The sequence below is a fragment of the Streptomyces sp. NPDC057617 genome, assembly GCF_042800555.1.
Taxonomy (GTDB): Bacteria; Actinomycetota; Actinomycetes; order Streptomycetales; family Streptomycetaceae; genus Streptomyces.
On sequence record NZ_JBHVGV010000006.1, the window covers coordinates 147,936 to 205,606 of the forward strand.

Annotated in this window: 46 protein-coding genes (2 of these 46 cut by a window edge); 24 read left to right on the forward strand and 22 right to left on the reverse strand. The window is 71.2% G+C overall.

Annotated features, from left to right (window positions below; translation table 11 throughout):
- On the reverse strand, positions 1-519 hold the 5' portion of the coding sequence (locus ACFU9P_RS17035; protein ID WP_376375659.1) for a PP2C family protein-serine/threonine phosphatase. Its footprint begins 627 nt before the window's first position; the window shows 519 of its 1,146 coding nt (coding positions 1-519); it begins with the start codon at positions 517-519; the stop codon falls past the left edge of the window.
- 104 nt (positions 520-623) lie between these two features.
- Here ACFU9P_RS17035 and ACFU9P_RS17040 point away from each other — a divergent pair, with 104 nt between their 5' ends.
- On the forward strand, positions 624-1,859 hold the full coding sequence (locus ACFU9P_RS17040) for a GNAT family N-acetyltransferase (protein WP_384081277.1): 1,236 nt from the start codon (positions 624-626) through the stop codon (positions 1,857-1,859).
- Between the two features lie 27 nt (positions 1,860-1,886).
- Here the strand turns inward: ACFU9P_RS17040 and ACFU9P_RS17045 are convergent, their stop codons facing one another.
- The 4 genes from ACFU9P_RS17045 to ACFU9P_RS17060 form a co-directional block, all read right to left on the reverse strand.
- Positions 1,887-3,188, reverse strand: a complete 1,302-nt coding sequence (locus tag ACFU9P_RS17045; RefSeq protein WP_384081280.1) for an aminotransferase — start codon at positions 3,186-3,188, stop codon at positions 1,887-1,889.
- 69 nt (positions 3,189-3,257) lie between these two features.
- Positions 3,258-4,130, reverse strand: coding sequence for an Fpg/Nei family DNA glycosylase (locus ACFU9P_RS17050; protein WP_384081283.1), 873 nt, complete (start codon positions 4,128-4,130; stop codon positions 3,258-3,260).
- A 94-nt stretch (positions 4,131-4,224) separates the two neighbouring features.
- Positions 4,225-4,713, reverse strand: coding sequence for a ribose-5-phosphate isomerase (locus tag ACFU9P_RS17055; RefSeq protein ID WP_376375647.1), 489 nt, complete (start codon positions 4,711-4,713; stop codon positions 4,225-4,227).
- 62 nt (positions 4,714-4,775) lie between these two features.
- Positions 4,776-5,360, reverse strand: a complete 585-nt coding sequence (locus ACFU9P_RS17060; RefSeq protein WP_384081286.1) for a biotin transporter BioY — start codon at positions 5,358-5,360, stop codon at positions 4,776-4,778.
- A 260-nt stretch (positions 5,361-5,620) separates the two neighbouring features.
- Between ACFU9P_RS17060 and ACFU9P_RS17065 the strand changes: the two genes are divergently transcribed.
- Positions 5,621-6,262: a superoxide dismutase gene (locus ACFU9P_RS17065; protein ID WP_384081289.1), complete on the forward strand. Its 642-nt coding sequence runs from the start codon at positions 5,621-5,623 to the stop codon at positions 6,260-6,262.
- A 183-nt stretch (positions 6,263-6,445) separates the two neighbouring features.
- Here the strand turns inward: ACFU9P_RS17065 and ACFU9P_RS17070 are convergent, their stop codons facing one another.
- Positions 6,446-7,069 carry a DsbA family protein gene (locus ACFU9P_RS17070; protein ID WP_376375640.1) on the reverse strand — a complete coding sequence of 208 codons (624 nt, stop codon included), beginning with the start codon at positions 7,067-7,069 and terminating at the stop codon, positions 6,446-6,448.
- 230 nt (positions 7,070-7,299) lie between these two features.
- On the opposite strand from ACFU9P_RS17070, the gene pepN (ACFU9P_RS17075) reads away from it, so the two are divergent.
- Together pepN (ACFU9P_RS17075) and ACFU9P_RS17080 are read left to right on the forward strand one after the other, a co-directional pair.
- On the forward strand, positions 7,300-9,939 hold the full coding sequence (gene pepN / locus ACFU9P_RS17075; protein ID WP_384081292.1) for an aminopeptidase N: 2,640 nt from the start codon (positions 7,300-7,302) through the stop codon (positions 9,937-9,939).
- A gap of 160 nt (positions 9,940-10,099) precedes the next feature.
- On the forward strand, positions 10,100-11,188 hold the full coding sequence (locus ACFU9P_RS17080; protein ID WP_384081294.1) for a hypothetical protein: 1,089 nt from the start codon (positions 10,100-10,102) through the stop codon (positions 11,186-11,188).
- A 175-nt stretch (positions 11,189-11,363) separates the two neighbouring features.
- Here ACFU9P_RS17080 and ACFU9P_RS17085 read toward each other — a convergent pair whose 3' ends face one another.
- Together ACFU9P_RS17085 and ACFU9P_RS17090 are read right to left on the reverse strand one after the other, a co-directional pair.
- Positions 11,364-12,527: a serine hydrolase domain-containing protein gene (locus tag ACFU9P_RS17085; RefSeq protein ID WP_384081297.1), complete on the reverse strand. Its 1,164-nt coding sequence runs from the start codon at positions 12,525-12,527 to the stop codon at positions 11,364-11,366.
- Between the two features lie 89 nt (positions 12,528-12,616).
- The gene (locus ACFU9P_RS17090) at positions 12,617-13,072 is read right to left on the reverse strand and encodes an NUDIX hydrolase (protein ID WP_376375630.1); all 456 of its coding nucleotides are present in this window, start codon (positions 13,070-13,072) and stop codon (positions 12,617-12,619) included.
- Between the two features lie 271 nt (positions 13,073-13,343).
- Between ACFU9P_RS17090 and ACFU9P_RS17095 the strand changes: the two genes are divergently transcribed.
- Positions 13,344-16,649: a S8 family serine peptidase gene (locus ACFU9P_RS17095; protein ID WP_384081300.1), complete on the forward strand. Its 3,306-nt coding sequence runs from the start codon at positions 13,344-13,346 to the stop codon at positions 16,647-16,649.
- A 166-nt stretch (positions 16,650-16,815) separates the two neighbouring features.
- Positions 16,816-17,844: an aspartate-semialdehyde dehydrogenase gene (locus ACFU9P_RS17100; protein WP_384081303.1), complete on the forward strand. Its 1,029-nt coding sequence runs from the start codon at positions 16,816-16,818 to the stop codon at positions 17,842-17,844.
- A 52-nt stretch (positions 17,845-17,896) separates the two neighbouring features.
- Here ACFU9P_RS17100 and ACFU9P_RS17105 read toward each other — a convergent pair whose 3' ends face one another.
- The 3 genes from ACFU9P_RS17105 to ACFU9P_RS17115 all read right to left on the reverse strand — a co-directional run bounded on the left by ACFU9P_RS17105 (position 17,897) and on the right by ACFU9P_RS17115 (position 19,804).
- Positions 17,897-19,099 (reverse strand): MFS transporter, encoded by a 1,203-nt coding sequence (locus ACFU9P_RS17105; protein WP_384081306.1) that lies wholly within the window; start codon positions 19,097-19,099, stop codon positions 17,897-17,899.
- Positions 19,100-19,239: 140 nt separating this feature from the next.
- Complete coding sequence (locus ACFU9P_RS17110) at positions 19,240-19,587, reverse strand: type II toxin-antitoxin system PemK/MazF family toxin (protein ID WP_376375618.1); 348 nt, start codon at positions 19,585-19,587, stop codon at positions 19,240-19,242.
- On the reverse strand, positions 19,574-19,804 hold the full coding sequence (locus ACFU9P_RS17115) for a ribbon-helix-helix protein, CopG family (protein WP_384081309.1): 231 nt from the start codon (positions 19,802-19,804) through the stop codon (positions 19,574-19,576). Before ACFU9P_RS17115 ends, ACFU9P_RS17110 begins: the two co-directional genes overlap by 14 nt.
- 127 nt (positions 19,805-19,931) lie before the next feature.
- Here ACFU9P_RS17115 and pepN (ACFU9P_RS17120) point away from each other — a divergent pair, with 127 nt between their 5' ends.
- Together pepN (ACFU9P_RS17120) and ACFU9P_RS17125 are read left to right on the forward strand one after the other, a co-directional pair.
- The gene (gene pepN / locus ACFU9P_RS17120) at positions 19,932-22,508 is read left to right on the forward strand and encodes an aminopeptidase N (protein ID WP_384081312.1); all 2,577 of its coding nucleotides are present in this window, start codon (positions 19,932-19,934) and stop codon (positions 22,506-22,508) included.
- 107 nt (positions 22,509-22,615) lie between these two features.
- On the forward strand, positions 22,616-23,629 hold the full coding sequence (locus ACFU9P_RS17125; protein ID WP_384081315.1) for an MASE1 domain-containing protein: 1,014 nt from the start codon (positions 22,616-22,618) through the stop codon (positions 23,627-23,629).
- Positions 23,630-23,793: 164 nt separating this feature from the next.
- On the opposite strand, the gene ACFU9P_RS17130 is transcribed toward ACFU9P_RS17125, so the two are convergent.
- From ACFU9P_RS17130 to ACFU9P_RS17140, 3 genes are read right to left on the reverse strand one after another with little or no spacing between them, the layout of a single operon-like run.
- The gene (locus ACFU9P_RS17130; protein ID WP_376375606.1) at positions 23,794-24,027 is read right to left on the reverse strand and encodes a hypothetical protein; all 234 of its coding nucleotides are present in this window, start codon (positions 24,025-24,027) and stop codon (positions 23,794-23,796) included.
- A 20-nt stretch (positions 24,028-24,047) separates the two neighbouring features.
- Positions 24,048-26,219 carry a 4-alpha-glucanotransferase gene (gene malQ, locus ACFU9P_RS17135; RefSeq protein ID WP_384081318.1) on the reverse strand — a complete coding sequence of 724 codons (2,172 nt, stop codon included), beginning with the start codon at positions 26,217-26,219 and terminating at the stop codon, positions 24,048-24,050.
- A gap of 15 nt (positions 26,220-26,234) precedes the next feature.
- A complete protein-coding gene (locus tag ACFU9P_RS17140) occupies positions 26,235-26,495 on the reverse strand; it encodes a hypothetical protein (RefSeq protein WP_376375799.1) in 261 nt (86 codons plus the stop codon).
- Positions 26,496-26,700: 205 nt separating this feature from the next.
- On the opposite strand from ACFU9P_RS17140, the gene ACFU9P_RS17145 reads away from it, so the two are divergent.
- A complete protein-coding gene (locus ACFU9P_RS17145; protein ID WP_384081321.1) occupies positions 26,701-29,679 on the forward strand; it encodes a beta-N-acetylglucosaminidase domain-containing protein in 2,979 nt (992 codons plus the stop codon).
- Between the two features lie 145 nt (positions 29,680-29,824).
- Here ACFU9P_RS17145 and ACFU9P_RS17150 read toward each other — a convergent pair whose 3' ends face one another.
- Positions 29,825-30,361 carry an HNH endonuclease gene (locus ACFU9P_RS17150; protein WP_046504717.1) on the reverse strand — a complete coding sequence of 179 codons (537 nt, stop codon included), beginning with the start codon at positions 30,359-30,361 and terminating at the stop codon, positions 29,825-29,827.
- 268 nt (positions 30,362-30,629) lie between these two features.
- Here ACFU9P_RS17150 and ACFU9P_RS17155 point away from each other — a divergent pair, with 268 nt between their 5' ends.
- From ACFU9P_RS17155 to ACFU9P_RS17220, 14 genes are all read left to right on the forward strand, one after another.
- Positions 30,630-31,730 (forward strand): mechanosensitive ion channel domain-containing protein, encoded by a 1,101-nt coding sequence (locus ACFU9P_RS17155; RefSeq protein ID WP_384081324.1) that lies wholly within the window; start codon positions 30,630-30,632, stop codon positions 31,728-31,730.
- A gap of 158 nt (positions 31,731-31,888) precedes the next feature.
- Entirely contained in the window at positions 31,889-33,130 is a 1,242-nt protein-coding gene (locus ACFU9P_RS17160; RefSeq protein ID WP_376375591.1) for an ROK family transcriptional regulator, read from the forward strand.
- A gap of 170 nt (positions 33,131-33,300) precedes the next feature.
- On the forward strand, positions 33,301-34,635 hold the full coding sequence (locus ACFU9P_RS17165; protein ID WP_384081328.1) for an ABC transporter substrate-binding protein: 1,335 nt from the start codon (positions 33,301-33,303) through the stop codon (positions 34,633-34,635).
- 18 nt (positions 34,636-34,653) lie between these two features.
- Positions 34,654-35,601 carry a carbohydrate ABC transporter permease gene (locus ACFU9P_RS17170; protein ID WP_376375585.1) on the forward strand — a complete coding sequence of 316 codons (948 nt, stop codon included), beginning with the start codon at positions 34,654-34,656 and terminating at the stop codon, positions 35,599-35,601.
- Entirely contained in the window at positions 35,598-36,518 is a 921-nt protein-coding gene (locus ACFU9P_RS17175; protein WP_384081844.1) for a carbohydrate ABC transporter permease, read from the forward strand. Before ACFU9P_RS17170 ends, ACFU9P_RS17175 begins: the two co-directional genes overlap by 4 nt.
- A gap of 6 nt (positions 36,519-36,524) precedes the next feature.
- The gene (locus tag ACFU9P_RS17180) at positions 36,525-37,790 is read left to right on the forward strand and encodes a 6-phospho-beta-glucosidase (protein ID WP_384081332.1); all 1,266 of its coding nucleotides are present in this window, start codon (positions 36,525-36,527) and stop codon (positions 37,788-37,790) included.
- A gap of 77 nt (positions 37,791-37,867) precedes the next feature.
- Positions 37,868-38,851 carry an N-acetylglucosamine kinase gene (locus tag ACFU9P_RS17185; RefSeq protein ID WP_384081847.1) on the forward strand — a complete coding sequence of 328 codons (984 nt, stop codon included), beginning with the start codon at positions 37,868-37,870 and terminating at the stop codon, positions 38,849-38,851.
- A gap of 328 nt (positions 38,852-39,179) precedes the next feature.
- Positions 39,180-40,583, forward strand: a complete 1,404-nt coding sequence (locus ACFU9P_RS17190; RefSeq protein WP_376375575.1) for a hypothetical protein — start codon at positions 39,180-39,182, stop codon at positions 40,581-40,583.
- Between the two features lie 11 nt (positions 40,584-40,594).
- Positions 40,595-41,668: a glutamate ABC transporter substrate-binding protein gene (locus ACFU9P_RS17195; RefSeq protein WP_384081335.1), complete on the forward strand. Its 1,074-nt coding sequence runs from the start codon at positions 40,595-40,597 to the stop codon at positions 41,666-41,668.
- Positions 41,669-41,756: 88 nt separating this feature from the next.
- Positions 41,757-43,109 carry a hypothetical protein gene (locus ACFU9P_RS17200; RefSeq protein WP_384081337.1) on the forward strand — a complete coding sequence of 451 codons (1,353 nt, stop codon included), beginning with the start codon at positions 41,757-41,759 and terminating at the stop codon, positions 43,107-43,109.
- Positions 43,106-45,790 carry a tetratricopeptide repeat protein gene (locus ACFU9P_RS17205; protein WP_384081340.1) on the forward strand — a complete coding sequence of 895 codons (2,685 nt, stop codon included), beginning with the start codon at positions 43,106-43,108 and terminating at the stop codon, positions 45,788-45,790. Before ACFU9P_RS17200 ends, ACFU9P_RS17205 begins: the two co-directional genes overlap by 4 nt.
- Positions 45,791-45,794: 4 nt before the next feature.
- The gene (locus tag ACFU9P_RS17210; protein WP_384081343.1) at positions 45,795-47,237 is read left to right on the forward strand and encodes a protein phosphatase 2C domain-containing protein; all 1,443 of its coding nucleotides are present in this window, start codon (positions 45,795-45,797) and stop codon (positions 47,235-47,237) included.
- Positions 47,238-47,360: 123 nt separating this feature from the next.
- A complete protein-coding gene (locus ACFU9P_RS17215) occupies positions 47,361-48,719 on the forward strand; it encodes a VWA domain-containing protein (protein WP_384081346.1) in 1,359 nt (452 codons plus the stop codon).
- A gap of 191 nt (positions 48,720-48,910) precedes the next feature.
- On the forward strand, positions 48,911-50,119 hold the full coding sequence (locus ACFU9P_RS17220) for an FHA domain-containing protein (RefSeq protein WP_376375557.1): 1,209 nt from the start codon (positions 48,911-48,913) through the stop codon (positions 50,117-50,119).
- A 52-nt stretch (positions 50,120-50,171) separates the two neighbouring features.
- On the opposite strand, the gene ACFU9P_RS17225 is transcribed toward ACFU9P_RS17220, so the two are convergent.
- Positions 50,172-51,251 carry a methyltransferase domain-containing protein gene (locus ACFU9P_RS17225; protein WP_384081350.1) on the reverse strand — a complete coding sequence of 360 codons (1,080 nt, stop codon included), beginning with the start codon at positions 51,249-51,251 and terminating at the stop codon, positions 50,172-50,174.
- Between the two features lie 198 nt (positions 51,252-51,449).
- Between ACFU9P_RS17225 and ACFU9P_RS17230 the strand changes: the two genes are divergently transcribed.
- Entirely contained in the window at positions 51,450-51,854 is a 405-nt protein-coding gene (locus tag ACFU9P_RS17230; protein WP_384081353.1) for a globin, read from the forward strand.
- Positions 51,855-51,959: 105 nt separating this feature from the next.
- Here ACFU9P_RS17230 and ACFU9P_RS17235 read toward each other — a convergent pair whose 3' ends face one another.
- The 6 genes from ACFU9P_RS17235 to ACFU9P_RS17260 all read right to left on the reverse strand — a co-directional run.
- Positions 51,960-52,712 (reverse strand): hypothetical protein, encoded by a 753-nt coding sequence (locus tag ACFU9P_RS17235; RefSeq protein ID WP_384081356.1) that lies wholly within the window; start codon positions 52,710-52,712, stop codon positions 51,960-51,962.
- Positions 52,713-52,726: 14 nt separating this feature from the next.
- A complete protein-coding gene (locus ACFU9P_RS17240; RefSeq protein ID WP_384081359.1) occupies positions 52,727-53,224 on the reverse strand; it encodes an acyl-CoA thioesterase in 498 nt (165 codons plus the stop codon).
- A 2-nt stretch (positions 53,225-53,226) separates the two neighbouring features.
- On the reverse strand, positions 53,227-54,891 hold the full coding sequence (gene ettA, locus ACFU9P_RS17245) for an energy-dependent translational throttle protein EttA (protein ID WP_384081362.1): 1,665 nt from the start codon (positions 54,889-54,891) through the stop codon (positions 53,227-53,229).
- Between the two features lie 275 nt (positions 54,892-55,166).
- The gene (locus tag ACFU9P_RS17250; protein WP_384081365.1) at positions 55,167-56,591 is read right to left on the reverse strand and encodes a Cys-Gln thioester bond-forming surface protein; all 1,425 of its coding nucleotides are present in this window, start codon (positions 56,589-56,591) and stop codon (positions 55,167-55,169) included.
- A gap of 224 nt (positions 56,592-56,815) precedes the next feature.
- Positions 56,816-57,394 (reverse strand): single-stranded DNA-binding protein, encoded by a 579-nt coding sequence (locus ACFU9P_RS17255; protein ID WP_384081367.1) that lies wholly within the window; start codon positions 57,392-57,394, stop codon positions 56,816-56,818.
- 193 nt (positions 57,395-57,587) lie between these two features.
- Positions 57,588-57,671, reverse strand: partial view of a GTPase gene (locus tag ACFU9P_RS17260; protein WP_384081850.1) — the end only. Its footprint extends 1,593 nt past the window's final position; the window shows 84 of its 1,677 coding nt (coding positions 1,594-1,677); the start codon falls outside the window, past its right edge; its stop codon occupies positions 57,588-57,590.

Genomic DNA, 57,671 nt, shown 5'->3' on the forward strand with positions numbered 1-57,671 from the left:
CATCTCCCGGTGCCAGCCCTTGGGCAGGCGTGGGAGCGCGCTCTGTACGCGGATGCGCTCGCGCAGGTCGAAGAGCATCGTTCCGCCACGCCGCCAGGGCACCCCGACGCGGGCCCTGAACTGTGCGATCAGCAGACCGAACAGACCGCAGGCCGCCACCACCAGGACCGTGCCGGGCGTGACGCGGGCCGGGCCGTCCGGGTACGGGCCGAGGACCATCGACTCGACGATCAGGGCGGCGGCCGCCGCCGCGTACAGGCTGAGCAGGCTGGAGGGCCGCAGCAGCAGCCCGCCGGCCACGATCGGCAGGACGAGCGCGGAGGGCGCGCACCAGACCGGGATGGCGATGGTGGTGAGCGCGATGGCCGGAATCGTCAGCAGCAGTCCGGCGAGGGCGATCCAGTCGGAGCCGTCGCCACGGAAGTAGTCGACGCCGGATTTGCGCACGCCGTTGCGGACCCGGTGCAGCTTCCTGCGCAACCGGGCCGAATACGACTCCGCTCGCGCGACACCGGCCATCGTGTGGACCCTACCGATCCGGCCGACGGGCGTGCAGGGGGACCCCGAGACATTGCGTTCGAAATCGGGTCGCTTCGTCGACATCATCCTGCTACTGATGGCATATGACTACTGAGCTGCGGGTACTGCACCCGGCCGAATGGGACCGCTGGTACAGGACACTGGAAGTCGCCTTCGGGGGGCTCGTGGAGTCGCCGGAGAAGCGCGCGCTGATGGAGTCGCTGACCGAATGCGAGCGGTCGGTCGGGGTCTGGGACGGGGACGAATGCGTAGGCACGGCAGGGGCGTTCAGCTTCCGGCTGGCCGTGCCGGGCGGTGCGCTGGTGCCCGCGGCGGGGGTCACGATGGTCAGCGTGGCGGCGACGCACCGCAGGCGCGGGGTGCTGACGTCGATGATGCGCCGCCAGCTCGACGATGTGCGGACGTGGGGAGAATCACTCGCCGTACTGACGGCGTCGGAGCCGCCGATCTACGGGCGGTACGGGTACGGCGCGGCGACGCGCCAGCTCCTCGCGGAGATCGACACCTCGCGGGTGCGGTTCGAGGTGCCGGAGGGGGCGGAGGAGATCCGGCTGCGTGCGGTACGGCCGGGGGATCCGGCCGTACAGAAGGCCTGTGAGGCCGTGTACGCGGCGGAGGTCGGCGCCCGGCCGGGGATGCTGGCCCGCCGGCCCAACTGGGAGCGGCTGCCGCTGGCGGACGCCGAGAAGGAGATGGACGGGGCGTCGGCGCTGCGGTGCGTACTGGCGGAACGGGCGGGCGAGGTGGTGGGATTCACACTCTTCCGAAGCCGACCCGATTGGGACAATTCCGGACCGAAGGGGACGATCGAACTCCAGGACCTGTACGCGCTGGACCCGGTGGCGTACGCGTCGCTGTGGCGCTTCCTCGCCGATATCGACCTGACGTCGACGATCCGTGCCCGTAACCGGCCGGCGGACGACGCGTTCCAGCACCTGGCCTCGGACATCCGCCGCTGCGGACTGACGCTGCGGGACTCGCTGTACGTACGGCTGGTCGAGGTCGGCGCGGCGCTGGAGGCCCGTACGTACCGGGCACCGGTCGATGTGGTCCTGGCGGTGGAGGACGGCTTCTGCCCCTGGAACGGGGGGCGTTGGCGGCTGACCGGCGACGCGAAGGGCGCGACCTGCGAACGCACCACGGACGCACCGGACTTGACCCTGTCGGTGGCGGACCTGGGCGCCGCGTATCTGGGCGGCGTCTCCCTGACCTCCCTGTCCCGCGCGGCCCGGATCCAGGAACACCGCCCGGGCGCCCTCGCCGAGGCATCGACGGCCTTCTCCTCGGACACAGCGCCCTGGCTCCCCCACGGCTTCTGAGCGACCCGGCCCGGGTCGCTCCAGGCCTTACAGTCCGTTGAGAACGTCCTGGTAGGCCGCGGCAAAGCAGTCGATCATCGTCTTGAGTTCGGCGTCGGAACTGATCAGCGGGGGCGCGAAGGCGATGGTGTCGCCTATCGCCCGTATGAGCAGGCCGTGTTCGGCCGACCGGGCCATCAGGGCCGTGCCCAGTTCGCCGGCCGCCGTTCCGGCGGCGGCCGGGTCGAAGGTGATGGCGCCGAGGAAGCCGTGTCCTCGTACGTCACGGACCAACTCCGCACCACGGAAGGCTCCGAGACCGTCCGCCAGCATCGGCGCGGTCGTCCGCACATAGCCCGGGATGTCCCGCTCCCGGAGGATGGCGAGGCACTCGCGTGCGACGGCCGCGCCCACCGGATGTCCCGAATAGGTGAAGCCGTGCCCGAATCCGTCGAGTTCGGCGGAGCCCTTGACCAGCGCGTCGACCACTCGTTTCTCCAGCATGACGGCGGAGATCGGTATGTACGCGGAGGAAAGCCCCTTGGCGAGGGTGATCATGTCCGGGGTCAGATCGAATTCCGTCGTCGCGAACATCGAGCCGGTACGGCCGAATCCAGTGATGACCTCATCGGCGATGAACAGGATGTCGTGACGGGCCAGCACCTCTTCGACCCGATGGTAGTAACCCGGGGGCGGGATGATCACTCCGCCGGCGCCGATGATGGGTTCCGCGATGAACGCGGCGATCGTGTCGGCGCCCTCGTCATCGATGAGGTCCTCCAACTGCGCGACAAGCCAGTCGACGAACTGATCATTCGTCATTCCCTGGGCCTGCGGAGAAAGGGGATCGGGGCAGGGCACCTTCAGGAAATACGGCAGGGGCAGACCGAATCCCTGGTGTATGTGGCTGATACCGGTGGCCGATGCCGTGGCGACGGTGGTGCCGTGATAGCCCTGCTCCTGAGAGATGATTTTCACCCGCTCAGGACGGCCCAGACTGCGGTGGTAGTACCACGCGATTTTGAACGCGCTGTCATTCGCCTCGGCCCCTGAATTGGCGAAGAACGTACGCCCCATCCGCAGCGGGGAGATCTCGGCGAGGTCTTCGGCGAGAGCCAGTGCGACATCGGTGGTGCGGTGCCCGTAGGACGCATAGAACGGCAGCTTGGCCAGTTGCTCAGAAGCCGCCTGAATGAGCCGCGGCTCGCTGTAACCGAGATTCACGCACAACATGCTGGACGCGCCGTCGAAATAGGAACGGCCTTCACTGTCCCATACCCGCACGCCTTCGCCACGGACGATTACATGCGGTGCGGTTTCCAGATAGGCAGGAGTGTGGGGCTCGAGCATGGTTACCGACTGTGGAGACATAAGAACTCCTTCGCGCTCGGTGTCTCCTCAACCGCTTGTTCGGTTTATTCAGTTTACTGGTGGCTGGCAGGTGGGGCACCAGAAGAGATTGCGGGCTGCGAGCGGGGTCGTGCGGATCTCGGTGGCGCAGAGGTGGCAGGGCATTTGGGCGCGGCGGTAGACGTAGACCTCGCCGCCGTGGTCGTCGACGCGCGGCGGGCGGTTCATGGCCTCGGGGGTGTGCTCGGGGCGGACGGTGTCGATGCGGTTGTTCCGTACGCCCTCGCGCATCAGCGCCACCAGGTCCGCCCAGACCGCGTCCCACTCGGGGCGGGTGAGGTCCTTGCCGGGGCGGTACGGGTCGATGCCGTGGCGGAAGAGGACCTCGGCGCGGTAGACGTTGCCGACGCCCGCGATGACCTTCTGGTCCATCAGAAGCGCGGCAACGGTCGTACGGGAGCGGGAGATCCGCGCCCACGCCTTCTCGCCGTCGTCGGCGGGGCGCAGCGGATCGGGCCCTAGGCGGTCGTGTATCGCGCCCTTCTCGGGGGCGGTGATCAGCGCGCAGGTGGTGGGTCCGCGCAGATCCATGTACGCCGTGCCGGAGGCGAGCCGGAGCCGGACGGTGTCGGTGGGCGGCGGGGCGGGCGCGGGGCCGAAGGCGACCTTGCCGAAGAGGCCGAGATGGATGTGGACCCAGCCCAGGTCCTCGCCGAAGCCGCCTGAGCCACCGTTGCCGCCCGGCCCCTTGCCCTCGGGGGTCTCGCCGAAGCCGAGGAATAGGTGCTTGCCATGGGCGTCCACGCGCTCCAGGACCCGGCTGTCGAGCAGGGCCGCGCTGTCGGAGAACTTGCCCTGCGGGCTGCTGACCCGTACCGGCCTGCCTCCGAAGCGGTCGAGATGGTCCTCGGCGAGGCGGTGGATCGTATGCCCCTCGGGCACGGCTGCTTCTCCTGATCGGTACGGGTCTGATCTGTGCGGGCTGCGGCATGGCTGTGCCGCCGGGCTCTCGGCCGGCGGCACACGGTACTTCCGGTCAGTCCTTCTGCGGGTGGTGCGCCGGGATCGGCGGCAGCTCGTGGGTCGCCTCGTACTCCGTGAGCATCTCGATCCGGCGCGTGTGACGCTCCGCGCCCGAATACGGCGTCTTGAGGAAGACCTCGATGAACGAGACCGCTTCGTCGCGGGTGTGCATCCGGCCGCCGACCGAGATCACATTCGCGTTGTTGTGCTCGCGGCCCAGCGCCGCCGTCCGCTCGCTCCAGGCGAGGACGGCCCGTACGCCCTTGACCTTGTTCGCGGCGATCTGCTCGCCGTTGCCCGAGCCGCCGATGACGACGCCGAGGCTGTCCGGGTCGGCGGCCGTGCGCTCGGCGGCGCGCAGGCAGAAGGGCGGGTAGTCGTCCTCGGCGTCATAGATGTGGGGGCCGCAGTCGACAGGCTCGTGGCCGTGTTCGGTGAGCCACTCGACGAGGTGGTTCTTGAGTTCGAAGCCGGCATGGTCGGAACCGAGATACACGCGCATGATCCGAGTGTGGCACGCGCGACACCGGGCAGCGGTCAACGGGGTCGCGGGCCGGAGGGGCGTCAGTCCCGGCGGCCCATCAGCTTCCAGGCCGCCGGCAGCGCCCCCATCGCCAGCGCCGCCTTCAGCGCGTCGCCGAGCAGGAAGGGCACCAGCCCCGCAGAGATCGCGGCACTCGGTGACAGCCCGGCCACGACGGCCAGGTACGGGACGCCGACCGCGTAGATGATCACGGAGCCGGCCACCATCGTCCCCGCCGTACGGAGTACGGAACGGTCGCCGCCGCGGCGGGCCAGCGCGCCCACCGCCGTGGCGGCGAGCAGCATCCCGAGGACATAGCCGAAGGACGCCCCGCCCGCGCCGGACGAACCGGCCGAGAACCACGGCACCCCCGCCGCCCCGGCCAGGGTGTAGAGGGCGAGCGAGAGGAAGCCGCGGCGGGCGCCGAGCGAGGTGCCGACCAGCAGCGCGGCGAAGGTCTGGCCGGTGACGGGCACCGGGGAGCCGGGGACCGGTACGGAGAGCTGCGCCGCCAGCCCGGTGAGTACGGCGCCGCCGACGACCAGGGCGAGGTCCCGGGCACGGGTGGCGGGGAGCAGATCGGCGAGGACCGCTCCGGTACGGGGGGCCGCTGCGGCGGTGGTCATGGGGGCTCCGGGGTCGAGGGGGCGGAACGGGAGGGCGGCACGGCAGGACAGGTGCGTCCAGCTGGGTCGGTCCTGACGGGTGCGCCGGGACAGCCCGACCGTAACCCAGGGGTTCGCGCCGGATCACCGTCAGTCGTCCACAAAGCGGAGGTCAGGGGCTTGTCGGGGGTGGCACAAAGTGCCACGGCACACGAGTGTCATATTGCCGCTAGCATGCATGTGCACAAGACTTGCAATAAGAGGTCGGAGGGCTCGGACACATGGCCACGTACACGCTTCCTGAACTCCCGTACGACTACGCGGCGCTCGAACCGGTCATCAACCCGCAGATCGTCGAACTGCACCACGACAAGCACCACGCCGCCTATGTGAAGGGCGCCAATGACGCCCTGGACCAGCTCGCGGAGGCGCGCGACAAGGAGGCGTGGGGCGCGATCAACGGGCTGGAGAAGAACCTCGCGTTCCATCTCTCCGGCCACGTCCTGCACTCGATCTACTGGCACAACATGACCGGCGACGGCGGCGGCGAGCCGCTCGCCCAGGACGGGACCGGCGAACTGGCGGACGCGATCGCCGCGTCCTTCGGCTCCTTCGCGGGCTTCAAGTCGCAGCTCACCAAGGCCGCGGCGACCACACAGGGCTCGGGGTGGGGAGTGCTCGCGTACGAGCCGGTCAGCGGACGGCTGATCGTCGAGCAGATCTACGACCACCAGGGCAACGTGGGGCAGGGATCGGTGCCGATCCTCGTCTTCGACGCCTGGGAGCACGCCTTCTACCTCCAGTACAAGAACCAGAAGGTCGACTTCATCGAGGCGATGTGGCGGGTCGTCAACTGGCAGGACGTGGCCAAGCGCTACGCCGCCGCCAAGGAGCGCGCGAACAATCTGCTGCTCGCGCCCTGAGGCGTCCTGCTCGTGATCGTCTTCTCAGCCTTCACGGGCGGACGGAATGAGGAAGGGCCCCCACGAGGACGTGACTCGTGGGGGCCCTTCCGCGTATGAGGGCCCTTACGCGTAAAGGGTCAAAAAGCGGGTCGGTCCACCGCCGGGCAGGTCAGCCGAAAACGCCGGTCAGTGAAACGCCGGTCAGTCGAAGATCGGGCCGATCGTCCGCGTCCGCTTGATCTCGAAGAAGCCCGGGATCGACGCCACCATCAGCGTGCCGTCCCACAGCTTCGCGGCCTCCTCGCCCTTGGGCGCCGGAGTCACGACCGGACCGAAGAAGGCGATCTGCTCGCCGTCCGAGCCGGGCACCGCGATGACCGGGGTGCCGACCTCCTGGCCGACCTTGTCGATCCCCTCCTTGTGGGAGGCGCGCAGCTCCGTGTCGTACGTGTCGGTGTCCGCGAAATCGATCAGGTCAGCCGGCAGCCCGACCTCGTCCAGGGCACCGGCGATCGCCTCGCGGGTGGCGCCCTCGCCGCGGTTGTGGAAGCGGGTGCCGAGCGCGGTGTACAGATCGCCGACGACCTCGTCGCCGTGCTTCTGCTGGGCGGCGATCACCACACGGACCGGCGCCCAGGCCTTGGCGAGCCCTTCGCGGTACTCCTCCGGTACTTCCTTGTCCTCATTGAGCACGGCCAGGCTCATCACATGCCAGCGCACCTCGATGTCGCGGACCTTCTCCACTTCGAGCACCCAGCGTGAGGTCATCCAGGCCCAGGGGCACAGCGGATCGAACCAGAAGTCGACGGGGGTCTTCTCGGACATGACTCTCCTCATGAAGGCGGTGAACACACCTCGGATACACCTCGTGGGAGGAACGTCCCGGACGGCCGGGGGCATTCCCCGCCGCCGCCCGCCGGGCGCATATGGGCTGCCGCCCACCGCGCACACATGGGAGGATCGCCGGGTTCGAGACAAGCGCTGCCCAGCGCCACAAGCACTGCCGAGCGCTGCCAGCACCGCCGAACCACGCGGCGAGCCACGAAGGAGTGACCGTGCCCGGTGAGAACCTGTCCCGCGACGAGGCCCGTGAGCGGGCCGGCCTGCTGTCCGTAACCGGGTACGAGGTACGCCTCGACCTGCGCTCGGCGGTGGACGGCGCGAGCGCTCCGGACGAGGCCACCGCTCCGGAGGACACCGCCGGGGCCCCTGCGCCCGCCGGCCCCCGGACCTTCCGCTCGGTCACCACGATCCGGTTCCGCTGCGCACGCCCCGGCGCCTCGTCCTTCGCCGACCTGATCGCGCCCGCCGTCACCTCCGTGACCCTCAACGGCACGGACCTCGACCCGGCCGCGGTCTTCGACGGCTCGCGCATCGCACTGGACGGCCTGGAGGCGGAGAACGTCCTGGTCGTGGACGCGCAGTGCGCGTACAGCAGGACCGGTGAGGGCATGCACCGCTTCGTCGACCCGGAGGACGGCGAGGTCTACCTCTACACGCAGTACGAGCCGGCCGACGCCCGCCGGGTCTTCGCCAATTTCGAACAGCCGGACCTCAAGGCCCCGTACCGCTTCGAGGTGACCGCGCCCGAGGGCTGGACGGTGTGGAGCAACGGCGCGGGCACCCTGACCGACGGGGTCTGGCACTTCGCCGAGACCGCGCCGATCTCGACGTACATCACGGCCGTGGTCGCGGGCCCGTACCACTATGTGAGCGACTCGTACCGCCGTACGTTCGAGGACGGCACGGTGCTGGAGATCCCGCTCGGCGCGATGTGCCGCAAGGGGCTCGCCCGGCACTTCGACCCGGACGACATCTTCCTGATCACCAAGCAGGGCCTGGACTTCTTCCACGACCACTTCGACTACCCGTACCCCTTCGGGAAGTACGACCAGGCGTTCGTGCCGGAGTACAACCTCGGTGCGATGGAGAACCCGGGTCTGGTGACCTTCCGCGAGGAGTACATCTTCCGCGGCTATGTGACCCGGGCGTCGTACGAGCGCAGGGCGACGACGATCCTGCACGAGATGGCGCACATGTGGTTCGGCGATCTGGTCACCATGCGGTGGTGGGACGACCTGTGGCTGAAGGAGTCCTTCGCGGACTTCATGGGCTCGTTCGCGCTCGTCGGGGCGACCCGCTTCACCGACGGCTGGATCACCTTCGCCAACAACCGCAAGGCGTGGGCGTACCGCGCCGATCAGTTGCCCTCCACCCACCCCGTCACGGCCGACATCCGTGATCTGGAGGACGCCAAGCTGAACTTCGACGGGATCACCTACGCCAAGGGCGCGTCGGTGCTGAAGCAGCTTGTGGCGTACGTGGGGCAGGACGCGTTCCTGGAGGGCGCCCGGCGCTACTTCAAGCGGAACGCGTACGGGAACACCGAGCTGGGCGATCTGCTGTCCGTACTGGAGGAGACCTCCGGGCGGGACATGGCGGGCTGGGCGCGGTCCTGGCTCCAGAGCGCCGGGGTCAACTCCCTCACTCCGCAGGCCGCTTACGGCGACGACGGGCGGATCACCGAGCTGGCGGTGGTGCAGGAGGCGGCGGAGTCACGCCCGGAGCTGCGGCCGCACCGGGCGGCGGTCGGGCTGTACCGGCGCACGCCGGAGGGCGCGCTCGTACGGTACGCGCGCGCCGAGGCGGACATCGACGGGCCGCGTACGGTCATGCCCGGGCTGGCCGGGGCCGACCGCCCGGATCTGATCCTGGTCAACGACGACGACCTGACGTACTGCAAGATCCGCTTCGACGCGGCCTCGCTGGACACCCTGCGCGCGCACCTCGGCGATCTCAGCGACCCGCTGGCCCGGGCGCTGTGCTGGTCCGCGGCCTGGAATCTCACCCGTGACGCGCTCCTGCCGGCCCGGGACTTCATCGCCCTGGTGCTCGCCCACGCGGGCCGCGAGACGGACATCGGTGTGCTCCAGGTGGTGCACGCGTGGGCGCGGTCGGCGCTCATCCACTACGCGGCGCCGGAGTGGCGTGAGCACGGTCAGCGGCTGCTGTCGGGGAACGCGCTCGAACAGCTGCGTGCGGCCGAGCCGGGCAGCGAGCAACAGCTCACCTGGGCGCGGTTCGTCGCGTCGATCGCCGCGTCGGAGGGGGACCTCCAGTTGCTGCGCGGGCTGCTGGACGGTACGGCGAAGATCGACGGCCTCCACGTGGACCAGGAGCTGCGCTGGGCGTTCCTGGAGCCGCTGGCCGCGCACGGCGCGGCGGACGAGTCGGTCATCGACGCGGAACTGGCGCTGGACGACACGGCGTCGGGCAAGCGCCACCAGGTGCGGTGCCTGGCGGCGCGGCCCTCGGCGGCGGTGAAGGCGCAGGCGTGGGCGCAGGTCGTCGAGTCGGACGCGCTGTCGAACGCGCTGGTGGAGGCGGTGATCGCCGGGTTCGCGCGACCGGGGCAGCGGGAGCTGACCGCGCCGTACGCGGCGAAGTACTTCGAGGTGATCGAGCGGGTGTGGGCGGAGCGCTCGATCCAGATCGCCATGGATGTGGTGCGGGGGCTGTACCCGTCGCTCCAGGCGCACCGGGAGACCCTGGACGCCACGGACGCCTGGCTCGCGGCGCACGAGGACGCGGCGCCGGCGCTGCGCAGGCTGGTGCTGGAGGCGGGGGACGATCTGGCGCGGGCGCTGTGGGCGCAGGAGCGGGACTGGTCGGAGGAGCGGGACGGGGCGGAGTGACCGGGGACGGGCATGGGGAGGCGCGGCCCATCTGATTCGTACGACGAGTCGCGCATCATCGGCAGTCGAACGCCCGTACTTTAGGCCGAGCTTGTCCATTTTTGTCGACGAACTCGTAACAGGGGTTAGAGAAGAGGCAGAAGCCGGGGATGACCGGGGCATGAACAACAACACCACCCCCCTCGCCCCCCTGTCGTCCGGCTCATCGGCGCCCCTCAGCGACCTGTCCGCGTCCCGCGATGTGCGGCGCCGTGTGCTCACGCTCGCGCAGTTGCGTGAGCACGGGGTGGGCGGTCCCCGGGCCGCCGCGCAGTGCCGGCCCGGTGGCCCCTGGCAGCAACTGCTGCCGGGGGTCTTCCTGTTGCACCCGGGGGCACCGACCAGCGAGGAGCGGCTGCGCGCGGTGCTGCTGTACGCGGGGCGGCCGGCCGCGAAGGCGGTGCCGGTGCCCGCACAGGCGGGGCCGGAGTCGGAGGCGGGGCCGGGGGCGTCTTCGTACGACTCCGTGATGATCACGGGGCTCGCGGCGCTGGCGCTGTACGGTTTCGCCTCCACGCCCGGGCTGCTCTCGCTGGACCGTATCGATGTCCTGGTCCCGCGCACCCGGCGGCTGCGGTCCACCGGCTGCGCCCGCCTGATCCGCGCGCACGCCCTGCCCCGGCCCGAGCAAGTGACGGGACTGCCGGTGGCGCCCGTGGCACGCGCGGTGGCCGACGCGATCGCGGACCTGTCCGAGGCGCGCGAGGTGGTCGCGCTGCTGACCGAGGCGGTACGGGGCGGCCACTGCGAACCGGCCGTGGTGGTACGGGAACTCACCCTGTCCGGACTGCTGGCCCGGCCCCATGTGGTCCAGGCCGTGGACACCCTGCTCGCGGAGGGGCGGACGCTGGCGGAGGGCCGCCTGTACGAAATGGTCCGCGCGTACGGGCTCTCCGAGCCGGTCTGGAACGTCGAACTTCGCCTGCCCGGCGGGGCGAAGCTCGGCACCGTGGACGCGTACTGGCCGGAATTCGCGGTCGCGGTGGAACTGGACACGAGGGCGGCGGCGGACGAGGACGACGACGGCGCGGGCTGGACGGAGGCGGTGCGCAAGCGGGAGCACCTGGAGCGGCTGGGGATCACGGTGGTCCACCTGACCCCGCGAAAACTCCGCGAATCGCTGGACCAACAGGCGACGGTGGTCCGCACGGCCCTCATGACAGCGGACGCGAGGGATCCGGCGGCGAGGGTCCTGGTCCTACCGCGGTAGGCGACTATGTCCTCAATCGCCGGACGGGCTGGATTTGCCCGCACCCGGCGCCGGATGCGCACCCGGCGCCGGCGAAAATAAGCCCGTCCGGCGATTGAGGACGGACGGGCCAGCGCCGGTGCCGGGTGCACAAATAGAGCCCGTCCGGCGATTGAGGACGGACCGCTTGGCGCGGCTAGGCGCAGAACTCGGCCTCTACCACCGCGCCCGCGTCCCCCACCCAGTCCGCGTTGAAGTTCAGCGACAGCGAGTGCGTGCCGTCCGCCGTCGTCACCGCGCCCGACGACGACCCGTGGATCCCGCCCCCATGGCCCCAGACCTTCTCGCCGCAGGAGAGTTCCTGGACCTGGAGGCCGAGGCCGTAGCGGTAGGCCGGCGGGGCCTCGTCGCCCATGGAGACCGTTGTCTTCATCTCCTTGAGCTGCTGCTTCGGCAGCAGCTTGCCCTTGAGCAGCGCGCTGTAGAAGCGGTTCAGGTCCGCCGGGTTGGAGATCATCCCGCCCGCCGCCCCCGCCACCGACGGGTTGAGTTCGGTGACGTCATGGATCGGCGCGGCCGGGTCCGGGATGAGGATCGAGTACGCCCGGCCGGACGGCTGCGGCATCCGGGGGTCGGTGGTCGGGACGGTGGTGGAGCGCAGGCCCAGGGGCCGCAGGATCCGGCGCTCGATCTCGGTGGCGTACGGGCGGCCCGTCAGCTTCTCGACGGCCATCCCGGCGAGGATGAAGTTCGTGTTGGAGTAGCTCCAGCTCGTGCCGGGCGCGAAATTCGGCTGGTGGGCCAGGGCGATGTCGACCAGCTCGCGCGGCTTCCACGTGTCGTAGCGGTGCTCGAAGAAGCCGTCCCCGAAGATCTTCTCCTGGAGCCCCTCGTCCTCGGTGTAGTTGAAGACACCGCTGGTGTGGTTGAGAAGCTGGCGCAGGGTGATGCGGCGCCCGTCGTTGCCGTTGCCGCGCACCACTCCCGGCAGCACGCTGTCGACGGTGTCGTCCAGATCGACCCGGCCCTCCGCCTCCAACTGGAGCAGCACCGTCGCGACAAAGGTCTTGGTGATGGACCCGACACGGAAACGGTCCTGCGGAAGGCGCGGCCGGCCGGTGTCGCGGTCCGCGACGCCCGCGGAGCCGTTCCACGTGCCCTTGCTGTCGTCGGCGCGGGCCAGCGCTCCCGGTACGCCCTCCTCGACGGCGGCGTCGAGGGCCTCCTGGGTGGCACGGTGGGCGGCGGCGGTTCTGTCCGGTGCCGGGTTCGCCACGGCGGGCGCGACCAGGGCGGTGCTCGCGAGTGCGACCGCCGCGAGTGTGCCGGTGAGCGCGATCCGGACCGTACGTACTGCCATGTGAACTCCCCTGTTGTACCGATGCGATCGGCAGGCAGGACGCCCGAAGCTGCGAAAGGGTTTGCCGCTCCGAACGGGTTGACCCGTTTTCAGCCGTTCACCGCGAAGCGGCCGAGAGCGGGCCGCTCACGCCACAATCTCAGGCCGGTGTCGATGAGTTCGACCCGGTCCAGGTCTTCGACCGCGGCGAGCGGATGCCAGGCCGCCATATCGGTGGAACCGCCCGTCTCCGGGCGCAGCGAACCGCCGGTGATCCGGGCCTCGTAGATGATGCGCAGGCCCTGGAAGTCCGCGAAGGTGCCCAGTTTGCGTGGGTAGCGGCGGCGGATCGAGTCCACCCCGAGCAGCGCGGTCATCTCGGCGTCGTAGCCGGTCTCCTCCTCGACCTCGCGGACCGCCGTGTCGATGGGGTCCTCGCCGTGGTCCATGCCGCCGCCGGGGAGCGTCCAGCGTTTTGTGCCGTCACGGGCCACCCAGCGGGCGAGAAGGATCTGTTCGTGCCGGACGCACACCGCATAGGCGGCCACTCGTAGCTCCTGGTTCATCCCGAGAGAGTAGGACCAGGGGCAGCCTCGGGCCCGGGACTTGGGCGGATCGGCACCGGACTCGGGCGGGCCGGTGCCGGACCCGTACGCGTCCGGGCCCTCTTCGTACCTCTCGCCCCATTGATCCCCTGATGGCGCAACCGTCGCACTGGCGGATTTCCGCCATGACCGAATCACGACCCTGACAACCCTCCACAAACCCCTGTCTCTTACGAAAAGCTGAGCGGTCATCCGGTACCGAAATCCGGACTGTCTCTTTCACCACTCAGGGATGCTGATGACCTCCGAATCCGAGTCCATATCCGGACCGAGACGCGTGGCCAGGGTCGCTGCGGCGACCGGCCTGGTGGCCGCGCTGATCGCCTCCGGCGCCGTACCCGCGTTCTCCGCGACCGGCGCCGACGGCCCCGCCGTCCCCGCTCCCGTCAAGTCGTCCTCCGACAAGCTGGGGGCGGCCGACGCCGATCTGCTCGCCAAGGCCGAGGCCGCGGGTGAGAAGAACGTCTCCGTCATGGTCGCCACCGCTCCCGGGGCGACCGAGCAGGTCGTCGGCCAGCTCGACGCCGTACCCGGCGCCGTGGTCGGCAAGACGTACGACAAGCTCGGCTATGTACGGGCGACGCTGCCCACCGCCCGGGCGGACGCCGCCATCAAGGCGGCGCAGAAGCTCTCCTCCGTCCATGGCATCGATCTCAACCAGGAGATCAAGCTCGACGACCCGCGGCCGGCGGCCGACACGGTCCAGGGTCCGAAGAGCGCCAAGAGCCCGGGCGACGCCGAGAAGTACCCGGCGCCCAGCAGCAAGACCGCGGCGGAGAACCCGTACAACCCGTCCTTCGAGACCGGTGCGGTGGACTTCGTCAGAAAGAATCCGACGGCCGACGGCCGCGGTGTCACCATCGGCATCCTGGACTCGGGCGTCGATCTCGGCCACCCCGCGCTCCAGAAGACCACCACCGGCGAGCGCAAGATCGTCGACTGGGTGACCGCCACCGACCCGGTCTCGGACGGCGACGGCACCTGGCGCATCATGAACACCGCCGCGTCCGGGCCGACGTTCACCCTGGGCGGGCGTACGTGGACGGCCCCGGCCGGCTCGTACAGGTTCAACCTGTTCCGTGAGAACGCCACGCTCGGCGGCGAGATGGCGGGCGACCTCAACCGCGACGGCGACACCACCGATGTCTGGGGCGTGCTGTACGACCCGGCCGCCGGCACCGTCCGCGTCGATCTGAACAACGACGGCGACTTCACCAACGACGTCGCGATGAAGCCGTACAAGGACGGTTTCCAGATCGGCTACTTCGGTACGGACAACCCGGCCACCCCGGTGGCCGAGCGCATCCCGTTCGTCGTCGAGATCCGCAAGGACGTCGTCTACAACGCGGCCGGCGCGAAGTCCGACTTCGTCAGCATCGGTGTCATCGAGGGCGCGCACGGCTCGCACGTCGCCGGTATCACCGCGGCCAACGGGCTGTTCGGCGGCAAGATGAACGGCGCGGCGCCCGGCGCCAAGCTGGTGTCCTCGCGCGCCTGCACCTGGAGCGGCGGCTGCACCAGCATCGCGCTCACCGAGGGCATGATCGACCTCGTCGTCAACCGCGGTGTGGACATCGTCAATATGTCGATCGGCGGTCTGCCCCCGCTGAACGACGGCAACAACGCCAGGTCGGAGCTGTACACCCGGCTCATCGACACCTACGGCGTGCAGTTGGTGATCTCGGCCGGCAACGACGGCCCCGGCACCAACACCATCAGCGACCCGGCCCTGGCCGACAAGGTGATCTCCGTCGCCGCGTCGATCTCCAAGGAGACCTGGGCCGCCAACTACGGCTCCGGCGTGACGAAGAAGTACAGCCTGCTGCCGTTCTCCTCCCGAGGCCCGCGCGAGGACGGCGGTTTCACGCCGACGATCACCGCACCGGGCGCTGCCATCAACAGCACCCAGACCTGGCTGCCCGGCGCCCCGGTCGCCGAGGCGGGCTACACCCTGCCGCCCGGCTACTCGATGCTCCAGGGCACCTCGATGGCCTCCCCGCAGGCCGCGGGCGCGAGCGCGCTGCTGATCTCGGCCGCCAAGCAGAAGCACATCGACCTCACCCCCGCCAAGCTGCGGACGGCGCTCACCAGCACCGCCGAGAAGATCGACGGTCTGCAGGCGCATGAGCAGGGCGCGGGTCTGATCGATGTCGTGGCGGCGTGGAAGGCCATCCAGCGCGACACCAGCTCGTACGAGTACACGGTGAAGGCCCCGGTCGACACCACGATCGACGAGTTCCTGAAGACGCCCGGCTTCGGCACGGGTCTGTACGACCGCGACGGCGGCCTCCGGGCCGGCCAGAGCAAGAAGTACGACATCACCATCACCCGGACCACCGGCCCCGCGGGCCCGGTGGAGCACCGGCTGAACTGGAAGTACAACGACAACAGCACCTTCCGGCTGGTCGGCAGCCACAACGTCGAGCTGCCGCTCAACCAGCCGGTCACGGTCGCCGTGGAGGCGAAGCCCGGTTCCGCCGGGGTGCACAGCGCCATCCTGGAGCTGGACGACCGTGACTCGGAGGGCGTGGACAAGCAGATCCTCGCCACCGTGGTCGTCTCGAAGCCGCTGGCGGCGCCCTCGTACGCCTTCTCGGCGAACGAGTCCGTGCAGCGCAACAGCTCGACGTCGTACTTCCTGACGGTCCCGCAGGGCGCGAAGACGCTGGAGGTGGCGCTGGGCGGGCTGGCCACGGGCAGCCAGACCCGGTTCATCTCCATCCACCCGTACGGCGTGGCGATGGAGGACAGCTCCACGATCTTCTGCTACCCGAACTACAACAACCCGAGCAACACCTGCCGCCCGGATCTGCGGTCATACCAGAACCCGCAGCCCGGCGTCTGGGAGATCGAGGTCGAGGCCCGCCGTACGTCGCCTCTGCTCGACAACCCGTACAAGCTGGACGTGTCGATCCTCGGCGCGGTCTTCGACCCGGCGGTCACCACGCTGCCGGAGGCGAAGATAGGTACGCCGGCGCCGGTGAGCTGGACGGTCACCAACAGCGCCGCCGCCATCGACGGCAAGCTCGGCGGCGGCTCGCTGGGCTCGGCGAAGGTCACCCGTCCGACGATCGCGGACGGCGACCAGATCGAGTCCACGGTCATCATCGGCGCGGGTGTCGAGAAGCTCGACTTCACCATCGGCGGTGCCTCGGACAACGGGGCCGACCTGGACCTGCTGGTCTTCAGGGACGGTGTGCAGGTCGGCGCCTCGACCAGCGCCAGCGCCGACGAGACGGTCAGCCTGATCAAGCCGGCCGCCGGTACGTACACGGCCGTGGTGGACGCCTACTCGGTCCCGGCCGGGACCACGGCGTACGACTACCGCGACGTGTACTACTCGGACGGGCTCGGCACGATCAGCGCGAACGGCGCGGTCAAGCTCGACAGCGGTGCCTCGGCGCAGGCCTCGGCCGAGGTGCTGGTGAAGAGCGCGGCTCCGGAGGGCCGGCAGTTCTTCGGTGAGGTCCAGTTGCTGAACGCGCGCGGTACGGCCGCGGGCACCGGCAGCGTGATCATCGGGAGCGTCACTCCGTAACCCGTGCGGTAATGGAGGGGCGGGTGTCCACGTGGGCGCCCGCCCCTTCGGCGTTCCCGGGCCCCGGGCCGTTCCGCCCTTCGGACAATGGATTGGACAATCCGGCCCGGGACAGACGCATGATGTGGGAACGCGTTCCCGGGACAGTCGCGAGTGAGGAGCCCCAGTGAAGGTCGGAATCGTCGGAGCCACCGGTCAGGTCGGCACGGTCATGCGCAGGGTCCTGGCCGAGCGGGACTTCCCCCTCACCGAGCTGCGGCTCTTCGCCTCCTCCCGGTCCGCGGGCACCACCGTCGAGTGGCAGGACCGGACGATCACCGTCGAGGACGCCTCCACGGCCGACTACGCGGGGCTCGACATCGTGCTGTTCTCGGCCGGCGGCGCCACCTCGAAGGCGCTCGCGGAGAAGGTCGCCGCGCAGGGCGCCGTCGTGATCGACAACTCCTCCGCCTGGCGGCGCGACCCCGAGGTCCCGCTGGTCGTCTCCGAGGTCAACGCGCACGCGATCAAGAACCGGCCCAAGGGCATCATCGCCAATCCGAACTGCACCACCATGGCCGCGATGCCGGTGCTGCGCCCGCTGCACGCGGAGGCCGGGCTGACCGCGCTGGTCGCCGCCACCTACCAGGCCGTCTCGGGTTCGGGCCTCGCCGGGGTCGCCGAGCTGCACGGGCAGGCGCGGAAGGTCGTGGACGAGGCGGACCGGCTCACGCACGACGGCGCGGCGGTGGACTTCCCCGAGCCGGCCGTCTACCAGCGGCCGATCGCCTTCAATGTGGTGCCGCTCGCGGGCAATCTGGTGGACGACGGGTCGTTCGAGACCGACGAGGAGCAGAAGCTCCGCAACGAGTCGCGCAAGATCCTGGAGATCCCGGAGCTGAAGGTCTCCGGGACCTGTGTACGGGTGCCGGTCTTCACGGGCCACTCGCTCCAGATCAACGCGCGGTTCGCGCGCCCGCTGAGCGTGGAGCGGGCGTACGAGCTGCTCAAGGACGCGCCGGGCGTGGCGCTGTCGGAGATCCCGACCCCGCTCCAGGCGGCGGGCCAGGACGCGTCGTTCGTGGGCCGGATCCGGGTGGACGAGACGGTGGAGAACGGGCTGTCGCTGTTCGTCTCGAACGACAATCTGCGCAAGGGGGCGGCGCTGAACGCGGTACAGATCGCGGAGCTGGTGGCGGCGGAGCTGAAGCGCTGACGCGCTGACGGCGGGTTCGTCCTCCGCTGGCGCGCTAACGGCGGGTTCGTCCTCAATCGCCGGACGGGCTGCGGTGCTGTGTCCTCAATCGCCGGACGGGCTCGATTGCCCCACCCAGCGCCGCCAGTGCCAGTACACCGCCCAGCCACAGCGCGCCCGCCGCGCCATAGTGGTCGGCTGCCCGGCCGCCGAGCAGCGCGCCCAGCGCGATCGCCGCGTTGAACAGCCCGGCGAAGAGCGCCGAGCCCGCTTCCCGGCGGTCCGGCGCGGCGGCCATCAGCCAGTTCTGCGCGCTGACCGAGACCCCGCCGTACGCCAGCCCCCACACCACGAGCAGCGCCACCGAGGCCGGCAGTGAGCCGCCCGCGGGGACGCTCAGCAGCACCGCGCCCGCCAGCACGGCCGAGATCACCAGCAGTGCCCGGCGCGGATCGCGGGCGGCGGCCGCGCCGCCCGCGAAGTTGCCCGCGATGCCGGCGGCCCCGTACGCCAGCAGCAGCGCGCCGACCGCCTCCGTGCCGAGCCCCGGCACCCGCTCCAGGGCCGGGCGTACGTACGTGTACGCGGCGAAGTGGCCGGTGATCAGAAAGGCCACGACGAGCAGTACGGCCCGTACCGCCGGGATACAGACCACTCCGGCGACCTCGGAGAGCCGTACCGCGCCGGCCGGGGGCAGCGGCGGCAGCAGTACGGCGAGCAGCACCGCGACCGCCAGCGCGAGCAGCGCCATCGCGGCGAACGCCCAGCGCCAGCCGGCCGGCCCGCCGATCAGCGTCCCGGCGGGCACCCCGAGCACGGACGCGACGGCTATCCCGCTGAAGATCACGGCGGTGGCGCGGGCCTCGGACCCCGCCCGTACCAGCCGGGCTCCCAGGCCCGCGGCGATGGCCCAGACGCCGCCGATACAGACCCCGACCAGGGCCCGCGCCACCAGCAGCACCCCGAAGGCGGGCGCGAGCGCGGAGAGCGCGTTCGCCGCGGCCAGCACGGCCAGCAGCGCGCAGAGCACAGTCCGCCGGTCGGCACGGCGTACGGCGACGGGCAGCAGGGGCGCGGCGAGCGCCGCGACCAGGCCGGGCAGGGTGACGGTGAGCCCGGTCGTACCGTCCGAGGTGCGCAGTCCGTCGCCGAGCGAGGTGAGCAGCCCCACCGGCAGCATTTCCGTCGTGACGACACAGAAGGTGGCGGCGGCAAGGGCGAAGACGGACAGCGGTAACGGACGCGGGCCCCCGGTCCTGCGGGCGGTCTTTTCCATACGGACCAGCCTTCGCCGGGCCCCGGCGCGTAACAATGCGGCCGGGTCGACCTTGGCCGACCCTTTTCCCTCCCGTTCCCCCGGCGCACAACCACGGCGACAACCCCGGCGCACAGGCGGCCCGCCCGCCCACCGAACGCTCAGAGCGCCAGATGCCGCCGCAGCGCCGCGTCGAGTTCGGTCATCCGCTGCTTCGGTACGGCCCCGAGCCGCTGCCGCATCCGGTCGGGCGACACCGCGCGTACCTGCTCGCACTGCGCCTTCGAGTCCTTGGTCAGCCCGCACTCCTCCGCCGGCAGGACGACCTGGAAGAGGAAGACCCGGGCGGTGTTCGAGGTGACGGGGACCACCGTCACGACGCCCTTGCCGCTCCGTTCGGCTGAGCGGTTGGCCGCGTCGTTGGAGACGACGACGGCGGGCCGTGCCTTGTTGGCCTCGCTCCCCCGCACCGGCTCGAAGTCGATCAGGAAGATGTCACCCCTGCGCATCGGCCAGCCCGTCCCCGGCCGCCCGCTCCCAGAACGCCGCGTCGTCACTCTCGTCCCACTCCTCGAACGCGGCGGCGTAGTCCTCCTCCAGCCGGGACGCGCGCAGCAGCTCGATCGCGGCGTGGATCACCGCGGACCGCGACGCCGACTCCGAGGCGGCCGCGTACTGGTCGACGAAGGAGACGTCTTCCTCCGGAAGGCTCACACTGATCTTCATACTCCAGATGCTACCCGGGTAGGAATTCCAGTGCTACCCCGATTCCCCGCTGGATTACTCCCGGGCGTCCGGCCCGCCCCCCGTGGAAGGATGGGCCGAAACGTCACGAACCGAGGAGATGAACCGGGTGCCAGGCACAAATCTGACCCGTGAAGAGGCGCGGGAGCGGGCGCGGCTGCTCACCGTCGACTCGTACGCGATCGAACTCGATCTCAGCGGCGCGCAGGAGGGCGGCACCTACCGGTCCGTGACCACCGTGCGCTTCGAGAGCGCCGAGGCCGGGGCCGAGACCTTCATCGATCTCGTCGCGCCCGCCGTGCACGAGGCCGTGCTGAACGGCACCGCGCTCGATGTCGCCGCGGTCTTCCGCGACTCGCGGATCGCGCTGCCGCAGCTGCTCCAGGGTCCGAACGAGCTGACGGTCGTCGCCGACTGCGCGTACACCAACACCGGTGAGGGCCTGCACCGCTTCGTCGACCCCGTCGACCAGCAGGCCTATCTCTACACGCAGTTCGAGGTGCCGGACGCCCGCCGGGTCTTCGCCTCGTTCGAGCAGCCCGACCTCAAGGCGACCTTCCAGTTCACCGTGAAGGCCCCCGAGGGCTGGACCGTGGTGTCCAACTCGCCGACGCCGGAGCCCAAGGAGAACGTCTGGAGCTTCGAGCCGACCCCGCGCGTCTCCTCGTACATCACGGCGCTGATCGTCGGCCCGTACCACTCGGTGCACAGCTCGTACGAGAAGGACGGGCAGTCCGTGCCGCTGGGCATCTACTGCCGTCCCTCGCTCGCCGAATACCTGGACTCGGACGCGATCTTCGAGGTGACCCGGCAGGGGTTCGACTGGTTCCAGGAGAAGTTCGACTACGCGTACCCCTTCGCCAAGTACGACCAGCTCTTCGTCCCGGAGTTCAACGCGGGCGCGATGGAGAACGCGGGCGCGGTGACCATCCGCGACCAGTACGTCTTCCGCTCGAAGGTGACGGACGCGGCGTACGAGATGCGGGCCGAGACCATCCTGCACGAGCTGGCGCACATGTGGTTCGGCGATCTGGTCACCATGGAGTGGTGGAACGACCTGTGGCTGAACGAGTCGTTCGCCACCTACACCTCGATCGCCTGCCTGGCCGCCGCGCCGGGCTCGCGCTGGCCGCAGTCGTGGACGACCTTCGCCAACTCGATGAAGACCTGGGCGTACCGCCAGGACCAGTTGCCGTCCACGCACCCGATCATGGCGGACATCCGCGATCTGGACGATGTGCTGGTCAACTTCGACGGCATCACCTACGCCAAGGGCGCGTCCGTACTGAAGCAGCTCGTCGCGTATGTCGGGCAGGACGAGTTCTTCCGCGGTGTCCAGGCGTACTTCAAGGCGCACGCCTACGGGAACACCCGGCTCTCGGATCTGCTGGACGCGCTGGAGGAGACCTCCGGGCGCGATCTGCGGACCTGGTCGAAAGCCTGGCTGGAGACGGCCGGTATCAACATCCTGCGCCCGGAGATCGAGCTGGACGGGGCCGGGCATGTCACCTCCTTCGCGGTACGGCAGGAGGCACCGGCGCTGCCCGCGGGCGCCAAGGGTGAGCCGGTCCTGCGCCCGCACCGGATCGCGGTCGGCTGCTACGACCTGGACGAGAGCGGCCGTCTGGTCCGTACGAGCCGGATCGAGCTGGACGTGGACGGCGCGCGCACCGAGGTGCCGTTCCCGGCGGACACCCCGCGCCCGGCGGTGATCCTGCTCAACGACGACGACCTGTCGTACGCGAAGGTCCGCCTGGACGAGGAGTCGCTGCGGGTCGTCACCGAGCACCTCGGGGACTTCACCGAGTCGCTGCCGCGCGCGCTGTGCTGGGCCTCGGCCTGGGACATGACGCGGGACGGCGAGCTGGCCACCCGCGACTATCTGGAGCTGGTGCTGTCGGGCATCACGAAGGAGTCGGACATCGGGGTGGTGCAGTCGCTGCACCGCCAGGTGAAGGTCGCGCTCGACCTGTACGCGGCGCCCGCGTGGCGCGAGGCGGGGCTGACCCGGTGGACGGACGCCACGCTGGCGCATCTGCGCGCGGCCGAGCCCGGCGGGGACCACCAGCTCGCATGGGCCCGCGCGTTCGCGGCGACCGCGCGCACCCCTCAACAGCTCGATCTGTTGCAGGGGCTGCTCGACGGTACGGAGACGATCGAGGGCCTGGCCGTCGACACCGAGCTGCGCTGGGCGTTCGTACAGCGACTGGCGGCGGTGGGACTGCACGACGAGGACGAGATCGCGGCGGAGTACGAGCGCGACAAGACAGCCGCGGGCGAGCGCCACGCGGCGGCGGCCCGCTCGGCGCGCCCGCTGCCGGAGGCCAAGGCGGAGGCCTGGGCCTCGGTGGTGGAGAGCGACAAGCTGCCGAACGCCCTCCAGGAGGCCGTGATCAGCGGTTTCGTCCAGACCGACCAGCGCGAGCTGCTGGCGCCGTACACGGAGAAGTTCTTCGCGGCGGTCTCGGACGTCTGGGAGTCCCGCTCCCACGAGATGGCCCAGCAGATCGTGGTCGGGCTCTACCCGGCCGTCCAGGTCTCCCCGGAGACGCTGGACGCCACGGACACCTGGCTCGCCTCGGCGGGCCCGAACGCGGCGCTGCGGCGGCTGGTCTCGGAGTCGAGGTCGGGTGTCGAGCGCGCGCTGAGGGCGCAGAAGGCGGACGAGGCGGCGGGCGGCGCGTAAGGGCCGGCGGGGGGCGGCCCGAGCGGGGGCCGCCCCCCGAAGCAACGGGTGACATGGTCGGCGCCGCAGTGCGTGTCACAGCCGGGCCGGGCGGGGCGCGATGTCTCATGGCCGCTGTGGTGCGTACAGAGCAACTCCGACGTCCGGCCGTGGCCGCCCTCCGGATCCTCGGCGTCGCCGCCTTCTACTGCCTGGGCGGTTGGATCGGCCTGCAGAAGGAAGTCCTGAAGGTCGACGACACCGGTCTCACGCCGCTCTGGCCGTCCACGGGCATCGCCCTGACCGCTCTGCTCCTTCTGGGCGCCGGCGCCTGGCCGGGAATCACCCTGGGCACCCTCATCGGTTTCCTGCCGCTCGGCCCGGTAGGCGGAATCGAGATCGCGATCACGGCCGGGAACACCCTCGCGCCGCTCTGCTCCCTGTTCCTTCTGCGGCGGGTGGGGTTCCGTATCGAGCTGGACCGGCTGCGGGACGGGGTGGCGCTGGTCTTCCTCGGCGGCCTGGCCGGAATGCTGGTCGCCGCGACCGTGCCGGTGCTGGCGATACGGCTCGGCGGTGTCGCGCTGCCGGACGGATTCTGGACGGCCTGGCTGGTGTGGTGGACCGGTGACGCCATGGGCGTCCTGCTGGTCACACCCTTCCTGCTCCTGCTGTGCAGGCTGCGGTGGCCCTTGCGCCTCCACCGATGGGTCGAGGTGTCGGCGCTGGTGATCACCGCCGTCGTGATCACCTGGCTGGTCACCATGAGCCCGTTCACACTGATTTTTCTCTTCTTCCCCATGCTGATCTGGGCGGCGCTGCGCTTCCATCTCGCCGGGAGCGCTCCGTTCGCGCTGGCGGTCTCCCTCCGCGCGATCTGGGAGGTGACCGATCCGAAGGGGGCGTTCGCCCATCAGACCATCGTCGAGCGGATGATCACCCTTCAGGCGTTCAACGGCTCGCTGGCGCTGACCTCACTGCTGCTGACGGCGATCGTCACCGAACAGAAGAACATCCACGACAAGATCGAGGAGGCCTGCGACGAGCTGACCGAGGTGGTGGAGCAGCTCGTGCCCGGCCAGGGGGCGAGGCTGCGGCCACGGCACCAGCAGTCCGTGGAGGGGACGGAAGGCGGTACGTGAATACGTACGGGATACGGGAAGGGCGCGGCCCGTGAATACGTACGCGAAGGCCGGTGGGTACGTACGTGCTGGCGGGTGCGTACATACCGATGGGGGCGCACGAAAAGGGCGCGGCCGGTCGGCTGTCCGCGCCCTTTTCGTGCGCCCTCAGGACCCGCGCAGGGTCAGACGTGCTGCTTGTGGGACTTGTCGAGGACCATGACCAGGCCCGCGATGACGCCGAAGATCACCAGCGGGGCCACCACATACAGTCCGAGCGTCTCGGCGATGCTCAGGCCGGGGCCCGGGTCGTCGCCGTCGTCCCGGCTCAGCGCGAGCGCCGGGGACGACATGAGCAGCATCATCAGCGTCGTACCGGCCGCCAGGGCGCCGGCGCGCAGAGCGTTCTTCTTGTCCACCCCGCAAACGTAGCGAACGGCTAGGACGGCCGCGCGGGCGGGGGTGCCGTACCCGGCCGGAACACCTCCATCAGGGCGTGCAGCCGGGGCGAGGCGGCCAGCTCCTCCAGTCCCACGGGCCGGCCCTCGGCGTCCGCGACGGGCAGCCGCCAGTTGGGGTACTGGTCCCAGGTGCCCGGCAGATTCTGCGGTCTGCGGTCGCCCACCGCGTCCGGCAGCCAGACCCCGACCAGCCGCGCCGGGGTGCGCAGCAGGAAGCGGTAGACCGCGCGGATACGCTCCTCCTCGTCGTCGCCGGACAGCAGCCCCAGACAGGTGAGCCGGCCGAGCCACTCCGCGACCTCCGTCTGTGCCTCGGAGCGCTCGCGCTCCAGCGGTCCCGTGAGCAGACCGAGCCGGTGGCGCAGCTCCACATGCTCACCGGTGAGGCGGGCCGCGGTGGACGGCAGGTCATGGGTCGTGGCGGTGGCCAGACATCCCGCGCGCCAGCGGTCCGGCGGCAGCGGCCCGCCCTCACCGTCCCAGTCGCGCTCGAACCAGAGCACCGAGGTGCCGAACACCCCGCGCCGCTCCAGCGCCTCCCGTACGCCCGGCTCGACCGTGCCCAGGTCCTCGCCCATGACGGCTGCGCCCGCGCGGTGCGCCTCCAGGGCGAGAATCGCGAGCATCGCCTCGGCGTCGTACCGGACATACGTTCCCCGGGTGGGGTCCAGGCCCTCCGGCACCCACCAGAGCCGGAACAGGCCCATCACATGGTCGATCCGCAGCGCCCCGGCGTGCCGCAGCAGGCCCTGGAGCAGGCTGCGGTACGGGGCGTAGCCCGACGCGGCCAGCACATCGGGGCGCCAGGGCGGCAGCCCCCAGTCCTGGCCGCGCGGATTGAAGGCGTCGGGCGGGGCGCCCACGGACATGCCGGCGGCGAAGACGTCCTGCTGGGCCCAGGCGTCGGCGCCGTCGGGGTGGACGCCGACGGCGAGGTCGTGCACGATCCCGACGCCCATGCCCGCGTCCCTGGCCGCCCGGCCGGCCGCGGCGAGCTGTTCGTCGGTCAGCCAGGCCAGCCGGCAGTGGAAGTCGACCCGGTCCAGGAGCTGCCGCCGGGCCGCGGCCGTCTCGGCGGAGCGCGGATCGCGCAGCGCGGCCGGCCAGGAGCGCCAGTGCGGGCCGTGCACCTCGGCCAGCGCGTTCCAGGTGGCGTGGTCCTCCAGGGCCCGGCCGCGCTCGGCCAGGAAGTCGCAGTACTCGGCGCGGCGGCCGGGGCCGAGCGGGACGGTGGCCAGGATCTCCAGAGCGGTCCGCTTGAGCGCCCATACGGCGTCCCGGTCGATCAGCCCGCCCTTGCCCGGGGCCGGGTCCAGCACGGCCTCGCGCAGCGCGGCGGCCCGCTCGGCGAGCCCGTCGAGCCGCGCGCGGTCCTCGCCGTGGACATACGCGTACTCCGGGACGGCCTCGATCCGCAGATGCACCGGGTCGGGGAACCGGCGCGAGGAGGGGCGGTAGGGCGAGGGGTCGGCCGGCACCTCGGGCACCCCGGCGTGCAGGGGGTTGATCTGCACGAACCCGGCGCCGAGGGCCCGCCCCGACCAGGCGGCCAGCTCGGCGAGATCACCGAGGTCGCCCATGCCCCAGGAGCGCCGGGAGAGCAGGGAGTAGAGCTGCACCAGGAAGCCGTAGGCGCGGGCGGCGGGCTCCGGCACCCGGTCGGGGGCGACGACGAGCGCGGCCCGGTCCTCGCGCCGTGAACGGCCCCCGGCGGCGGGGGCGCGGACGGTCAGCCGGTGCACCCCGAGCGGGAGCCGGGCCCAGGCGGCGGCCGCGCCGGGCCCCGCGGGCAGCTCCACCGAATCGCCCTGCTCGGTCTCCACCCGGAGCACCGAGCCGTCCGGCAGAGCGGCGAGGGCGGGCGGCAGCAGGGGCGCGGTGCTCGCGGGCGCGGTGACCGTGTCGTCCTGAGGTGCTTCTGGCGCGCCCCGGGCCGTCCACACCACCAGCGTCGGCGGCAGGAGACGGCGCGCGGCGGCGGACTCGGCGCGCCTCAGCGCCTTGTCCACCGCCGCCGGGCTGGAGGCGTCGACACCCAGCGCGGCCAGCACCAGCACAACGGTCGAGTCGGGGACCGGGACACTGACGCCCGGCGACGGTGCGTACGAGGTGGCGACACCATGCAGTTCCGCGAGTCCGGCCAGGCTCATACGCACTCCAGGGGGTCAGACTCCGGGGGACTCCGTGCCGCCGGCCGTCCCGGGCGCGGTCGGCTCGCTGGTCAGCGGAGCGGTGTCGGCGAGCGGGGGCTCGCTGGTGAGCGGGGCTGCGTCGGCGAGCGGCGGCTCGCTGGTCAGGGGGGTCGGGTCCGTCTGTTTGGAAGGTGCGGTCGGCAGAAGCTGTGCGGATGCGGCCATGGCGGCGCCTCCAGTGGACAGGGAAACAGGACAGGACACAGCAGCCCTACCCAGCGGGCGGAGCCGCAGACGCTTACGGCCCGTAAACGTGTGCCGAGTCACGATCCGTTCCCTGTGCGGCAGTTGAACGTCCTGCCTATCACAAACCGGCAATCGCGACACAACGGCCACGCGCATTGACACCCTCACCGCGGGGGTGGTGGGCTCGTTGCCGCGTGGGCGGGACCAGGTCCTGCCCGGCCGGGCAGGACCTAGAGGCACGAGGGAGCAGAACATGCGGCTCGGGCAGCGAAAGGGCACCGCGACCGCCGTCGCGGTCGCCGTGATCGGGGGTCTCCTCGGCACCGCGCCGAGCGCGCTGGCCGCCCCTCCTGAGCCGGGCTCCCCCTCGGCGACCACGCCCGAGCGCGAGGGCGCGGGGCAAGTGCCCTCGGTCTGGCCCCGGCCGCAGACGATCCGGGCGGCCGGCCGGACGGTGCCTCTCGGCGCCGATGTGACCGTCGTGGCGGGCGCGGACGCCGATGCCCATGCCGTGGACGCGCTGGCGGAGATCCTGCGCGGGGCGGGTGTCCGTACCGTACGCACCGCGTCCTCCGCTCCTGCCACCGGACCGCTGGTCCTCGCGGGCGGGGCCGGTGCGCGCGAGGCGCTGCGGGCGCTGCGCGCGCCCGACAGCGCCGATCTGCCCGCCGGGGGCTACCGGATAGCGGTGGGGACCGTGGCCGGCCGGGACACCGTCGCCCTGGACGGGGTCGACGGCGACGGCCTGTTCTACGCCGCGCAGACCCTGCGCCAGCTCGTCGTCGAGCGGTCCGGCCGGCCCGCCGTCCAGGGCGTGGTCGTACGGGACTGGCCGGGCACGGCCGTACGGGGGACGGCGGAGGGGTTCTACGGCCAGCCCTGGGACCATCAGCAACGTCTCTCCCAGCTCGACTTCATTGGCCGTACGAAGCAGAACCGGTACCTCTACGCGCCCGGCGACGACCCGTACCGCCAGGCACGCTGGCGCGAGCCGTACCCCGCGGCGCAGCGCACGGAGTTCCGCGAGCTGGCCGAGCGCGCCCGCCGCAACCATGTGACGCTCGCCTGGGCCGTGGCCCCCGCGCAGGCCATGTGCATGACGTCGCGGAAGGATCTGAGGGATCTCACCCGCAAGATCGACGCGATGTGGGCGCTCGGGGTGCGCGCGGTCCAGCTCCAGTTCCAGGACGTCAGTTATACGGAGTGGCACTGCGGCGAGGACGCGGACACCTTCGGCTCGGGGCCCCGGGCCGCCGCGGCGGCGCAGGCCCGGGTGGCGAACGCGGTCGCGCGCCATCTCGCGGAGCGCCATCCCGGCGCCGAGCCGCTGACGGTGATGCCGACGGAGTACTACCAGGACGGCACGACGGACTACCGCGAGGCGCTCGCGGACGCGCTCGACACGCGCGTACAGGTGGCGTGGACGGGGGTCGGGGTCGTACCGCGCACGATCACGGGGCAGGAACTGGCGGGCGCACGCGCCGCGTTCAGACGTCCGCTGGTCACCATGGACAACTATCCGGTCAACGACTACGAGCAGGACCGTATCTTCCTCGGTCCGTACACCGGCCGTGAACCGGCCGTCGCGACCGGCTCGGCCGCGCTGCTGGCCAACGCGATGGAGCAGGCGTCGGCGTCCCGTATCCCGCTGTTCACGGCGGCGGACTACGCCTGGAATCCCCGGGGTTACGACCCGCAGGAGTCCTGGCGGGCCGCGCTGGACGATCTCGCGGGCGGAGACGTCAAGGCCCGTGAGGCGCTGGCCGTCCTGGCGGGCAACGACGCGTCGTCGATCCTCGGTTCGGCGGAGTCCGCGTATCTCAAGCCGCTGCTCAAGGACTTCTGGGACTCCCGTACGACCGCGGACCGCGGGACCAGAACCAGCGCCGCGAGCGCTCTGCGGGCCGCCTTCACGGTGATGCGCGAGGCGCCGGAGCGGCTCGCGGGGATCGCGGACGGGCGGCTCGACGACGAGGTACGGCCCTGGCTCGACCAGCTCGCGCGGTACGGCGCGGCGGGCGAGCTGGCGATCGACATGCTCCTGGCGCAGGACCGCGGCGACGGGGCGGCGGCCTGGCAGGCGTCCCTCGACCTGGAGCCGCTGCGCGAGGCGGCGCGTACGAGCCGGGCGACGGTCGGCGAGGGCGTGCTCGGGCCGTTCCTCGACCGGGCGGTCGAGGAGTCCTCGGCGTGGACGGGCGCGGACCGCGCGACGGACCGGGACGCCGGGAAGGTCACGCAGGACGCGCGCTCGTACACCGTCGACCTGGGCGGTGCCAGGCCGGTCGAGGCGGTGAACACCATGTCCGAGCCGGGTACGGGGGTGGGCGCGACCGTCGAGGCGCATGTGCCGGGCCAGGGCTGGCGCGCGCTGGGTCCGCTGTCGACGAGCGGCTGGACGCAGTCGGACGCGAAGGGGCTGCGGATCGACGCAGTACGGATCGTCTCGCCGGGCGCGGGTCCGGGCGTCGCGGGCCCGGGCGCGCCGGCGCCTTCCGTACGGCATGTCGTCCCCTGGTTCGCCGACGAGCCGCGGGCCCGGCTGGACCTCGTCGACGGCGAGGCGGACGCGCAGATCGGCGGGAAGCCCCAGAAGGTCGAGGCGCTGCTCGCCGCGCAGCGGCCGGGCGAGGTACGGGGCGCGCTGACGGCGAAGGCGCCGTCGGGGATCCGGGTGACGGTGCCGAAGACGACGACGCTGCCGCGGGGTGCCCGTACGAATGTGCCGGTCGAGGTCAGCGTGCCCGAGGGGACGCCGGCCGGTACCTATGAGGTACCGCTCGCCTTCGCGGGCGAGGAGCGCACGCTGACGGTCCGCGCCTCGCCGCGGACGGGCGGCCCGGATCTGGCCCGTACGGCGACGGCGACCTCGTCCGCCGACGAGACCCCGGACTTCCCGGCCTCCGCGGCGCTCGACGGCGACCCGGCCACGCGGTGGTCGTCCCCGGCGGAGGACGGCGCGTGGTGGCAGCTGGAGCTCCCGCAGGCCGCCCGTCTCGGCCAGGTCGTCCTCCACTGGCAGGACGCCTACGCCACCCGCTACCGCATCCAGGTCTCCGCCGACGGCCGCACCTGGCGCACGGCGGCGACGGTGAACGCGGGCCGGGGCGGCCGGGAGGCGATCGGCATGGACGCGAGGGAGACCCGCTTCGTCCGCATCCAGGGCGACGAGCGCGCGACGGAATTCGGCTACTCGCTGTACACGGTAGAGGCGTATGCGGTGGCCGACTGACCCCGCGTGTCCTCAATCGCCGGACGGGCTGGATTTTCCGGCGCCGAGTGCGCACATCAAGCCCGTCCGGCGATTGAGGACACAGCACAGCAAGCCCGTCCGGCGATCGAGGACACCGTGTCCCGGGACGACAAAGGCCCGGATCTTAGGCTGAAATGCCGTCGATCCGAGCCATCGCGTCCTCCGCGCCATACGGTTGCAAGTACGGCAACCACCGCGGATCCCGGTGACCGGTCCCGATGATCCGCCATGCCAGGCCCGATGGCGGGGCAGGTTGTTGGTGGAGTCTCCAGCCCAGCTCCCGCAGGTGCCGGTCCGCCTTGACGTGGTTGCAGCGGCGGCAGGCCGCCACCACGTTGTCCCACACGTGCTGTCCGCCACGGCTGCGCGGAATGACGTGGTCGACGCTGGTTGCGACACCACCGCAGTACATACAGCGACCGCCGTCGCGGGCGAAGAGCGCACGGCGTGTCAGTGGAACGGGCCCCCGGTAAGGGACCCGTACGAACCGCTTCAGCCGTACGACGCTGGGTGCTGGGATGACTCGGGTCTCACTGTGCATGAAGGCGCCGGATTCCTCGAGGCAGAGGGCCTTGTTCTCCAGGACGAGGACGAGCGCGCGGCGGAGCGGTACGACGCCGAGCGGCTCGTACGACGCGTTGAGGACCAGGACATGCGGCACGGATGCCTCCTATAACGCCGGCGGCGCGTGGCTCGCGCCGGGACGATCTGCTCTCAGTCTCTCCTCATGCCAGGTGGAAACGCCACCACGTGCAGGTAACGGGCTCGAAGTGTTTTCGACCACACCGACCTCTCCCCGCGCGTCCGGCGCGCCGCGCGACACGCCCGCGACCTGCGTGAGCCGTGTCTCTCCGCCCGTCGGGGCACGGGCCCGGCCGCACTGCCCCGTTAGTGTGGTGGGACCGCCCGCGATACCTGGAGGTCCTGTCGTGTCCTGGTCCGCCCTGCCGGCCGCCGGCCCCTCGTCGTCCGACCCCGTCACCCTCGACGAAGCGGCGGCCCGGGCGACGGACGCGGCGAGCTGGGTGGAGGAGAACTGGTCGACGTGGCTGAGCATCGGACTGCGGATCGTGCTGATCCTGGTGATCGCGCTGGTGCTGCGCCATGCGATCCGGCGGGCGCTGACCAAGCTCATAGACCGGATGAACCGCAGCGTCCAGTCGGTCGAGGGCACCGCCCTGGGCGGGCTGCTGGTCAACGCGGAACGGCGCCGTCAGCGCTCCGAGGCGATCGGTTCGGTGCTGCGCTCGGTGACCTCGTTCCTGATCCTGGGCACGGCCGCCCTGATGATGCTGGGCGCGCTGAACATCAATCTCGCCCCGCTGCTGGCCTCCGCGGGCGTCGCGGGCGTCGCGCTGGGCTTCGGCGCGCGCAATCTCGTCACCGACTTCCTGTCCGGGGTCTTCATGATCCTGGAGGACCAGTACGGCGTCGGCGACACCATCGACGCCGGGGTGGCCTCCGGTGAGGTGATCGAGGTCGGGCTGCGGGTGACGAAGCTGCGCGGCGACAACGGCGAGATCTGGTACGTACGCAACGGCGAGGTCAAGCGGATCGGCAATCTGAGCCAGGGCTGGGCGACCGCGGGCGTGGATGTGATGGTCCGGCCGTCGGAGGACCTGGACCGGGTACGGGCGGTGCTGGGTCGGGTCACCGAGAAGATGGCCAAGGACGAGGTGTGGGGCGAGCGGCTCTGGGGCCCGGTGGAGATCCTGGGTCTTGACTCGGTGCTGCTGGACTCGATGACCGTACGGCTCTCGGCGAAGACGATGCCCGGCCAGTCGCTGGCCGTGGAGCGGGAGCTGCGCTGGCGGATCAAGCGGGCCTTCGACGAGGCGGGCATCCGGATCGTCGGCGGTCTGCCGCCGGTCGTGGAGCAGGCGCCCGCGCCGGATCCGGCGGCCGGGGTGTCCGCGCCCTCCGCGCTGGCCAGCCCGACCTCGCCGCAGTCGCAGGCGGCCTCGCCCCTCAACCCCTCGCCGGCGAATCTGCCCGGCCCCTCGCCGTCGCCGTCGAATCTGTCCAAATAGCCCCGTGTCCCCGAGGTAACGCTTTGGTTGCCTCGGGGGTGTGATCCGCCGGAGAGTATTGACGCCTTCCTGACGTCCGGCTTACGTTCCTCGCACCCCAATAGGAAACTTTCCTAACAGTGTGGGGCGGCGAGCGGCGAAAGGCAGGTGTCCAGTCCATGACCGATGTGACCGGGCCACCCACTCCGTCACCGGGGACGCCACGCGTGCTGCGGGCCATGAACGACCGGGCCGCGCTCGATCTGCTGCTGGCCCACGGGCCGCTCTCCCGTACCCGGATAGGCAAGCTGACCGGCCTGTCGAAGCCGACCGCCTCGCAGCTCCTGGCCCGGCTCGAAGCCGCCGGACTGGTCGTCGCCACCGGGACCACCGAGGGCCGGCCAGGACCCAACGCCCAGTTGTACGCGGTCAACGCGCGCGCCGCGTTCGCCGCCGGGCTCGATGTGAACCCGCAGCGGATCCTCGCCGCCGTCGCCGACATCACCGGCGCCACCGTCGGGGAGTTCGAGCTGCCGACGCCCGGCCGCCGCGCCGAGAGCGGCCGCCGCGCCGGCAGTGTCGTACAGCAGGTCACGGACGCGCTGGAGGGGGCGGTCAAGGCCGCCGGACTGGCGCGCGGGGACGTGCAGCGGGTGGTGATCGGCACGCCGGGCGCCTTCGACCCGTCGACCGGCCGGCTGCGGTACGCGTCCCATCTGCCCGGCTGGCACTCCCCCGCCCTGCTCGACGAGCTGGCGGCGGTCCTGCCGATGCCCGTCGAGTACGAGAACGACGTGAACCTCGCGGCGGTCGCCGAGCAGCGCCTCGGCGCGGCCCGCGGCCACGACGACTTCGTCCTGCTGTGGAACGAGGACGGCCTCGGCGCCGCCCTGGTCATCGGCGGCCGGCTGCACCGCGGCTTCACCGGCGGCGCCGGCGAGGTCGGCTTCCTGCCGGTCCCGGGCACTCCGCTGGTACGCCAGGTGGTCAGGGCGAACAGCGGCGGCTTCCAGGAGCTGGCGGGCGCGCAGTCCGTACCGCGGCTGGCCAGGACCCTGGGCATCGACACCCCGGAGCAGCCGTACGCCGAGGTCGCCGCCGGGCTGCTGGCGCGCGCCGCGGCCGGGCACGGCGAGGACGAGCGGCTGGCCGGTCTGCTGCGGCAGTTCGCCCAGCGGCTCGCCACCGGTCTCGCCTCCGTCGCCGCCGTGCTCGACCCCGAACTGATCGTCCTCGCGGGCGGGGTGACCGCCGCGGGCGGCGAACCGCTGCGCGCGCTCGTGCAGGCGGAGCTGGCCGAGCTGGCCGCGTCCCGCCCCCGGCTCCTCATCGGCGAGGTCCAGCGCCATCCCGTCCTGCGCGGCGCGTTGGAGAGCGCCCTCGCGGCCACCCGCGACGAGGTCTTCGACACCTCGCGCTGACCCGCGTCCGTACGCCCGTACCTCACCCCACAGGCCCCGCACCCCTCGTACACCGCGCGACACCTCCACCCCCAGACCCCGCACAGCCCGTACCCGTACCCCGTACAGCCGCATACCCCCCGTACAGCCGCATAGCTCAGATCCCCGACACCTCTTCCGGGAGTACCGCCATGCTCAGAAACTGCCGTCTCACCGTCTCCGCCGTGGCGGTCGCCGCGATATCCGTGGTGGCCACCGCCTGTACCGGCCAGTCGGGCTCCGCCGCGTCCGACGATCCGAACGCCAGGACGACCATCACCTTCTGGCACGGCTGGAGCGCGCCGGCCGAGGTGAAGGCGATCCAGGACAACATCGACCGGTTCGAGGACGCCCATCCGAACATCACGGTGAACGTCGTCGGCAACATCAATGACGACAAGCTCAACCAGGCGCTGCGCGCGGGCGGTTCGAAGGGCCCGGACGTGGTGTCCTCCTTCACCACCTCCAACGTCGGCAAGTTCTGCTCGTCGGGCGCCTTCGCCGATCTGACGCCGTTCATCGAGAAGTCGAAGCTCGATCTGGAGAAGACGTTCCCGAAGGTGCTGCTGGAGTACACCCAGTTCGAGGGCAAGCGGTGTGCGCTGCCGCTGCTGAGCGACGCGTACGGGCTGTACTACAACAAGGACGCCTTCAAGAAGGCCGGTATCGCCGCCCCGCCGAGGACGATGTCGGAGCTGGCCGAGGACGCCAAGAAGCTGACCGTCTCCAAGGGCGACAGCTATGAGCAGGTGGGCTTCATGCCGACCTACCACGGCTACGAGACGGTCGTCGACCACTACATGTCGAGCTGGGACCACGCGTACTTCGACAAGGACGGCAAGTCCAACATCGCCAAGGACCCGGCCTTCGCGAAGATGTTCACCTTCCAGAAGAAGCTCGTCGACGACCTCGGCGGCTACCAGAAGCTGGAGAAGTTCCGCAGCACCTTCGGTGACGAGTGGGGCGCCAAGCACCCGTTCCAGACCGGCCAGGTCGCGATGCAGCTCGACGGCGAGTGGCGGCTCGGCATGGCGGAGGACGCCAAGGTCCCGTTCGAGATCGGGGTCGCGCCGATGCCGGTCGCGGACGACGAGGCGGACAGCTACGGCAAGGGCTTCCTGTCCGGCACAATCATGGGCATCGCTCCGCAGAGCACGAAGCAGAACGCGGCCTGGGAGCTGGTGAAGTACATGACCACCGACACTCAGGCGGTCGTCCAGTTCGCCAACGGCATCCGCAACGTGCCGTCGACGCTGGCCGCGCTCAAGTCCCCGGACCTGAAGTTCGACCCGCGCTTCAAGACCTTCCTCGACATCGCACAGCACCCTCAGTCCAGCACCCCGCCCGCCGCGGTCAACGGCGCGGCCTATCAGCAGACGCTCCAGGACTTCGGGTACCAGTACGAGCAGGGCAAGGTGAAGGATCTCCAGGCGGGTCTTGAGCAGACCGCCCAGCAGATCGACCGTGACATCGAGCAGGCCGGCTGACGGGCCCGGCGGTCACCGATGTCCACCCACGCTCCCACGCTCCGTTCGAAGCACCGCAGGTCGGCGCTGCGTACGGCGGCGTTCATGTCGCCCTGGTTGATCGGCTTCACCGTCTTCTTCGCGTATCCGCTGATCTCGACCGTCTACTTCTCCTTCATGAAGTACGACGGCTTCAACCCGCCGGTCTGGAAGGGCCTCGGGAACTGGTCGTACGTCTTCACCGACTACCCGATGTTCTGGCCGTCGCTGCGCAACACGCTCTGGCTCGTGGTGATCATGGTGGCCTGCCGGGTGGTCTTCGGGCTCGGTATCGGCATGCTGATCACCAAGATCAAGACGGGTACGGGGATCTTCCGCACCCTCTTCTATCTGCCGTACCTGGCGCCGCCGGTCGCCGCGACCCTCGCCTTTGTCTTTCTGCTCAACCCGGGCACAGGGCCGGTCAACACCATCCTCGGCGATCTGGGGCTGCCCACCCCCGGCTGGTTCAACGACCCCGCCTGGTCCAAGCCGGCCCTCACCCTGCTGGCCGTCTGGGGCATCGGCGACCTGATGGTGATCTTCATGGCCGCGCTGCTGGACGTACCGAAGGAGCAGTACGAGGCGGCGGAGCTGGACGGCGCGTCGGCCTGGCAGCGGTTCCGGTTCGTGACCCTGCCGAACATCTCGCCCATCGTGATGTTCGCCGTGGTCACCGGGGTGATCTCGGCGATGCAGTACTACGCGCAGCCGCTGGTCGCGGGCAAGGTCGCCTCCGGCATCATCGGCGGCTCCGGCCAGCAGTTCGAGCCCGGCTATCCGGACAAGTCCACGCTGACCCTGCCCCAGTTGGTCTACAACCTGGGTTTCCAGCGCTTCGACTACGGATCGGCCTGTGTGGTCGCGCTGGTCCTGTTCGTGCTGGCCATGGCCTTCACGGCACTGCTGATGCGGCGGCGCGGCGGACTGATCGGAGCGGGTGACTGATGGCCTCCGTACCCGTACTCGACGGCCGTCCCGGCACCGGCACCGCGCCGGAGTCCGCCCGGGACCGTACCCCCGCCGCCAGGACCGCGCGCCGCAGGGCGCTGCTGCACTGGATCGGCGTGCACTCCCTGGGGATCGCGGCGGCCCTCTTCTTCGTGCTGCCGTTCGTCTTCCTCTTCCTGACCTCGGTGATGAGCGACCAGCAGGCGCTCACCCGCGATCTCACGCCCGACACCTGGGAGTGGGGCAACTACGCCAAGGTCTTCGACACCCCGGGCTTTCTGACCTGGTGGAAGAACACCCTGCTGTACGCGGGGCTCGGCACGGTGCTCTCCCTGGTCTCCTCGCTGCCGGTGGCGTACGCGCTCGCCAAGTTCCGGTTCCGCGGGCGGCAGTTGTCGCTGATGCTCGTCATCTCGATGATGATGCTGCCGCCCCAGGTGATCATCATCCCGATGTATCTGTTCTGGGCGAAGCAGCTCGATCTCTCGGGCTCGCTCTGGCCGCTGATCATCCCCCTGGCGTTCGGCGACGCGTTCTCCATCTTCCTGCTGCGGCAGTTCCTGCTGACGATCCCCAACGAGTATCTGGACGCCGCGAAGGTCGACGGCTGCGGTGAACTCCGTACCATGATCAAGGTGGTGCTCCCGATGGCCAGGCCGGGGATCGCGGCCGTCGCGCTCTTCCAGTTCTTCTACGCCTGGAACGACTACTTCGGACCGCAGATCTACGCCTCGGAGAACCCGGCCGCCTGGACGCTCAGTTACGGCCTCGAATCCTTCAAGGGCGCGCACCACACCGACTGGAACCTGACCATGGCCGCGACCGTTCTGGTCATGGCCCCTGTGATCCTCGTGTTCTTCTTCGCACAGAAGGCGTTCGTCGAGGGAGTCACACTGACCGGAGTGAAGGGCTGAGAAGAAGTGAAGCTCGCAGTGGTGGGCGGAGGATCCACCTACACACCCGAACTCATCGACGGATTCGCCCGGTTGACGGACATCCTGCCGATCGGGGAACTGGTGCTGATCGACCCCGCGGCCGACCGGCTCGACCTGGTCGGAGGGCTGGCCCGGCGGATCTTCGCCAAGCAGGGCCATCCGGGCCGTATCACCACCACGGCGGACCTGGACGCGGGGGTCGCCGACGCCGACGCGGTGCTGCTCCAGCTCCGCGTCGGCGGGCAGGCCGCGCGGAACGAGGACGAGACCTGGCCGCTGGAGTGCGGCTGCGTGGGCCAGGAGACCACCGGCGCCGGAGGACTCGCCAAGGCGCTGCGCACGGTCCCGGTGGTCCTGGACATCGCCGAGCGGGTCCGCCGTACCAGCCCGGACGCGTGGATCATCGACTTCACCAACCCGGTGGGGATCGTGACAAGGGCGCTGCTCCAGGCCGGTCACAAAGCAGTCGGACTGTGCAATGTGGCGATCGGTTTCCAGCGCCGATTCGCCAAACTGCTGAATGTGGCGCCCTCCGAGGTGTACTTGGAGCATGTCGGGCTCAACCATCTGACCTGGGAGCGCGGCGTGCGCCTCGGCGGACCCGGCGGTACGGACATGCTGCCGGAGCTGCTGGCGGAGCACGGCGACGCGCTGGCGGCCGATCTGCGGCTGCCGCCCGTGCTGCTGGAGCGCCTGGGCGTGGTGCCCTCGTACTATCTGCGCTACTTCTACGCGCACGACGAGGTCGTACGGGAGCTGGGGACGAAGCCGTCACGGGCCGCCGAAGTGGCCGAGATGGAGAAGCAGTTGCTGGCGATGTACGGCGATCCGGCGCTGGACGAGAAGCCGGAGCTGCTGTCCAAGCGGGGCGGCGCCTTCTACTCGGAGGCCGCGGTGGATCTGGCGGCCTCGCTGCTGCGCGGCGGCGGCAGCCCGGTCCAGGTGGTGAACACGTACAACAACGGGACGCTGCCGTTCCTGGCGGACGACGCGGTGATCGAGGTGCAGGCCCGGGTGGGCACCTCGGGCGCGGAGCCGCTGGCGGTGCCCGCGCTGGACCCGCTGTACGCGGGGCTGGTCGCGGATGTCACGGCGTACGAGGACCTCGCCCTGGACGCGGCGCTGCGCGGCGGCCGGGACCGGGTCTTCAAGGCGCTGCTGGCGCACCCCCTGATCGGCCAGTTCGAATACGCCGAGGCGCTGACCGACAAGCTGATCGCGCACAACCGGGAGCATCTCGCGTGGGTGTGAGCGGGGCGGGGAGCAGAGCCGGTACGGCGGCGGGACGCACGGCCGGTACGACGGCGGGGGCGGGGCGCGCGAGCGTCCTGGCCGTCGACGCCGGGAACAGCAAGACCGATGTGGCCGTGATCGGCGCCGACGGCTCGGTGCTGGGCACGGCCCGCGGGGGCGGCTTCCAGCCGCCGGTGGTCGGGATCGAGGCGGCCGTCGACATCCTGGCGGAGGCGGTCGCCGAGGCCGCTTCGGCCGCCGGGCTGCCGGAGCACGGGGTCGCCGAGCATGTGTCGGCGTGTCTGGCCAACGCCGATCTCCCGGTCGAGGAGCGGGAGCTGGCGGAGGCGGTGCAGGCCCGGGGGTGGGGCCGTACGACCGATGTACGGAACGACACCTTCGCGATCCTGCGGGCCGGGCTGCCGAGCGGCGCCGAGCCGCGGGGGGTCGCCGTGGTCTGCGGCGCGGGCATCAACTGCGTGGGCATGCTGCCGGACGGCCGGACGGCCCGATTCCCGGCGATCGGCCGTATATCCGGTGACTGGGGCGGCGGTTCGGGGCTCGCGGAGGAGGCGCTGTGGTTCGCGGCGCGGGCGGAGGACGGCCGCGGGGAACCCACCGAGCTGGTACGGACGCTGCCCGGCCACTTCGGGCTGGCCTCGATGTACGAGCTGATCGAGGCGCTGCACCTGGGGCGTATCCCGTTCGAGCGCCGGCATGAGCTGACGCCGGTGCTGTTCGCGACGAGCGCGGCGGGCGATCCGGTGGCCAGGTCGGTGGTGGACCGGCTGGCCGAGGAGGTCGTCGCGCTGTCGACGGTCGCGCTGGGCAAGCTCGGTCTGCTGGACGAGGAGGTGCCGGTGCTGCTGGGCGGCAGTGTGCTGGCGGCCCGTCATCCCCAGCTCGACCAGGGGATCGCGGAGCTGCTGGCGGCGAAGGCGCCGAAGGCGGTCATCGGGGTAGTGACGGCACCGCCGGTGCTGGGCGCGGGGCTGCTGGGGCTCGACCATGTACGGGCGGACGCGGAGGCGCACGCCCGGCTGGGGGCGTATTACGGTTCGCCGGCGGGGGAGGTCTAAGAGTCCCGGGTGTCCAGGGGTCCAGGGGTTCCGGGATTCCGGGATTCCGGGATTCCGGGTGGGGCGAGAGGGGCGGTTCACTCGAACGCGTACGAACTCCCCTGAACGGGAACCGCCCACGGGTCCCGGGCGTATTCACGGTGGGGAGACGGACAGGCCGGGCAGGGCAGGGCGGCGGGACCGGACAGCCAGGAGCGGGGGCGGATCCGCACAAGATCCAGTCAAGCCAGGTGTGGTTGTCGGTCCCTGCGTCCATACTGGCGGCCGGGAGGTGTCCCCCGCCCCGCCGGGGGCAAGCCGTCATCGTCGGGACCAAGGGGGAGGTCACATGACAAATCTGCCGCATGCGCGCAGCGCGCCGCCGCCGGCTCCGGCGCATGCGCCCGTGCCGCCGCCTCCGCCCGTGCCTCCACCGATGCCGCCCGCCCGGCACAGCGCCTGGGCCGAGACCGCGGAGCGGCTGCGTACCGCGGCGACGACCGAGCCGGGCCGGCTGCGCATCATCGGTGCCGCCCTGGCGCTGCTGGTGGTGGCGTTCGGAGCGGTCACGGCGTGGGAGGCCTCCGCCCGGTTCGCCTCCGCCGACGATGTGGTGAGCCGCAGTCAGCCGCTCAGCGCGGACGCGGCGAATCTCTACCGCTTGCTGGCCGACGCCGACACCGCCGCATCCACCGGTTTTCTGGCGGGCGCCCAGGAATCGCCCGAGGTGCGGCAGCGGTATCAGCAGGACATAGAGACCGCGTCCAGGCTGCTGGTCAAGGCGGCCACCCATACGGACAGCACCACCGAGTCCGGCCGGAACATAGCCGCGCTCAACGCGGGACTGCCGCGCTACACCGGCCTGATAGAGCAGGCCCGCGCCAACAACCGCCAGGGCTTCCCGCTGGGCGGCGCGTATCTCCGGTACGCGAACCAGCAGATGACCAATGAGCTGCTCCCGGTCGCCGAGAAGCTGTACGAGGCGGAGACGCGGCGGCTCGTTCAGGACAACGACGACGCGCGGCTCTGGCCGTATGTCTCACTGGCGCTGGGCGTGCTGGCCTTCGGCGGTCTCTTCTGGGCCCAGCGCCGCGCCTATCTGCGGACGAACCGGGTGTTCAACCAGGGGCTGCTCGCCGCCACCGCCGCGTCCACGGTGCTGCTGCTCTGGCTGGCCGTCGGCCAGTCCGTCGCGCGCGCCGAGCTGAACAACGCGCAGGCGCACGGCCAGGCGTCGCTCAGCGTCCTGAGCGAAGCACAGATCAACTCGCTCAGGGCCCGGGCGAACGAGAACCTCACCCTGGTCGCCCGCGGCGCCGTCCTCACCCCGGACGGCAAGGACGCCTACGAAGCGGGCTACAGCTCGGGCATGGCCGAGCTGCGCTCCGCACTGGGCGAGGCCAAGAAGCTCGCGGACAACAGCGCGGGCGGCAGACCGGTGGACGAGGCGATCTCCTCCGTCACCCAGTGGAGCGAGCGCCACGCCTCGGCCGGCGCCGCCGACCGGGCCGGTGACTACGAGAGCGCGCTCAAGAAGGTCATCGGGAACGAGGAATCCACGGGCCAGTCGTTCGACCAGGTGGACACGGCCCTGGAGCGGGCACTCGCCCAGGAACAGGACGAGTTCACCCGGTCCGCGTCGGACGGGCGCGGCGCGCTGACCGGACTGGCGGTCGGGGCGGGCGCCCTGGCCCTGGTGGCCGCGGTGGGCGCGGTCCTCGGCATAGGCCGCAGGCTTTCGGAGTACCGGTGAAAGGGGGAGAGATGGATTCCGAGGACTCCATGGAAGGGCTCCGTCCGCCCCGCGGGCCCCGGCGGTCCAGCGGCACCGGTCTGTTCCGCGGACCCCGGCCGTATCTCGCGCTCCGGCTGTCCCGTCGGCTCCGGGGCTGGGGCGGTGTGTCCGCCATGGCCGCGGCCTGTGTGCTGACGGCCTCGCTCACCCTGCTGCCGCTGGCCCATACGGTGGACGAGAACGCAGAGAAGTCCGCGCAGCGGACCGCCACGGCCGTGCCCGCCACCGCCCCGGCCGAGTGCGAGAACCCGGAAGCCAGTCTCCGGCCCTCCGCCGCCGACGGCCCCACCATCGAGCGGATCCGGCAGAAGGGAAAGCTGACCGTCGGGGTCGACCAGAACAGCTACCGCTGGGGCTACCGGAACTCGGCCACCGGCGAACTCGAAGGCTTCGACATCGACCTCGCCCGCGCCATAGCCGAGGACATCCTCGGCGACCGGAACGCGATCATCTTCCGTGCCATCCCGACCAATCTGCGGATCCCGGCACTGCAGAACGGCACAGTGGACCTGGTCGTCAGAACGATGACGGTCAACTGCAACCGGATCCAGCAAGTCGCCTTCTCCACCGCCTACTTCCTGGCGGGTCAGCAGGTCCTCGCCCCCATCGGCTCGCCGGTCACCGGGTACGACGGCTCGCTCTCCGGAAAGCGGGTCTGCACGGCCGAGGGCTCGACGGCATACGAAGAGCTGGGGAAGCAGTCGCACGGCGCGGTGTTCAAGGACAAGACCGTGCCGAATCAGCTCGACTGCCTGGTCAGGCTCCAGTTGGGCGAGGTCGACGCGGTCGTCACGGACAACGCGCTGGCGGCCGGCCAGGCGGCCCAGGACCCCGGGGTCGAGCTGAAGGGCAAGCCGTTCACCACCGAGTACTACGGCGTCGCGGCGAAACTCGGGAATGACGACCTGATACGCAGGGTGAACCAGGTGCTGGTGGGGTATCGCGCCGGAGGGGAGAACAGCCCCTGGATGGCGTCGTACAACAGGTGGCTGCGGACAGATCTGGGGGCGACCGCCGGGCCTCCGGTGCCCCGGTACAAGTAACGGCGGGAACGGGGCCGGCCGGAGACGGCCGGCCGGGAACGGGTACGGAACGGCTCGCGGGCCGGTGCGAGAAGCGGAGAGGTGATCGATGGGCGGCGCGGACTCCTTTCCCGGCTCGACGGGAAGGCCACCGGGACCGGTGATGGACCGGGACGAGGTGGACCGTGCGCTGGCACGCCTGGAGGCGGAGCACGAGGCCATCGAGACCTCGCTGCTCGCCCTCCAGGACCACGCGGGCCGCAGACTCCTCGAAGGCGCCGAGCTGACCGGGGTCACCAAGGAGCGCTGGGCCTCCGCCGAGCAGTCGATCGCCCTGCTGTGGACCTACTTCGACAGCTACACCGCCGCGCTGACCGCCGCCCGGGAGACCCGCGCCAGGCGGCGCTGGCTCAGCCGCGACGATCTGGTGGAGCTGACGGAGACACTGCGCGGGCGCGGGGTCACCGTGGCGGGCGCCCCCGGGCACCAGCTCGCCTCCCTCAACGAACCCGCCAAGCTCTCCGAGCAGTTCACCCTCGCCGAGCTGGTCACTCGGATGAATGAACTGTATGCACGCTCCCTTGACATGGTCGTGGCCGCCGACGCCGTCTGGTCGGCCCTGCCCGCCCGGATCGATCTGCTCTCCGCGGAGTTGCAGCGCACCCGCTCGCTGGCGCACTCCGTCGGCGTACGGCCCGGCGAGCACCCGGCCGGGGACGATCTGGAGTCGATCACCCATGAGCTGAGCACCCTGCGCGCCCAGGTGGTGTCCGATCCGCTGGCCTTCTGGCGCCCCGCGCCCGGCAGTTCGGCCCCGGGGGGCGGCCGTCCCGACACCGAGCGGTACGACAGGGCGGCCCGCGCGCTGGAGGACGTACGGCGGGAGATCGAGGCGGTCCTCGCGGTGCGCAAGGACTCCGAGGAGCGGCTGATGCGGCTGCGGGACGTCCTGTCGCGCGCCGACCGTACGCTCACCGAGGCCAGATCGGCCCGGGGCGAGGTGCTGGCGAAGATCGCGGCGACCGAGGTGCCCGCGGTCAGCGGCCCGCCGACCGTGCTCCAGGAGCGTCTGTCGACCGCCGCCGAGTACCGCAGGCACGCCCAGTGGCACCGGCTCTCGCCGCTCCTCGAATCGCTGGAGCGGGACGCCGAGGACGAACTGCTGCGCGCCCGCGAGTCGCTCACCGCCGTCACCGCGCCGCTTGCGGTCCGCGCCGAGCTGCGCGGCCGGCTCGACGCGTACAAGGCGAAGGTCGCCCGGCACGGCATGGCCGAGGACCCGGTGCTGATGGAGCGGTACGACGCGGCGCGCCGGATGCTGTGGAGCGCGCCCTGCGATCTGCGCGTCGCCGAGCAGGCGGTGCTGCGCTATCAGCAGGCGGCGGCGGACGCCCTGGTCACGCGCGTACAGGAGCCCAGGGACCATGCGGAGATGACAGAAGGGGATCGGGGGGACCGATGAGCGGGACGAGCGGGACGGCCGTATGCCAGCGCCCCGGCTGCGAGGGCTCGTACGAGGACGTCGGCGACGGCGAGCTGTACTGCGACACCTGTGGTCTGGCCCCCGTCGTCGCGCCCGGCGGTGCGCTCTCCTCGCCGCCCACGGGCATCGCGGGCGGCGGCAAGTCCGGCGGAAGCGGCTCCGGGAGCGGCTCGGGAAGCGGGCGTTCGTCGTCCTCCCGGGGCTCGTCGCGGTCCTCGTCCCGTACCTCCTCGCGCTCCTCCACCTCCCGCCGCTCGGTCTCCGGCCGGCTGTCGCGCACGCTGTCCGGGCGGCTGTCGGCCCGCTCGGTGTCGGTGCGCAGCTCGGGCGCGGCCACCTCCGCCTCGGGGCGCAACCGCCTGGGCGCGGGCCTGGTCTCCGTACCGGACGTGCCTCGTCCCGAGCCGCGCTCCGCGGTGATGGAGCGCCCCGAAGTGCCCGAGCGCAAGCGGTTCTGCTCGCGCTCGGACTGCGGCGCGCCGGTCGGCCGGGCGCGCGGCGACCGCCCGGGACGGACGGAGGGGTTCTGCACCAAGTGCGGCCATCCGTACTCCTTCGTACCGAAGCTGCACCCGGGCACGGTGGTGCACGGACAGTACGAGGTCGTGGGCTGTCTGGCGCACGGCGGTCTGGGCTGGGTCTATCTCGCCATCGACCGGGCCGTCTCGGACCGCTGGGTGGTCCTCAAGGGCCTGCTCGACACCGGCGACCAGGACGCGATGGAGGCGGCCATCTCCGAGCGCCGCTTCCTCGCCGAGATCGAGCACTCCAACATCGTCCGTATCTACAACTTCGTGGAGCATCTCGACCAGCGGACCGGCTCCATGGACGGCTACATCGTCATGGAGTACGTCGGCGGCAAGTCGCTCAAGGAGATCGCCAACGAGCGCAGGACCACCGCGGGCAGACGCGATCCGCTGCCGGTCGAGCAGGCCTGCGCGTACGGCATCGACGTGCTGGAGGCGCTCGGCCATCTCCACAGCAGGAACCTGCTGTACTGCGACTTCAAGGTCGACAACGCGATCCAGACCGGGGACCAGCTCAAGCTCATCGACATGGGCGCGGTCCGCCGGATGGACGACGACGAGTCGGCGATCTACGGCACCGTCGGCTATCAGGCCCCCGAAGTCGCCGAGACCGGCCCGTCGGTGGCGTCCGACCTGTATACGGTCGCCCGCACCCTGGCGGTGCTGACCTTCGACTTCCAGGGCTACACGAATGTCTTCGTGGACTCGCTTCCCGATCCGGACCACATCGAGGTGTTCCGGACGTACGAGTCCTTCTACCGGCTGCTGGTACGGGCGACGGACCCCGATCCGGGGCGGCGCTTCGCCTCGGCGCAGGAGATGGCCGAGCAGCTCACGGGGGTGCTGCGGGAGGTCGTCGCGCTCCAGACGGGCCGGCCGCGCCCCGCGCTCTCGACGCTGTTCGGCCCGGAGCTGCGGGTCACGGACACGGAGCTGTTCGCGGAGCTGACGGAGGACGTGTCGCGGCTGGGGGTACGGACGGCACGGCCGGGACGCGGCGGCAGATCCGCGAGACGCACCAAAGCGGCGGGCGCGGGAGCAGCGGGAGCCCCGGGCGCGCCGGTTGCGCGTCCCCTGCCGGGAGCCCCGGGCGCGGGAGTGCCGTACGCCCAGACCCACGCCCAGTTCCCCGTACCGCGTATCGAGGCGCCCCTCGACACCGCCGTCGCGCGCGGCCCCCGGCTGGCGCCGCTCGACGCCGCCGCGACCGCGCTGGCCCTGCCCGTACCGCTCGTCGATCCGAACGATCCGAACGCCGGGTTCCTGGCCGGTCTGCTGGCCTCGGCGCCCGCCGAAGTGATCTCCGCGCTGGCCGCGGCGCCCGCCGAGTCCGTCGAGCGCGGGCTGCGCGAGCTGCGCGCCCGGCTGGAGATGGGCGATCTGGCCACCGCCGCCGAGGCGCTGACCGCGCTGGAGGAGTACCGCCCCGACGACTGGCGGGTCGTCTGGTACCGCGGAATCGCCTCGCTCGCGACCGGCGACCACGAGACGGCCGCGCTCTCCTTCGACGCGGTCTACGACGCGTTCCCCGGCGAGCCCGCGCCCAAGCTGGCGCTGGGCATCTGCGCCGAGGTGCTCGGTCAACTCGACAACGCCGCCGAGTACTACCGCCTGGTGTGGACGACCGACCCGAGCTATGTCAGCGCGGCGTTCGGCCTGGCCCGGGTCCAGCTCGCCTCCGGCGACCGGGCCGGAGCCGTGCGGACCCTGGAGTCCGTGCCCGAGTCGTCGATCCACTACACGGCCGCGCGGGTCGCGGCCGTACGGGCCAGACTGCGGCAGCGCTCCCTCGCCGCGCCCGCCCATGGCCCCGGCGCGGAGGCCCCGCTGATCGACGATCTGACGGCGGCGGCCGAACAGGTGTCCGCGCTGCGGGAGTTCGGTCTGGACGCGGTGCGGCGCGAGCGGCTCTCGGCGGAGGTACTGGGCACGGCACTGGACTGGGTACTCTCCGGTAGTCCCGGGTCCCGTCCCGTACAGGCCGTGCTCCTCGGCAGTGAACTGGACGAGCGCGGCCTGCGTTTCGGACTGGAACGCTCGTACCGGGTGCTCGCCCGGCTCGCTCAGCGCGGCGAGGAGAGGATCGAACTGGTGGAGCGGGCCAACCGTTTCCGCCCTCGGACGTGGGTGTGAATTGATGTCCCAGATGCCTGATTCGGCCGACCTGCCGACCTGCCCAGGCTGCACGGAGCCACTGGAGTCCGGTGACCTGTTCTGCGGAGCCTGCGGGTACGACCTGTCGGTCGTGCCGCCGCGCCCGGCCGACCGCCCCACCCTGGTCATGAACGCCATGGGGCCGTCGGATTCCGGCGCCCGCGCGGGTGGTGTGGAGTGGCCGGCCGCGGCCGGTACGGACGGCTCGGCCGCGCCCGTCCACCGTCCGGAGGAACTGCCGGGCCTGGACTCGGCGGGGGCCCGGCTGCCCGGACCCGGGGGCGACTTCGAGCTGCCGGCGCCCCAGGGGCCGGGAACCGGGAGACCACTGGGCGCCGGGGGTGCCGGGACCGTACCGGCCGATCCGCGCACCGCGGTCCTCGCCGACCCTCCGGGTCCGCCCGGTCCGACAGGTCCGCCTGGTCCGGCCGGTCCGGCCGGTCCTGGGGCTCAGGCCGGTCCCGGGGCTCCCGCGCTGGCCTCTCCCGCCGGTGCCAAGCTCTGTGTCGCCTGCCGCGCCGGCCGTGTCGACACCGACGGCTACTGCGAGAACTGCGGCCACGCCCAGCCGCGCGAGCGCGACCATGTGGAACAGGAGCTGGGCGCGGTCGCCGCCGTCAGCGACCGCGGCCTGCGCCACCACCGCAACGAGGACGCGTTCGCCGTGTCGTCCGCGGCCCTCCCCGACGGCTCGCCCGCCGTGGTCGCGGTCGTCTGCGACGGCGTCTCGTCGGCGACCCGCCCCGACGAGGCCTCGGCCGCCGCCGCCGAATCGGCCAACGAGTCCCTGCTCGGGGCGCTGGAGCGCGGTACGCATCCGCAGCAGGCCATGCACGACGCGATCGTCGTGGCCGCCGAGGCGGTCAACTCCCTTGCCCCGCTGCCCTCCAGCGCCCTGGACGCCGACCCGCACCGCCACCAGAACGCGCCCGCGTGCACGATCGTCGGCGCGGTGGTCGCGAGCGGACTGCTGGTCGTCGGCTGGATCGGCGACAGCAGGGCGTACTGGGTGCCCGACGACCGCCAGGGCCCGCCCGCCCGGCTCACCGAGGACGACTCCTGGGCCGCGCAGATGGTCGCGGCGGGCCTGATGAACGAGGCCGAGGCGTACGCGGACGAACGGGCCCACGCCATCACCGGCTGGCTCGGCGCCGACGCGTACGAACTGGAGCCGCACACCGTGTCGTTCAAACCGGACCGCCCCGGCGTGGTGGTGGTCTGCACGGACGGTCTGTGGAACTACGCGGAGGGCGCCGACGAGATGGCCAGGGCCCTGCCGCCCGACGCCGCCGAACGGCCCCTGCACGCCGCGCGGGTGCTGGTCGGCCACGCGCTGGACGGCGGGGGCCACGACAACGTAACAGTGGCGGTACTGCCGTTCGCCGTACCACCACGAGGGGCAGGATCCGCCTACACCACGGCGTGACCCCGCTCCGCCCGTACGCACGGCGCCGCCCGCCCCTGCCCGTACCACGTGCGATCACCTGTCACCGACCCCCGCCCCCGACCGCTTGTCCCTGCTGTGTGGAGCGTCAAGGAGCCGATACAGATGGCGAACTTCTCCAAATCGACCGTGCCGCGGTTCTCCGTCGACGTGTACCAGAACGCGTATCTGCCCGAGGGCGGGCGCGAGGTCAACGCGATCGTCACGGTCACCTCCACCGGGGGCGGCACAACCGGCGGAGTCCCGCTGACGGCAGGGCCTGTCACCCGCTCCCCGCGCCCGCGGGACGGCCAGGACGCGGCCGTGGTGATCATGGTCGACTGCTCGGGATCGATGGACTACCCGGCGACGAAGATGCGCAACGCGCGCGAGGCCACCGCCGCCGCCGTCGACACCCTGCGCGACGGAGTCGCCTTCGCGATCGTCGGCGGTACGCATGTGGCGAAGGAGATCTTCCCCGGCGACGGCCGGCTCGCGACGGCCGACCCGGGGACCAGGCGCATGGCCAAGGAGGCCCTGCGCGCGATCGGCGCGGGCGGCGGCACGGCGATCGGCACCTGGCTGCGGCTGGCCGACCGGCTGCTGGCCACCGCCGATGTCCCGATCCGGCACGGCATCCTGCTCACCGACGGCCGCAACGAACACGAGTCGGCGGCCGATCTCAAGGCCACACTCGACGCCTGCGCGGGCCGCTTCACCTGTGACGCGCGGGGCGTCGGTACGGACTGGGAGGTGCGGGAGGTCACCGGTATCGCCTCCGCGCTGCTCGGGACCGCCGATATCGTCGCCGACCCGGCGGGCCTGGCCGCGGACTTCAGACAGATGATGGAGAACGCGATGGGCAAGGAGGTCGCGGATGTCGCGCTGCGGCTGTGGACGCCCGTCGGCGCGGAGATCGGTTTCGTCAAGCAGGTGGCGCCCACGGTCGAGGACCTGACCGGCCGGCGCACCGAGGCGGGACCGAGGGCGGGCGACTATCCGACCGGTTCCTGGGGTGACGAATCGCGGGATTACCACGTGTGTGTACGGGTTCCGGAGGCCGGTATCGGCCAGGAGATGCTCGCCGCGCGGGTCTCCCTGATCCTTCCCGCAGTCGGTGACGGCGCCCCCGAAGTGCTGTCGCAGGGGCTGGTACGGGCGGTGTGGACGGATGACATGGCGGCCTCCACCGCCATCAATCCGCAGGTCGCGCACTACACCGGCCAGGCCGAACTGGCCCAGGTCATCCAACAGGGCCTCGACGCCCGCAAATCGGGAGATTTCGATGGCGCGACCGCGAAACTGGGGCGCGCCGTCCAGCTCGCCGCGTCGTCGGGAAACGCCGATACGGCGAAACTCCTTTCGAAGGTGGTGGACGTGGTCGACGCGGCGACGGGTACTGTGCGACTGAAGGCCAAGGTCGCGGACGCCGACGAGATGACACTCGAAACGCGCTCCACCAAGACCGTCCGGGTCAAGAAGTAGCGTCAAGAAGCAGCCTCCTGGCCCGTTCCGGAACAGGCCGGGAACACAGGTCCGGAACAGACAGAAGCAGCCAGAAGCGAACCGGGAACGAGCCGGGACGCAGGCCGCCGACAGGGCCGAGGACCGGTCCACGCGCGGTGACGACGAGTACGCGGCCTCCGGGCCGGACGAGGAGAGGGGGAAGCGCCGACATGCCGACCTGCCCGAACGGACACCAGTCGGGTTCCGAGGACTGGTGCGAGGTCTGCGGCCATCGCATGGCCGGACCGGGCGCCGCCTCCGGCGCCGTACCGCCGCCTCCCCCGCCGCCGCCCGCGCCCGGTTACGGTTTTCCGCGCCCCGGCCCCGAGGCCACCGCGCAGGCCGAGCTGTGCCCCCAGTGCCGCACCCCGCGCGAGCCGATGGCTCCGTACTGCGAGGAGTGCCGCTGGAACTTCCTCACCAATACGGCGACGTCGTACACCCCGCTGGCTCCGCAGCACTCGTCGGGCCCGGGCGGTTCCGGCCGGCCGGGCGGCCCGGGAGGCCCCGGCGGGCCCGGCGGTCCCGGTCCCGGCGGGCCGCTCGGTCCGGTGCCCGGGCTGAATCTGCCGCCGGGCTTCCAGGCCCAGCAGGGTCCGCCCAGGCCGCCGGACCCGTACGACTACCAGAGTTCGCGCCCCTCCCAGCTCAACCGGCCCGCGGAGCCGCTGGCGCCCGAGCCGCCGGCCCCGCCGTCGTCGCAGGGCCCGCCGCCCCCGCCGCCGTACCAGCAGGGTCCGCCACCGCCCCCGGTCTTCCAGCAGCAGTCCTCCGCGCCCCCGGCCCCGCCGCGCCCCCGGCAGACCGGCGACGACGACTGGATGCTGCCGCCGCCCTCGCACGCCCAGGGTCCCCAGGCCCAGGCGCCGCTCGGCCAGAGCCCCGTCGGCCAGAGCCCGCCCGGCCAGGACAGGTCCCAGCAGCCGGGCTCCCAGCGCCCCGATCCTGCCCGGCCGTACCAGCCGGGGCCCCCGGCCGGCTGGACCGCGGTGATCGGACCCGACCGCGACTACTTCAGGGCGATGATGCAGCGCAGCGGCCCCGAGGCCACCGGGCTGAACCTCCCCGCGTACTCCCCCGAGCAGCAGCTCACGCTCTCCGGCAACCAGATCACGATCGGCCGCCGCCGGCACTCCACCGGCGAATCCCCGGACATCGATCTGTCGGTCCCGCCGGAGGACCCGGGCGTCTCGCACCAGCACGCGGTCCTGGTCCACCAGCCGGACGGCACCTGGTCCGTGGTCGACCAGAACTCCACCAACGGCACCACGCTCAACGGCGCCGAGGACCCGATACAGCCCTATGTCCCCGTCCCGCTCAAGGACGGCGACCGGGTGCATGTGGGCGCGTGGACGACGATCACGATCCGCCGCGGCTGAGCGACTGACGATACGGCGGGGCGGATGCCGGCCGGGCCTGGGCCGGCCCGGCTCAGGCCCGGCTGATACGGCTCGGGCTCAGGGGCCAGGCGTACGGTCCCGCCGGGTCGTCCAGCCATGCCCACTGCCGGCCGTCGGCGATGGTGATCCCGAACCGCTCGCGCCCGGGGCGGCGCTCGCGCTCCCAGAGCGAGAGCGCCTCGTGCGGATCGAGACTGCCCGCGGTGAGTGCGAGCAGAAAGCGGAAGAGATCGTTCTCGACGGCGCGCCGGGGCAGTCCACCGAGCGGCCGGTGCATCAGGGCGGTGCCCGGGGTGCCCCGCAACGGTACGAAGTACGCGGCGGTGTGCAGGAAGTGCCCCTCCGCGCAGATGCCGCGCTCGTCGTCCCCGCCCGTTCCGTTTGTTCCACCGGTCGTGCCGCCGCTTGTTCCGGCGGTCGTGCCGCCGCGTCCATCGACCCGCAGCGCGATCACTCCGGTGGCGAGCGGCGCCAGGATCCGGGCCCCGGGACGGCACTGCTCCAGCCACGCCGTCGGCACCGACGGCAGGGTGCAGGTCGCGATGATCCGGTCGTACGGAGCGCGCTCGGGGCAGCCGCGCGCGCCGTCGCCGGTGACGACGGCGGGCCGGTAGCCGGCCGCCGCGAGATGCGCCCGGGCGGACTCGGTGATCTCCGGGTCCAGATCCATGGTGGTGACCAGCTTGTCGCCGAGCCGGTGGCAGAGCAGCGCCGCGTTGTAGCCGGTGCCCGCGCCGATCTCCAGGACGCGGTCCCCGTCCCGTACGTCCAGCTCCGCCAGCATGCGCGCCATGAGGGAGGGCTGACTGCTCGACGAGATCTGCTCGCCGTCGCGCACCCGGGTCGCCAGCGGCCCGTCCACATACGCCCCGTGCAGCCAGCGCCGCCGCCGTACCGGATCGCGGTCCCCGCCCCACAGCCGGTCGTAGCCGCCGGGCCGGCCCACGAAGTAGTACGGCACGAACAGATGGCGCGGCACGTCCTCGAACGCCGCCCGCCAGCCGGGGTCGTCCAGCGCTCCGGTCAGCGCGATCTCCGCGACCAGCCCGGCGCGCGCCTCCGCCGCCTCGGGGTCGTCGGGACCGTACGCGTCGTCACGGTGTGCGCCCATCCTTCCACTGTCCTGGGTGAGCGCCCAGGAAGCGAGTGGGCCTGGCAGGTGGAGGTGGTTCATTCCGGGGGCGGTTCACGCGCGCGGGTGGTTCCGGCTCGTACGGCTCCGGCCCGTACGGTTCCCGGGCGCGGTTCCGTATCACGGGCCGGTCCTAGGGCTGAGGTCCTCGGCCGGTGGGTCTGAGACGATGGACGGGTGAACGAGATTCCGCACGGCACGCTTCAGGAGCAGACCTTCTACGAGCAGGTCGGCGGCGAGGAGACCTTCCGGCGCCTGGTCCGCCGCTTCTATCAGGGAGTCGCGGAGGACCCGCTGCTGCGCCCGATGTATCCGGAGGAGGATCTCGGCCCCGCCGAGGAGCGCCTCACGCTCTTCCTCATGCAGTACTGGGGCGGTCCCCGCACCTACAGCGACAACCGCGGCCATCCCCGGCTGCGGATGCGCCATGCCCCGTTCACCGTCGACAGCGCCGCGCACGACGCCTGGCTGAAGCACATGCGGGTGGCGGTCAACGAGCTGGGGCTGTCCGAGGAGCACGAGCGGCAGCTCTGGAAGTACCTCACCTACGCCGCGGCGTCGATGGTGAACGCCGCAGGCTGACCCCGGGCACGGTTCGTCGGTCCGATACGAGCCGGGAATCCGTACAAGCCGTACGAATCACCGTACGAGCCGTACGAATCAGGTCGGCATGACCGCCTGGCCGGGTCAGGCCGGGGTGACCGTCAGCCCGCCGAGTCCCGCGCGCCGTACCGCTATCGAGCCGTACGGCGTACGGAGCCGGAGCCAGCTCCCCGACTCCAGCAGTGCCAGGGGCCGCTCGGGGGCCGCGGGCATCGCGGGTTTCGTGTGCTTCTCGGACGCCGGAGGAGCCGCCGGGGCCGGCACCGCCGCGTGGGCGGACGCCATCGCCCGTACCGGCCGCAGGAATCCCAGTGACTGCGCGGCGTGCACCGCCCGCAGCGGCAGCCTGGTCTCGCCGAGGGTACGGGACCAGATCTCCCGGCCGATCCGGTCGCGCGCGGCCCGGGTCCGGTCGCCGGGCGTCAACCCCTCGTCCCGGGAACGGAATTCGGCGACCGCCGCCGACAGCGCGCCCCGGATCGCCTCCTCGCCGGGCAGCCCCGCCACCCGCTGCCAGCCGCCGCGCGGCGGCAGCACCCCGGCCCAGGGCGGTCCGGTGACGGCGGCGGGAACCACCGCGCTGCCGGCCTGTTCGTCGATGGCTTCGAGCAGTTCACCGGCGGAGACGGTGATGTCCAGCTCGTACGGCGCGGCGAGTCGGGCCGTACGGATCGCCAGCACCTCGAAGGACGCCGGCCGGCCGAACACCGCGAGCGCGCCACCTCCGGCCTGGAGCCGGACGGCGGCGGCGCGGTCGTAGTGGATCAGCCGGGCGAGGAAGGCGGCGAGATCGGCCGCCTCCCTCGCGTCGGCGAACTCCAGTCTCCGCACAGTCATGGGCACAGGCACCGTCATGCCGCGAGGGCGTCCTTGCTGTTGTCGGTGTTGTCAGGGCTATCGGTGTTGTCAGGGCTGTCGGGCTTGTCGGTGTGGTCGTCGTCCAGATACTTCAGGAGGAACGACCGCTCCTCCTCGGTGATCCGGCGCGGCCGCCCGGCCCCCAGGTCGTACGGCACGACGACCGTCGAGGCCCGTACGTACACCTCGTGCGAGTGCTCGTCGTCCTTGATCTCGTACGCGATCGTCAGCGACGCGGCGTTTATCTTCGTCACCCAGGACTCCACGGTCACCGGTGTGTGCCGGTGGACCAGCGGGCGTTTGTAGTCGATCTCGTGGCGGGCCACGACGGACCCGCCGGAGAACGACGGGGAGCCGTCCCCGGGCGCCAGCCGGAACATGAAGTCGATCCTGGCCTCCTCCAGATAGCGGAGGAAGACCACATTGTTGACATGCCCGAAGGCGTCCATGTCCGACCAGCGCAGGGGACAGCGGTAGAGGTGCCGGGCCATCCTCAGCCCCGGGTGAGCTTCTTGTAGGTGGCGCGGTGCGGGCGGGCGGCGTCGGCGCCGAGCCGCTCGACCTTGTTCTTCTCGTACGACTCGAAGTTGCCCTCGAACCAGAACCACCTGGATTCGCCCTCGTACGCCAGGATGTGCGTGGCGACGCGGTCCAGGAACCAGCGGTCGTGGGAGACGACCACGGCCGCGCCCGGGAACTCCAGCAGCGCGTTCTCCAGGGACGACAGGGTCTCGACGTCCAGGTCGTTGGTCGGCTCGTCGAGGAGCAGCAGATTGCCGCCCTGCTTGAGGGTCAGCGCCAGGTTGAGCCGGTTGCGCTCGCCGCCGGAGAGGACCCCGGCCGGCTTCTGCTGGTCGGGGCCCTTGAATCCGAAGGCGGAGACATAGGCGCGCGAGGGCATCTCGACCTGGCCGACATTGATGTAGTCCAGCTCGTCGGAGACGACGGCCCACAGCGACTTCTTGGGGTCGATGTTGGCGCGGCCCTGGTCGACATAGCTGATCTTGACCGTGTCACCAATCTTGATCGTGCCGGAGTCGGGCTCCTCGATGCCCTGGATCATCTTGAACAGCGTGGTCTTGCCCGCGCCGTTCGGGCCGATCACGCCGACGATGCCGTTGCGCGGGAGCGAGAACGACAGGTCGTCGATGAGGACCTTCTCGCCGAACGACTTGGACAGGTGCTCCACCTCGACGACCACGCCGCCGAGCCGCGGGCCCGGCGGGATCTGGATCTCCTCGAAGTCCAGCTTTCGCATCTTGTCGGCCTCGGCGGCCATCTCCTCGTAACGGGCCAGCCTGGCCTTGGACTTGGCCTGGCGCCCCTTCGCGTTGGAGCGGACCCACTCCAGCTCTTCCTTGAGCCGCTTGGCGCGCTTGGCGTCCTTCTGGCCCTCGACCTTGAGCCGGGTCTGCTTGGTCTCCAGGTACGTGGAGTAGTTGCCCTCGTAGCCGATGGCGCGGCCGCGGTCCAGCTCCAGGATCCAGCCGGCGACATTGTCGAGGAAGTACCGGTCGTGGGTGACGGCGACGACGGTGCCGGGGTACTTGGCGAGGTGCTGCTCCAGCCACTGGACCGACTCGGCGTCCAGGTGGTTGGTGGGCTCGTCGAGGAGCAGCAGGTCGGGGGCTTCGAGCAGCAGCTTGCAGAGCGCGACCCGGCGGCGCTCACCGCCGGAGAGATTGGTGACGGGCCAGTCGCCGGGCGGGCAGCCCAGCGCGTCCATGGCCTGTTCGAGCTGGGTGTCCAGGTCCCACGCGTTGGCGTGGTCGAGGTCCTCCTGGAGCTTGCCCATCTCCTCCATCAGCGCGTCGGAGTAGTCGGTGGCCATCTGCTCGGCCACCTCGTTGAAGCGCTGGAGCTTGCCCATGATCTCGGCGGCGCCGTCCTGGACGTTCTGCAGAACGGTCTTGGACTCGTCCAGCGGCGGCTCCTGGAGGAGCATGCCGACGGTGTAGCCCGGGGACAGGAACGCGTCGCCGTTCGACGGCTGCTCCAGACCGGCCATGATCTTCAGCACGGTGGACTTACCGGCGCCGTTCGGGCCCACCACACCGATCTTCGCGCCCGGCAGGAAGCTCAGCGTCACGTCATCGAGGATGACCTTGTCGCCGTGCGCCTTACGCGTCTTGCGCATCGTGTAGATGTACTCAGCCAAGAGAAACCGTCCGGCAGTCGAGAAGGGCCAATGTGCGGCTCCGCCGCGTGAGGGCAGATACACCAATCTTGCCTGACGTCCACCCCCCGATGGAAACCAGTACTACAGCACGGACCGAGCGGTACGGCCGGTGCCGTGCGGCCCGTGCTGTACGGAGGCGGCCCCCGGTGCGCTGTCGCGTACCGGGGGCCACGGATGGCGCCGCGTTACTCAGCGCCGGGGTGCACTCACTCTCGGGGAATCAGGCACTCGTGAGTCACTCCATGGGGAGCCGGTCACTCCTCCGGGGCCGAGGCGTTCTTCTTGCGGAGGAAGAAGACGGCAGCCCCGCCCAGGACCACCAGGGCGATCGCTATGCCCGCGATGATCGGGGTCGCGCTGGACGAGCCGGTCGCGGCCAGGTCGCCCGTGCTGCCCGAGCTGACCGCGGTGACCCCGCCGGCCGAGGCCGCGCTGGGCTGCGAGGAGGGCTGCTCGGTCACCGGACCCGGGGTGCCGGTGGTCGCGCAGTCCAGGACGCCGGTGAAGTTCTGTATGAACCCGGCGGGCCCGGTGATCGTTATGTCGTACGCCTCGTCCTCGCCGACCGGCACGGTCACGGTCTCCGTGGCCCCCGGCGCGACGGTGTGCTCGTCGCCCTTCAATTCGAAGGTGAACGGCTCGTCGCCCGTGTTGGTGGCGGTGACGTCCACGCCGCCCTCGGCGCAGTTCTTCTCCGCCGTGACCGCGGGGATCGCGCCCTGCTTGGCCCAGGTGGCGGTGGCGGCCGCGGCGACCGTGGAGTCGCTGGAACCGGCCAGGATCTGCGTCTGGCTCTTGGTCACCCCGGCGAAGGCCCGGCCGACCGGCACCGAGGTGGTGGCCTGGACCCCGAGCGAGGCCGTGCCGTCGGAGGCGTCCGACGGAACGTCGAAGTACAGCTCCGTGCCATTGGCGGCGGTGGTGACCGGGGTGCCGTCCTTGTCGGTGATCCTGACCCCGGTGACCGACGCGTCCGCGGGCGGCGTCACCGTGACACTGTCCGCGTCGGTACGGACGGTGACGGGACCGAGCCGCTCACCGGCCCTGCCGGAGACCGCGCCGGGCTCCAGGGTGAGCGAGGCCTTGGGCTCCGCGCTGTCCTGGGCGCTGTTCTCCAGCCAGTCGGCGAGCTTCTCGGCCGCCGGGTCGCTCGCGTCGACATCCGCGTCGTCCGAGTAGCGCCAGATCGCGACCTGGGTGCCGGCCGCGGCGGTCTTCTCGGTGAGCGGCCCGGTGCCCGCGGCCTCGGCGAGCGCCGGAAGGTCGTCCACCTGCGGGTAGGAGTGCTCCAGGATCCAGCGGATCTTCCCGGCGTTCTTGTTGGCACCGAGCGAGGTCTGGTCCCAGGGCGTCTCCTGGTACTTCGCCTGTTCCTGGGTCGGGTTGTGGATGTCGATGCAGTACGTCTTGAGCTTGCCGCCGCCGTCGACGGTCATTTCGAACAGTCCGGCGGGAAGCTGCTGGTCCTTGCCGTCGGTGTGGAGGACGGCACCGTCGTAGGTCTTCAGCCCGTCGAGGGTCGCGGCGGCGCCGCCCGGGTGCTGGGGAGTCCCGTCGGCGGCGGCCGTACCGGCACCGGCCAGCGAGCCCAGCGCGACCAGACCCGATACGAGAACCGCGGCGGCAAGACGGGCGGCGCCTCGCCTCCGTACGGATGACGCAGATATCGCAGAAAACACAGAATTCCCCTTCGGGCGAGGTTCTGTCGCGTGAGAACGCGTGGGGGGATGCCTCGCCGGCAGACTCAAGTGCCCCGTGAGTACTCGCGAATCCTATGGACGGAGGGAACCACGGATGCCCGCCCATACGCCCAGGCAACCGTTCCGAATCGGAATCGTTATCGACACTCCGAGGCAACCATGGAATACGCCTGGGTATATCGACAAATCTCCACAACTGCCACTCAGGCAACGGGGATCGCGCGAGGAATCATGTCACCTCCCCGATCCGTCACCACGGCCCCCGCACCCGCCGCCGCGACCGCCGCCACGGGCTCCACGACCGGCTCGGGGAGCGGCTCCTGTCCCTGCCGCTCCGGTCCGTGCCGCTCCCGTGGCAGTTCCCGTACCTGCCCCTCCTCGCCCTGCGCCGTCGCCCTATGACGCTCCGTCAGAGAGGAAGCCGCCCTGGCCACGCGTCTGAACGCCGAGGTCCCGCGCGTCAGATCGTGTCCCACCGCCAGCGCGTCGATGTCCGCGGTGACCCTGCGCTGCCCCTCCCGCTCGTCCTCGCGCACCCGCAGCCGGCCATGCACCACGAGCGGCTCGCCGACCGAAACCGACGCGGCCAGATTCGCCCCCAGCGTCCGCCACGCCCACACCGTGTAGAAGCTCGTCGGCCCGTCCGCCCAGGCGTTTTTCAGCCGGTCCCAGCGGCGCGCGGTCACCGCGAATCTGAAGCGCGCCACCCCGCCCGTCGCCGACTCGCGGAATTCCACGCCCGTCGCCACATTCCCCACCACCGTCACCACGGTGTCGTTCATAACGGCTCCTTCCGTCCCTGCCGCATTGGCTCATTGACTGATTCCATGCTGCACGGGACGGAAAGAACGCGCTGAAGCCTGTGTATTACCCGCCAGTTGTGGAAAACCCCGTCACCCGGTCCCCCGGCGCGCCGTCCCGCGGCCCCGTCACCCGGCCGGCAACCCGGCCCGCCCCCACCGGCGAGGCGCCCCGTCATCGCCCCGCCCGGGACACCGCCACGTACTGCTCCCGCACCTCCCGGTACCGCATCAGCTCCGCCGCGATCGGATCGAGCAC

Bases quoted from the DNA above. Each gene is read 5' to 3' on its own strand.
- ACFU9P_RS17040 (WP_384081277.1), top strand. From the start codon at position 624: ATGACTACTGAGCTGCGGGTACTGCACCCGGCCGAATGGGACCGCTGG.
- ACFU9P_RS17045 (WP_384081280.1), bottom strand. From the start codon at position 3,188: ATGCTCGAGCCCCACACTCCTGCCTATCTGGAAACCGCACCGCATGTA.
- ACFU9P_RS17055 (WP_376375647.1), bottom strand. From the start codon at position 4,713: ATGCGCGTGTATCTCGGTTCCGACCATGCCGGCTTCGAACTCAAGAAC.
- ACFU9P_RS17060 (WP_384081286.1), bottom strand. From the start codon at position 5,360: ATGACCACCGCCGCAGCGGCCCCCCGTACCGGAGCGGTCCTCGCCGAT.
- ACFU9P_RS17065 (WP_384081289.1), top strand. From the start codon at position 5,621: ATGGCCACGTACACGCTTCCTGAACTCCCGTACGACTACGCGGCGCTC.
- ACFU9P_RS17070 (WP_376375640.1), bottom strand. From the start codon at position 7,069: ATGTCCGAGAAGACCCCCGTCGACTTCTGGTTCGATCCGCTGTGCCCC.
- ACFU9P_RS17080 (WP_384081294.1), top strand. From the start codon at position 10,100: ATGAACAACAACACCACCCCCCTCGCCCCCCTGTCGTCCGGCTCATCG.
- ACFU9P_RS17085 (WP_384081297.1), bottom strand. From the start codon at position 12,527: ATGGCAGTACGTACGGTCCGGATCGCGCTCACCGGCACACTCGCGGCG.
- ACFU9P_RS17090 (WP_376375630.1), bottom strand. From the start codon at position 13,072: ATGAACCAGGAGCTACGAGTGGCCGCCTATGCGGTGTGCGTCCGGCAC.
- ACFU9P_RS17095 (WP_384081300.1), top strand. From the start codon at position 13,344: ATGCTGATGACCTCCGAATCCGAGTCCATATCCGGACCGAGACGCGTG.
- ACFU9P_RS17105 (WP_384081306.1), bottom strand. From the start codon at position 19,099: ATGGAAAAGACCGCCCGCAGGACCGGGGGCCCGCGTCCGTTACCGCTG.
- ACFU9P_RS17110 (WP_376375618.1), bottom strand. From the start codon at position 19,587: ATGCGCAGGGGTGACATCTTCCTGATCGACTTCGAGCCGGTGCGGGGG.
- ACFU9P_RS17115 (WP_384081309.1), bottom strand. From the start codon at position 19,804: ATGAAGATCAGTGTGAGCCTTCCGGAGGAAGACGTCTCCTTCGTCGAC.
- ACFU9P_RS17125 (WP_384081315.1), top strand. From the start codon at position 22,616: ATGGCCGCTGTGGTGCGTACAGAGCAACTCCGACGTCCGGCCGTGGCC.
- malQ (WP_384081318.1), bottom strand. From the start codon at position 26,219: ATGAGCCTGGCCGGACTCGCGGAACTGCATGGTGTCGCCACCTCGTAC.
- ACFU9P_RS17145 (WP_384081321.1), top strand. From the start codon at position 26,701: ATGCGGCTCGGGCAGCGAAAGGGCACCGCGACCGCCGTCGCGGTCGCC.
- ACFU9P_RS17160 (WP_376375591.1), top strand. From the start codon at position 31,889: ATGACCGATGTGACCGGGCCACCCACTCCGTCACCGGGGACGCCACGC.
- ACFU9P_RS17165 (WP_384081328.1), top strand. From the start codon at position 33,301: ATGCTCAGAAACTGCCGTCTCACCGTCTCCGCCGTGGCGGTCGCCGCG.
- ACFU9P_RS17170 (WP_376375585.1), top strand. From the start codon at position 34,654: ATGTCCACCCACGCTCCCACGCTCCGTTCGAAGCACCGCAGGTCGGCG.
- ACFU9P_RS17190 (WP_376375575.1), top strand. From the start codon at position 39,180: ATGACAAATCTGCCGCATGCGCGCAGCGCGCCGCCGCCGGCTCCGGCG.
- ACFU9P_RS17195 (WP_384081335.1), top strand. From the start codon at position 40,595: ATGGATTCCGAGGACTCCATGGAAGGGCTCCGTCCGCCCCGCGGGCCC.
- ACFU9P_RS17200 (WP_384081337.1), top strand. From the start codon at position 41,757: ATGGGCGGCGCGGACTCCTTTCCCGGCTCGACGGGAAGGCCACCGGGA.
- ACFU9P_RS17205 (WP_384081340.1), top strand. From the start codon at position 43,106: ATGAGCGGGACGAGCGGGACGGCCGTATGCCAGCGCCCCGGCTGCGAG.
- ACFU9P_RS17210 (WP_384081343.1), top strand. From the start codon at position 45,795: ATGTCCCAGATGCCTGATTCGGCCGACCTGCCGACCTGCCCAGGCTGC.
- ACFU9P_RS17215 (WP_384081346.1), top strand. From the start codon at position 47,361: ATGGCGAACTTCTCCAAATCGACCGTGCCGCGGTTCTCCGTCGACGTG.
- ACFU9P_RS17220 (WP_376375557.1), top strand. From the start codon at position 48,911: ATGCCGACCTGCCCGAACGGACACCAGTCGGGTTCCGAGGACTGGTGC.
- ACFU9P_RS17225 (WP_384081350.1), bottom strand. From the start codon at position 51,251: ATGGGCGCACACCGTGACGACGCGTACGGTCCCGACGACCCCGAGGCG.
- ACFU9P_RS17235 (WP_384081356.1), bottom strand. From the start codon at position 52,712: ATGACTGTGCGGAGACTGGAGTTCGCCGACGCGAGGGAGGCGGCCGAT.
- ACFU9P_RS17240 (WP_384081359.1), bottom strand. From the start codon at position 53,224: ATGGCCCGGCACCTCTACCGCTGTCCCCTGCGCTGGTCGGACATGGAC.
- ACFU9P_RS17255 (WP_384081367.1), bottom strand. From the start codon at position 57,394: ATGAACGACACCGTGGTGACGGTGGTGGGGAATGTGGCGACGGGCGTG.